At 70.3% G+C, this 55,664-nt stretch carries 53 protein-coding genes and 1 tRNA gene (2 of these 54 cut by a window edge); 38 read left to right on the top strand and 16 right to left on the bottom strand.

Translation table 11 applies throughout. The features are described 5' to 3' along the window. The 3 genes in view from ACFSDF_RS16025 to ACFSDF_RS16015 are tightly spaced (at most 49 nt apart) and all read left to right on the top strand, a layout consistent with a single transcriptional unit that may run on beyond the window. On the top strand, positions 1-580 hold the 3' portion of the coding sequence (locus ACFSDF_RS16025; protein WP_377158272.1) for a TetR/AcrR family transcriptional regulator. Its footprint begins 56 nt before the window's first position; only the last 580 of its 636 coding nucleotides appear in the window; its start codon lies off the left edge, out of view; the stop codon is at positions 578-580. A gap of 49 nt (positions 581-629) precedes the next feature. Continuing rightward, positions 630-1,676 carry a lipoate--protein ligase family protein gene (locus tag ACFSDF_RS16020; RefSeq protein WP_377158270.1) on the top strand — a complete coding sequence of 349 codons (1,047 nt, stop codon included), beginning with the start codon at positions 630-632 and terminating at the stop codon, positions 1,674-1,676. A 45-nt stretch (positions 1,677-1,721) separates the two neighbouring features. Further along, positions 1,722-2,291, top strand: coding sequence for a hypothetical protein (locus tag ACFSDF_RS16015; RefSeq protein ID WP_377158268.1), 570 nt, complete (start codon positions 1,722-1,724; stop codon positions 2,289-2,291). A gap of 7 nt (positions 2,292-2,298) precedes the next feature. Here the strand turns inward: ACFSDF_RS16015 and ACFSDF_RS16010 are convergent, their stop codons facing one another. The 3 genes from ACFSDF_RS16010 to glpK all read right to left on the bottom strand — a co-directional run bounded on the left by ACFSDF_RS16010 (position 2,299) and on the right by glpK (position 6,588). Then, positions 2,299-3,123 carry a pseudouridine synthase gene (locus tag ACFSDF_RS16010; RefSeq protein WP_377159070.1) on the bottom strand — a complete coding sequence of 275 codons (825 nt, stop codon included), beginning with the start codon at positions 3,121-3,123 and terminating at the stop codon, positions 2,299-2,301. A 194-nt stretch (positions 3,124-3,317) separates the two neighbouring features. Continuing rightward, positions 3,318-5,069 carry a glycerol-3-phosphate dehydrogenase/oxidase gene (locus ACFSDF_RS16005; protein WP_377158266.1) on the bottom strand — a complete coding sequence of 584 codons (1,752 nt, stop codon included), beginning with the start codon at positions 5,067-5,069 and terminating at the stop codon, positions 3,318-3,320. A 1-nt stretch (position 5,070) separates the two neighbouring features. Beyond that, a complete protein-coding gene (glpK, locus tag ACFSDF_RS16000) occupies positions 5,071-6,588 on the bottom strand; it encodes a glycerol kinase GlpK (RefSeq protein WP_377158264.1) in 1,518 nt (505 codons plus the stop codon). 207 nt (positions 6,589-6,795) lie between these two features. Between glpK and ACFSDF_RS15995 the strand changes: the two genes are divergently transcribed. Both ACFSDF_RS15995 and ACFSDF_RS15990 read left to right on the top strand, forming a co-directional pair. Next, positions 6,796-10,731: a metallophosphoesterase gene (locus ACFSDF_RS15995; RefSeq protein ID WP_377158262.1), complete on the top strand. Its 3,936-nt coding sequence runs from the start codon at positions 6,796-6,798 to the stop codon at positions 10,729-10,731. A 98-nt stretch (positions 10,732-10,829) separates the two neighbouring features. Then, a complete protein-coding gene (locus ACFSDF_RS15990) occupies positions 10,830-11,996 on the top strand; it encodes a HupE/UreJ family protein (protein ID WP_377158260.1) in 1,167 nt (388 codons plus the stop codon). Here the strand turns inward: ACFSDF_RS15990 and ACFSDF_RS15985 are convergent. After that, on the bottom strand, positions 11,993-12,874 hold the full coding sequence (locus ACFSDF_RS15985; protein ID WP_377158258.1) for a LysR family transcriptional regulator: 882 nt from the start codon (positions 12,872-12,874) through the stop codon (positions 11,993-11,995). The two genes, ACFSDF_RS15990 and ACFSDF_RS15985, sit on opposite strands and share 4 nt — an antisense overlap. 92 nt (positions 12,875-12,966) lie before the next feature. On the opposite strand from ACFSDF_RS15985, the gene ACFSDF_RS15980 reads away from it, so the two are divergent. Further along, positions 12,967-14,268, top strand: a complete 1,302-nt coding sequence (locus ACFSDF_RS15980; protein WP_377158256.1) for an MFS transporter — start codon at positions 12,967-12,969, stop codon at positions 14,266-14,268. Between the two features lie 96 nt (positions 14,269-14,364). Here the strand turns inward: ACFSDF_RS15980 and ACFSDF_RS15975 are convergent, their stop codons facing one another. Continuing rightward, on the bottom strand, positions 14,365-14,769 hold the full coding sequence (locus ACFSDF_RS15975; RefSeq protein WP_208322373.1) for a beta-sandwich lipoprotein: 405 nt from the start codon (positions 14,767-14,769) through the stop codon (positions 14,365-14,367). A 62-nt stretch (positions 14,770-14,831) separates the two neighbouring features. Continuing rightward, positions 14,832-15,083 carry a pirin family protein gene (locus ACFSDF_RS15970; RefSeq protein WP_243842983.1) on the bottom strand — a complete coding sequence of 84 codons (252 nt, stop codon included), beginning with the start codon at positions 15,081-15,083 and terminating at the stop codon, positions 14,832-14,834. Between the two features lie 27 nt (positions 15,084-15,110). On the opposite strand from ACFSDF_RS15970, the gene ACFSDF_RS15965 reads away from it, so the two are divergent. From ACFSDF_RS15965 to ACFSDF_RS15940, 6 genes are all read left to right on the top strand, one after another. Beyond that, entirely contained in the window at positions 15,111-16,628 is a 1,518-nt protein-coding gene (locus ACFSDF_RS15965) for a phytoene desaturase family protein (RefSeq protein ID WP_167250226.1), read from the top strand. A gap of 58 nt (positions 16,629-16,686) precedes the next feature. Then, a complete protein-coding gene (locus ACFSDF_RS15960) occupies positions 16,687-16,929 on the top strand; it encodes a ribbon-helix-helix protein, CopG family (protein WP_167003991.1) in 243 nt (80 codons plus the stop codon). Next, positions 16,926-17,357 (top strand): type II toxin-antitoxin system VapC family toxin, encoded by a 432-nt coding sequence (locus ACFSDF_RS15955; RefSeq protein WP_377158253.1) that lies wholly within the window; start codon positions 16,926-16,928, stop codon positions 17,355-17,357. The genes ACFSDF_RS15960 and ACFSDF_RS15955 overlap by 4 nt, the downstream gene beginning before the upstream one ends. Positions 17,358-17,559: 202 nt before the next feature. After that, on the top strand, positions 17,560-21,051 hold the full coding sequence (locus ACFSDF_RS15950; protein WP_377158251.1) for an indolepyruvate ferredoxin oxidoreductase family protein: 3,492 nt from the start codon (positions 17,560-17,562) through the stop codon (positions 21,049-21,051). A 13-nt stretch (positions 21,052-21,064) separates the two neighbouring features. Then, a complete protein-coding gene (locus tag ACFSDF_RS15945) occupies positions 21,065-21,568 on the top strand; it encodes an Lrp/AsnC family transcriptional regulator (protein WP_377158249.1) in 504 nt (167 codons plus the stop codon). A 174-nt stretch (positions 21,569-21,742) separates the two neighbouring features. Further along, entirely contained in the window at positions 21,743-22,402 is a 660-nt protein-coding gene (locus ACFSDF_RS15940; protein WP_377158247.1) for a class I SAM-dependent methyltransferase, read from the top strand. A gap of 22 nt (positions 22,403-22,424) precedes the next feature. Here the strand turns inward: ACFSDF_RS15940 and ACFSDF_RS15935 are convergent, their stop codons facing one another. Next, complete coding sequence (locus ACFSDF_RS15935; RefSeq protein WP_377158245.1) at positions 22,425-22,766, bottom strand: YciI family protein; 342 nt, start codon at positions 22,764-22,766, stop codon at positions 22,425-22,427. Between the two features lie 59 nt (positions 22,767-22,825). Beyond that, positions 22,826-23,809 (bottom strand): helix-turn-helix domain-containing protein, encoded by a 984-nt coding sequence (locus ACFSDF_RS15930; protein ID WP_377158243.1) that lies wholly within the window; start codon positions 23,807-23,809, stop codon positions 22,826-22,828. Between the two features lie 125 nt (positions 23,810-23,934). Here ACFSDF_RS15930 and ACFSDF_RS15925 point away from each other — a divergent pair, with 125 nt between their 5' ends. Together ACFSDF_RS15925 and ACFSDF_RS15920 are read left to right on the top strand one after the other, a co-directional pair. Then, a complete protein-coding gene (locus ACFSDF_RS15925) occupies positions 23,935-24,312 on the top strand; it encodes a rhodanese-like domain-containing protein (RefSeq protein ID WP_208322374.1) in 378 nt (125 codons plus the stop codon). Continuing rightward, positions 24,309-25,532, top strand: coding sequence for an MFS transporter (locus ACFSDF_RS15920; protein ID WP_377158241.1), 1,224 nt, complete (start codon positions 24,309-24,311; stop codon positions 25,530-25,532). Before ACFSDF_RS15925 ends, ACFSDF_RS15920 begins: the two co-directional genes overlap by 4 nt. Before the next feature lie 31 nt (positions 25,533-25,563). Here the strand turns inward: ACFSDF_RS15920 and ACFSDF_RS15915 are convergent, their stop codons facing one another. Then, positions 25,564-26,628, bottom strand: coding sequence for an alpha/beta hydrolase (locus tag ACFSDF_RS15915; protein WP_377158239.1), 1,065 nt, complete (start codon positions 26,626-26,628; stop codon positions 25,564-25,566). A gap of 148 nt (positions 26,629-26,776) precedes the next feature. Between ACFSDF_RS15915 and ACFSDF_RS15910 the strand changes: the two genes are divergently transcribed. Further along, positions 26,777-26,852: transfer RNA gene (locus tag ACFSDF_RS15910), tRNA-Lys, on the top strand. Between the two features lie 47 nt (positions 26,853-26,899). Here the strand turns inward: ACFSDF_RS15910 and ACFSDF_RS15905 are convergent. Then, the gene (locus ACFSDF_RS15905; protein WP_377158237.1) at positions 26,900-27,382 is read right to left on the bottom strand and encodes a DUF6326 family protein; all 483 of its coding nucleotides are present in this window, start codon (positions 27,380-27,382) and stop codon (positions 26,900-26,902) included. A gap of 249 nt (positions 27,383-27,631) precedes the next feature. On the opposite strand from ACFSDF_RS15905, the gene ACFSDF_RS15900 reads away from it, so the two are divergent. After that, positions 27,632-28,684: a sensor histidine kinase gene (locus ACFSDF_RS15900; protein ID WP_377158235.1), complete on the top strand. Its 1,053-nt coding sequence runs from the start codon at positions 27,632-27,634 to the stop codon at positions 28,682-28,684. Continuing rightward, positions 28,681-29,337, top strand: coding sequence for a response regulator (locus ACFSDF_RS15895; RefSeq protein ID WP_377158234.1), 657 nt, complete (start codon positions 28,681-28,683; stop codon positions 29,335-29,337). The genes ACFSDF_RS15900 and ACFSDF_RS15895 overlap by 4 nt, the downstream gene beginning before the upstream one ends. Positions 29,338-29,419: 82 nt before the next feature. Here ACFSDF_RS15895 and ACFSDF_RS15890 read toward each other — a convergent pair whose 3' ends face one another. Together ACFSDF_RS15890 and ACFSDF_RS15885 are read right to left on the bottom strand one after the other, a co-directional pair. Then, positions 29,420-31,867, bottom strand: coding sequence for an FtsX-like permease family protein (locus ACFSDF_RS15890; RefSeq protein ID WP_377158232.1), 2,448 nt, complete (start codon positions 31,865-31,867; stop codon positions 29,420-29,422). Between the two features lie 11 nt (positions 31,868-31,878). Then, complete coding sequence (locus tag ACFSDF_RS15885) at positions 31,879-32,610, bottom strand: ABC transporter ATP-binding protein (RefSeq protein WP_167004028.1); 732 nt, start codon at positions 32,608-32,610, stop codon at positions 31,879-31,881. Positions 32,611-32,695: 85 nt separating this feature from the next. Here ACFSDF_RS15885 and ACFSDF_RS15880 point away from each other — a divergent pair, with 85 nt between their 5' ends. Next, entirely contained in the window at positions 32,696-33,301 is a 606-nt protein-coding gene (locus ACFSDF_RS15880; protein ID WP_167004031.1) for a response regulator transcription factor, read from the top strand. A gap of 19 nt (positions 33,302-33,320) precedes the next feature. Here ACFSDF_RS15880 and ACFSDF_RS15875 read toward each other — a convergent pair whose 3' ends face one another. Next, complete coding sequence (locus ACFSDF_RS15875; RefSeq protein ID WP_377158229.1) at positions 33,321-35,366, bottom strand: sensor histidine kinase; 2,046 nt, start codon at positions 35,364-35,366, stop codon at positions 33,321-33,323. Positions 35,367-35,593: 227 nt separating this feature from the next. Here ACFSDF_RS15875 and ACFSDF_RS15870 point away from each other — a divergent pair, with 227 nt between their 5' ends. The 6 genes from ACFSDF_RS15870 (at position 35,594) to ACFSDF_RS15845 (ending at position 40,123) form a co-directional block, all read left to right on the top strand. Next, positions 35,594-36,331 (top strand): MalT transcriptional regulator family protein, encoded by a 738-nt coding sequence (locus ACFSDF_RS15870; protein WP_377158227.1) that lies wholly within the window; start codon positions 35,594-35,596, stop codon positions 36,329-36,331. Positions 36,332-36,407: 76 nt separating this feature from the next. Beyond that, positions 36,408-37,622 carry a cation:proton antiporter domain-containing protein gene (locus ACFSDF_RS15865; RefSeq protein WP_377158225.1) on the top strand — a complete coding sequence of 405 codons (1,215 nt, stop codon included), beginning with the start codon at positions 36,408-36,410 and terminating at the stop codon, positions 37,620-37,622. A 236-nt stretch (positions 37,623-37,858) separates the two neighbouring features. Further along, a complete protein-coding gene (locus tag ACFSDF_RS15860; protein WP_377158223.1) occupies positions 37,859-38,137 on the top strand; it encodes a hypothetical protein in 279 nt (92 codons plus the stop codon). A 146-nt stretch (positions 38,138-38,283) separates the two neighbouring features. Then, entirely contained in the window at positions 38,284-38,862 is a 579-nt protein-coding gene (locus ACFSDF_RS15855) for an ArsR/SmtB family transcription factor (protein ID WP_377158221.1), read from the top strand. Then, the gene (locus ACFSDF_RS15850) at positions 38,859-39,659 is read left to right on the top strand and encodes an SRPBCC family protein (RefSeq protein ID WP_377158219.1); all 801 of its coding nucleotides are present in this window, start codon (positions 38,859-38,861) and stop codon (positions 39,657-39,659) included. Before ACFSDF_RS15855 ends, ACFSDF_RS15850 begins: the two co-directional genes overlap by 4 nt. A gap of 20 nt (positions 39,660-39,679) precedes the next feature. Further along, complete coding sequence (locus ACFSDF_RS15845; RefSeq protein ID WP_377158217.1) at positions 39,680-40,123, top strand: DUF6069 family protein; 444 nt, start codon at positions 39,680-39,682, stop codon at positions 40,121-40,123. 4 nt (positions 40,124-40,127) lie between these two features. Here ACFSDF_RS15845 and ACFSDF_RS15840 read toward each other — a convergent pair whose 3' ends face one another. Then, positions 40,128-40,811, bottom strand: coding sequence for a response regulator (locus ACFSDF_RS15840; protein ID WP_377158215.1), 684 nt, complete (start codon positions 40,809-40,811; stop codon positions 40,128-40,130). Beyond that, the gene (locus ACFSDF_RS15835) at positions 40,808-41,953 is read right to left on the bottom strand and encodes a sensor histidine kinase (protein WP_377158213.1); all 1,146 of its coding nucleotides are present in this window, start codon (positions 41,951-41,953) and stop codon (positions 40,808-40,810) included. Before ACFSDF_RS15835 ends, ACFSDF_RS15840 begins: the two co-directional genes overlap by 4 nt. 184 nt (positions 41,954-42,137) lie before the next feature. Between ACFSDF_RS15835 and ACFSDF_RS15830 the strand changes: the two genes are divergently transcribed. Beyond that, entirely contained in the window at positions 42,138-42,773 is a 636-nt protein-coding gene (locus ACFSDF_RS15830) for a hypothetical protein (RefSeq protein ID WP_377158211.1), read from the top strand. 71 nt (positions 42,774-42,844) lie between these two features. On the opposite strand, the gene ACFSDF_RS15825 is transcribed toward ACFSDF_RS15830, so the two are convergent. Continuing rightward, the gene (locus ACFSDF_RS15825; RefSeq protein ID WP_167004072.1) at positions 42,845-43,951 is read right to left on the bottom strand and encodes a hypothetical protein; all 1,107 of its coding nucleotides are present in this window, start codon (positions 43,949-43,951) and stop codon (positions 42,845-42,847) included. 200 nt (positions 43,952-44,151) lie between these two features. On the opposite strand from ACFSDF_RS15825, the gene ACFSDF_RS15820 reads away from it, so the two are divergent. The 13 genes from ACFSDF_RS15820 to ACFSDF_RS15760 form a co-directional block, all read left to right on the top strand. Next, the gene (locus ACFSDF_RS15820) at positions 44,152-45,069 is read left to right on the top strand and encodes an ABC transporter ATP-binding protein (RefSeq protein WP_377158209.1); all 918 of its coding nucleotides are present in this window, start codon (positions 44,152-44,154) and stop codon (positions 45,067-45,069) included. Next, on the top strand, positions 45,066-45,785 hold the full coding sequence (locus ACFSDF_RS15815; protein ID WP_377158207.1) for an ABC transporter permease: 720 nt from the start codon (positions 45,066-45,068) through the stop codon (positions 45,783-45,785). The genes ACFSDF_RS15820 and ACFSDF_RS15815 overlap by 4 nt, the downstream gene beginning before the upstream one ends. 5 nt (positions 45,786-45,790) lie before the next feature. Next, entirely contained in the window at positions 45,791-46,948 is a 1,158-nt protein-coding gene (locus ACFSDF_RS15810) for a sensor histidine kinase (protein ID WP_377158205.1), read from the top strand. Continuing rightward, entirely contained in the window at positions 46,945-47,637 is a 693-nt protein-coding gene (locus ACFSDF_RS15805; RefSeq protein ID WP_377158203.1) for a response regulator transcription factor, read from the top strand. Before ACFSDF_RS15810 ends, ACFSDF_RS15805 begins: the two co-directional genes overlap by 4 nt. A gap of 158 nt (positions 47,638-47,795) precedes the next feature. Continuing rightward, on the top strand, positions 47,796-48,986 hold the full coding sequence (locus ACFSDF_RS15800; RefSeq protein ID WP_167004087.1) for a substrate-binding domain-containing protein: 1,191 nt from the start codon (positions 47,796-47,798) through the stop codon (positions 48,984-48,986). 31 nt (positions 48,987-49,017) lie between these two features. Next, a complete protein-coding gene (locus ACFSDF_RS15795) occupies positions 49,018-49,782 on the top strand; it encodes an ABC transporter ATP-binding protein (RefSeq protein ID WP_167004089.1) in 765 nt (254 codons plus the stop codon). Next, positions 49,779-50,513, top strand: a complete 735-nt coding sequence (locus tag ACFSDF_RS15790; protein WP_377158200.1) for an ABC transporter ATP-binding protein — start codon at positions 49,779-49,781, stop codon at positions 50,511-50,513. The genes ACFSDF_RS15795 and ACFSDF_RS15790 overlap by 4 nt, the downstream gene beginning before the upstream one ends. Then, positions 50,510-51,385 (top strand): branched-chain amino acid ABC transporter permease, encoded by an 876-nt coding sequence (locus ACFSDF_RS15785; RefSeq protein ID WP_167004092.1) that lies wholly within the window; start codon positions 50,510-50,512, stop codon positions 51,383-51,385. The genes ACFSDF_RS15790 and ACFSDF_RS15785 overlap by 4 nt, the downstream gene beginning before the upstream one ends. Beyond that, positions 51,382-52,461, top strand: coding sequence for a branched-chain amino acid ABC transporter permease (locus ACFSDF_RS15780; RefSeq protein WP_167004095.1), 1,080 nt, complete (start codon positions 51,382-51,384; stop codon positions 52,459-52,461). Before ACFSDF_RS15785 ends, ACFSDF_RS15780 begins: the two co-directional genes overlap by 4 nt. Beyond that, a complete protein-coding gene (locus tag ACFSDF_RS15775; protein ID WP_167004098.1) occupies positions 52,458-54,032 on the top strand; it encodes a class I adenylate-forming enzyme family protein in 1,575 nt (524 codons plus the stop codon). Before ACFSDF_RS15780 ends, ACFSDF_RS15775 begins: the two co-directional genes overlap by 4 nt. Continuing rightward, positions 54,029-54,697, top strand: coding sequence for a TetR/AcrR family transcriptional regulator (locus tag ACFSDF_RS15770; protein WP_167004101.1), 669 nt, complete (start codon positions 54,029-54,031; stop codon positions 54,695-54,697). Before ACFSDF_RS15775 ends, ACFSDF_RS15770 begins: the two co-directional genes overlap by 4 nt. Continuing rightward, a complete protein-coding gene (locus ACFSDF_RS15765; protein WP_377158197.1) occupies positions 54,694-55,455 on the top strand; it encodes a 3-hydroxybutyrate dehydrogenase in 762 nt (253 codons plus the stop codon). The genes ACFSDF_RS15770 and ACFSDF_RS15765 overlap by 4 nt, the downstream gene beginning before the upstream one ends. Beyond that, positions 55,452-55,664, top strand: partial view of an alpha/beta fold hydrolase gene (locus tag ACFSDF_RS15760; protein ID WP_377158195.1) — the 5' end (the start) only. 699 nt of this gene lie beyond the right edge of the window; the window shows 213 of its 912 coding nt (coding positions 1-213); it begins with the start codon at positions 55,452-55,454; the stop codon falls past the right edge of the window. Before ACFSDF_RS15765 ends, ACFSDF_RS15760 begins: the two co-directional genes overlap by 4 nt.

Genomic DNA, 55,664 nt, shown 5'->3' with positions numbered 1-55,664 from the left:
GATCCTGGACGCGGCACGGGCCCTCATCGCCGAGACCGGCGAGGCGCCCTCGCTAGGGGCGGTGGCCAAGCGGGCGGGGATGGCGAGGCCGAGCCTCTACCAGTACTTCCCGTCGCGTGGGGAGCTGCTCGCGGGCGTCGTCGCCGATGTGTTCCCCGAGTGGTCACGCCACGTCCGCGAACGCGTCGCGGCGGCCGAGGCACCGGGCGAGCGGGTCTGGGAGTACATGGCGGCCAACATCGACCTCTTCGCCAGCTCGGAGCAGGCGGTCGCGCACGTGCTGAGCAGCGTCGTCGAGCCCGCCGTCCTGCAGGCCCCGATGCAGCGGTTCCACGCCGAGCTCCAGGAGCCGCTGGTCGCTGCCCTGCACGACCTCGGCGAGCCGCACGTCGACCAGATGGCCTCGCTGGTGAACGCGCTGATCGTCCAGGTGTGCGCGACGTATGGACGTGACGACGCGCACGCAGGCCACGGCGATGCCCCGTCCTTGTCCCGTACGGAGGCCCTCGAGCTGCTCCGCCGGCTCATCGGCGCCTACCTCGACCTGCCCGGGGAAGCGAAGGGGCCCCGCAGGCGTTGACCCTGTCGGACCGACGCGCCCGCGTCGGTCGGTCGACGAGGAGGTCGCGGTGCACGGCGAGTACAAGGTTCCCGGGGGCAAGCTGGTCGTCATCGACCTCGAGATCGTCAGCGACCACCTGAAGGACGTCCAGCTGTCGGGCGACTTCTTCCTCGAGCCCGACGAGGCCCTGGAGCGGATCACCGGAGCCCTCGAAGGAATGCCTGCCGACGCGTCGGTCACCTCGTACGCGGCCGCCGTTGAGGGGTCGCTCGCCGGCGCGTCGATGATCGGCTTCGACCCGCGTGCGGTCGGCTTCGCGGTGACCCGGGCGCTCGGGCGTTCGACGTCCTGGCACGACCACGCGTTCGCGCTCGTCGACTCGGGCCCGCTGCACCCGGCCGAGCAGATGGCGCTCGACGAGGTGATCGCGACCCAGGTCGCCAGGGGCGAGCGGCCGCCCGCGCTGCGCTTCTGGGAGTGGGCGTCCAACGCCGTCATCATCGGCTCGTTCCAGTCGCTGTCCAACGAGGTCGACCTCGACGCCGCTGCACGCCACGACGTGACGGTCGTACGGCGGATGTCCGGCGGCGGCGCGATGTTCGTCGAGCCCGGCAACACCATCACGTACTCGCTGTACGTCCCCGCGTCGCTCGTCGAGGGCATGAGCTTCGCCGAGTCGTACGCGTTCCTCGACGCCTGGGTCCTGCGCGCGCTCAAAGGCCTGGGCATCGACGCCTCGTACGTGCCGATCAACGACATCGCCACACCTCACGGCAAGATCGGCGGCGCCGCGCAGAAGCGCCTGGCCGGCGGCGCGGTGCTGCACCACGTGACGATGTCGTACGACATGGACGCGACCAAGATGCTCGACATCTTGCGGATCGGGCGCGAGAAGCTGTCCGACAAGGGCACCGCGAGCGCGGCGAAGCGGGTGGACCCGCTCAAGAGCCAGACCGGCATGCCGCGCGACGAGGTCGTACGGGCGATGGTGGGCCACTTCGCGGACAGCTACGGGCTCACTCGTGTCGGCGTCGACGAGGCGACACGCGCCGAGATGGAGGCGCTGGCGCGCAGCAAGTACGGCACCGAGGAGTGGACCGCGCGCGTGCCGTGACGCAACGGGGACCCGCACGGGCCACGGCTCCGTCATCGTGAGCGCATGTCGCTCTCACGTACGGCGGTCCTCGTGTCCGCAGGTGTCATCGTCGGCCTGGTCGCCGGCGGTACCACCGTCGCTGTTGCCGCATCGTCGGCAAAGACCGTGAAGGTCTGCACCACCAAGAAGGGTGTCGTGCGCACGGCCGACGCCAAGGGCAGGTGCCCGAAGAAGTCGAAGAAGCTGGCGATCAACGTCCGGGGCCCTGCAGGGTCTCGGGGTGCGCCCGGCGTCGCGGGTGCCCGCGGACCGTCGGACGCATGGAGGATCGGCGCGCTCAACCGTGCGGAGGCGGTGAAGGTGCAGGCGGGTTCGTACGTCGTCAACGGCACCGTCTACTTCGGCAGGGCGTCGGCGACCGCACAGTGCTGGGTCTGGCATCAGGACTCGCCGACCGGGAGCTCGGGCATCGGCTCCTTCCTGACCGGGGCGAACGCCGTCGCGACGCTGGCCGTGTCCGACGCGTTCACGGTGACGGCGACCAGCGACGTCTGGGTCGAGTGCAGCGGCGGTGAGGGCTTCTCGGTCACCCCGCGCGTCACCGTCCTCGCGGTCGGGACGCTCCACGACTGAGCCGCGCTCACTCCTCGGCGTGCAGCGGGAGCGTGCGACGGCTCACGAACCGGCGCTCGCTCCCGTCGACCGGGTCGGTGAACGCCAGCTCGCTCGCCAGCAGCTGCAGCGGGTGGCGGAAGTCGTCGAGGTCGACGTCGAGGACCTCCGGATAGACGGGGTCGCCGACGATCGGGATGCCGAGGCCGTACAGGTGCGCGCGGAGCTGGTGCGTACGACCGGTCTCGGGCTCGAGGCGATAGACGCCGTGGTCGCCGTGGCGGCCCTCGAGCGCGATCCGGGTGATCGCGTTCGGGGTCGCGCCTGCGACCACCTCGACCTGGAACGAACCGCGCCGCTTGACGAGGTGGTTGGTCACCGTCGTCGGGAGCGCGAGGTCGGGGTCGACGGGCGCGAAGGCGCGATAGATCTTGCGCGCCTGCCGCCGCTGGAAGACCAGCTGGTACGGGCCACGCCACCGCCGCTCGGTAGTGAGGACCAGGACGCCGGAGGTGATCCGGTCGAGGCGGTGCGCGGGGGACAGCTCGGGGAGGCCGAGCTGGTCGCGCAGCCGTACGACGACGCTCTCCTTGACGTGCCGCCCACGCGGGATCGTCGCAAGGAACGGCGGCTTGTCGACGACGACGAGGCGCTCGTCGCGGTGGAGCACGTGCAGCTCACCGGGGACGGGCGCTTCCTCGCGGAGGTCGCGGTAGAACCAGACGAAGGTGTGCGGGCGGTACGGGGCGGCATCGGCGACCGGTGCGCCGGAGGCGTCCACGATGCGCTCGGCCGTCAGCATCGCGGTCACGTCGACCTTCTCCGGCAGGCGCCAGCGCAGCCACTCCCCCATGGTCGTCCAGGCCTCCGGCTCGCGGCCACGGTCGGGCGTGCGCAGCCAGACGGCGTTGAGACCGTCGCGCGGCGGCAGTGGGGAGCGGGGAGGCACGGCTTCGATCGTACGGAGGTGCCGCTCGTCGCTCCTCCCCGGACGTCATACGAATCGAGGGGTATCACCCTCCGTTCGTATGACGTCCCGGGAGGAAGCTAGTCGACCCGCGGCACCACCGGGACGACGTCGGGTGCGCCCATCCGTGCGGCATCAGCCGTCTCGTCGTCCGGCATCGTCTGGCTCTCGCGTTCGGCAGCCACCCGCGCGAGGTAGTGCTCGACCTCGCGCGCGACCTGTTCGGCACCCCACCCGAGCGGTCCCGCCATCAACGCGGCGGCCTCCTCGGCCGAGGCCGTCCCGCGGTCGAACGTCTCGATCGAGATCCGGGTCCGACGCGTGAGCACGTCGTCGAGGTGCAGTGCGCCTTCATGGGTGACCGCGTAGACGACCTCCGCCCGAAGGTAGTCGTCGGCACCGCCGAGCGGCTCTGCCAGCGTCGGGTCGTCGGCGATCAGCGCAAGCACCTCCTCGACCAGCGCCCCGTACCGGCGCAGCAGGTGCTCGACCCGCACCTCGTGCAGCCCGCTGCGCCGCGCGAGCAGCCTGCGCCGGTTCCAGAGCCCCGCGAAACCGTCCGCTCCGAGCAGCGGCACGTCCTCGGTCACGCACTGCGGGATCGCTCGCGACAGCTGCCCGCCGAGCGCGTCGGCGGCGGCGTCGATCGCGTCGCGAGCCATGACCCGGTACGTCGTGTACTTGCCGCCCGCGACCACCACGAGCCCCGGCACGGAGTGCGAGACGGCGTGCTCGCGCGAGAGCGTCGACGTCGCCTCGGACTCGCCGCGCAGCAGCGGCCGCAACCCTGCGAACACGCCCTCCACGTCGGCGTAGCTGAGCGGCGTCGCGAGCACCGTGTTGACGTGCTCGAGCAGGTAGTCGATGTCCGTACGCGACGCGGCCGGGTGGTCCTTCGAGAGCGACCAGTCGGTGTCGGTGGTCCCGATGATCCAGTGCCGCTTCCACGGGATCACGAACAGGACCGACTTCTCCGTACGAAGGATCAGACCGGCCTCCCCCTGGATGCGGTCGCGAGGCACGACAAGGTGCACGCCCTTGCTCGCGCGCACCTGGAACTGCCCGCGCTCGGCGGCCATCGCCTGCGTCTCGTCGGTCCACACCCCGGTCGCGTTGACGACCTGCGCGGCCCGGATCTCGAACTCCTCGCCCGACTCCAGGTCGCGCACCACGACACCGGTCACGCGCTCGCCCTCACGCAGCATGCCCGTGACGCGCGTACGGGTCGCGACGTGCGCCCCGTACGAGGCAGCCGTGCGAGCCAGCATCATCGTGTGGCGCGCGTCGTCGACCTGGCCGTCGTAGTACTCGATCGCGCCGACGAGCGCGTCCTTGCGCAGCGCCGGCATCCGCCGCAGCGCCTTGCGCCGGGTCAGGTGCCGGTGTCGCGGGACGCCTCGCGACTGCCCGGACGCCCACGCCAGCGAGTCGTACATCGCGACGCCCGCGCCCGCGTACGCCCGCTCCCACCCGTGGTGCGTGAGCGGATAGAGGAACGGGATCGGGTGCACGAGGTGCGGGGCGAGGCGCTCGACGAGCAGGCTGCGCTCGGCCAGCGCCTCGGCGACGAGCGCGAAGTCGAGCATCTCGAGGTAGCGGAGCCCGCCGTGGATGAGCTTCGACGAGCGGCTCGAGGTGCCGGAGGCGAGGTCGCGCGCCTCGACGAGCCCGGTCGTCAGCCCGCGGGTCGCCGCGTCGAGCGCGCAGCCGGCGCCGACCACTCCGCCGCCGATGACCAGCACGTCGAGAGGCACACCGTCCGCAGCGGCCGTCGCACGCAGGGCAGCGAGCGCATCCGCGCGGGCAGCGTGGTCGAGCGCAAGGGGCCGCACGTCAGTCCACCTCCACCCAGTCGAGGGTCCGCTGCACGGCCTTCTTCCAGCGGGCGTACGCCTGCTCACGCCGCTCCTCGTCCCACTGCGGCTCCCAGCGCTTCGACTCCTGCCAGTTGCGCCGCAGCTCGTCGGTGCTCTCCCAGAAGCCGACCGCCAGGCCTGCTGCGTACGCTGCGCCGAGCGCCGTGGTCTCGGCGACGACCGGGCGGCTGACGGTGGTCCCGAGCACGTCGGCCTGGATCTGCATGCACAGCTCGTTCTCGGTCACTCCCCCGTCGACCTTGAGGACGTCGACAGCGACACCGGAGTCCTCGCGCATCGCCTCGGCGACGTCGCGCGACTGGAAGCAGATCGCCTCCAGCGTCGCCCGGGCCAGGTGCGCGTTGGTGTTGTAGCGGGAGAGGCCAACGATCGCGCCGCGGGCGTCCGAGCGCCAGTACGGGGCAAAGAGCCCGGAGAATGCGGGCACGAAGTAGACCCCGCCGTTGTCCTCGACCTGCCGCGCGAGCGCCTCGGACTGCGCGGCGCCGGAGATGATGCCGAGCTGGTCGCGCAGCCACTGCACGGCCGAGCCGGTCACCGCGATCGAGCCTTCCAGCGCGTACACGGGAGCGTCGTCGCCGAGCTGGTACGCGACGGTGGTGAGCAGGCCGGCCTTGCTCCGGACAATGTCGGTGCCGGTGTTGAGCAGCAGGAAGTTGCCGGTGCCGTAGGTGTTCTTGGCCTCCCCCGGCGCGAAGCACACCTGCCCCACGAGTGCCGCCTGCTGGTCGCCGAGCACGCCGGTGATCGGGACCTCGCCGGCGAACGGGCCGGTCTCCAGTGTCACCCCGTACGGGTCGGCGACCGACGACGGGCGGATCGCGGGGAGCATCGCGCGAGGGATGTCGAAGATCTCGAGCAGCTCGTCGTCCCAGTCGAGCGTCTCGAGATTCATGAGCATCGTGCGGCTCGCGTTGGTCACGTCGGTGACGTGCACGCCGCCGCGCCGACCGCCGGTGAGCTGCCAGGTGACCCACGAGTCGGTCGTGCCGAACAGCGCGTCGCCGCGCTCGGCGGCCGAGCGCACGCCGGGGACGTTCTCGAGGATCCAGGCGATCTTGCCGCCGGAGAAGTACGTCGCGGGAGGAAGGCCCGCCTTCGCACGGATGGTCTCGCCGTGCCCGTCGACCTCCAGCCGCGACGCGAGCCGGTCGGTGCGGGTGTCCTGCCAGACGATCGCGGGCGCGTATGGGCGTCCGGTGCGGCGGTCCCAGACGATGGTGGTCTCGCGCTGGTTCGTGATGCCGATCGCGGCGAGGTCGGAGGCGGTCAGGCTCGCCTTCGCGAGTGCGGTCTGGACGACGGCGCTGGTGCGCTCCCAGATCTCCACCGGGTTGTGTTCGACCCAGCCGCTGCGCGGAAGGATCTGCTGGTGCTCGAGCTGGTGACGCGCGACCTCGTTGCCGTCGTGGTCGAAGATCATGAAGCGGGTGCTGGTCGTGCCCTGGTCCACAGATCCCACGAAGTCGGCCATGGGTCGTTTCTACACGGTCGCGCAGCGGTTGAGCGACAGGAAGCGGCCACAGAGGCGACCGCTCCGCGTCATGTCCCGTTGTTTGTCTCACGGTCGCCTGAGGATCAGCACGAGTTCATCGGCGTCCGAGAACGTCTCGTCGGGCTCCCGCGTTCCGGGGGCGGGCGCCCACTCCTCATGACGACGACAGGAAGGACGTGTGCGCCCATGCGCTCACACACAATCGGGAAGCACCGTCTCCCTCGAACTCCGCGCCCGTGGATCGCCGCCGCAGCCGGTCTCGCCGTGGTCGCAGCCGGCATCGCCATGGCCGGCCCGGCCTCCGCCGCGCGACCTCAACCCCTCTCACCTCCGCTGCTCACCCCCGCCGACGGCTCGTTCCTGGAAGGAACGGCCACCTTCGCCGCGACGCCCGTGACCGCCGGCGACTCGGTAACCAGCCTCACCGTCGACGGCACACCGGTCATCGCCGAGACGACGCTCGGTGTCTCCCACCTGGTGTACGACGTCGGCACGAACTCGATGGACGCCGCGTTCGGCAACCACGTCGAGGTCAACGGACACCGCATCGACCCTCCGCGCACGGCCGTCTCTGAGCGCGTGTCCCTCGAGGTGCCGAACGAGTTCCTCGTCGCCGGCGACAACACCGTCGTCTTCCAGGCCGGCGGCCGGGACGCCGACTGCGGGGTCAACTTCGACGACTTCACGATCTCCGACGTCGACCTCGAGCTACTCGGCGAGACGGCCGACGGCGAGAAGAACGAGTACACGTACGCGATGGGCGACGGTTCCTGCGGCTCGAACCCCGGACTGACCAAGACGGCGACGCTCACCTTCACGGTCGACGGCGACCCGCGACGGACGACGGGCCTGTCCGCCGAGGTCGACACGACGACCCTGGCGAACGGGCGTCACAAGATCGTCGCGACCACTAGGTCCCGCGCCCGTACGACGAACGCCGTCCGCGTCAACAACACGCCGGTCGGTGCCCCCTCCCTCACCCCGACCGACGGCACGCTCGCGAACGGGCGTCAGCCCGTGATCGCCTCCCAGCCGGCCGCCTCGGACGGTGGCGTCGGGTCGATCACGGTGGATGGGAAGGCGCCGCCGACCAGGACGACCCTCGGCACCGGGGCATCGACGTTCAGCTTCGACGTCGGCAGCAACGCGATCGAGTTCCGCTACCAGAACTCCCTGCGGGTCAACGGTCACACGGTCTCCCTCGGCGGTGACCACGCGAGCACGCGGGTGGACCTGGCCGTGCCGAACCGCTACCTGGTGCCGGGTCGGAATACGCTCACCGTCGTCACGGGCGACATCGGCTCGACCTGCGGGGCGAACCGCGACGACTTCGACATCGCCAACCTGGCCCTCACCCCGAGCGAGGGGACGGCGACACCGGTCGACGTCGCGGCGTCGTACTCCCTCGGCGACGGCAACTGCGGGTCGTCGACGAAGCCACGCGAGGTCGAGCTGCGGTTCGACGTCGAGGCGACGGGTGTCAGCACGTACCAGACCCTCGGCTCCGGCGACGCCGTCCTCGCCTTCGACGTCGGCAGCAACGCGATGGACGCCGCGGCCGGCAACTACCTTCTGGTCAACGGCATGCGGCAGGAGGTCGAGAACTACGCCGGCGAGCGGGCACGGATCACGGTGCCCAACGACTGGCTGCTGCCGGGGCACAACGTCGTCGAGATCGTGACCGGCACGTACGCCGGCGAGTGCCCGAACCGCGACGACTTCGTCCTCTCGAACGTCGAGCTCGTCCCGGCCGACGGGTCGGCGGCACCGATCGGGCTCAAGCCCACCTACGGCATGGGCGACGGCGGCTGCGGCTCGAACGTCACGTCGTTCACCGAGGTCGACCTGCACTTCGAGGTCGACGCCGCGGCGCGGGGGCGCCGCGCTGACGTGCAGACCGCCGACCTCGCCGACGGCGAGCACCAGGTCGTCGCCGCGTCGACCACCGGCGAGAAGGCGACGCGCACGCTGGTCACCGACAACACCGCCCCGGCGGTCGCGTCCAGCGCGCCGGCGGCCGGGGAGACGATCACCGCCGCAACGGTCCTCGCGGTCGAGGTCGAGGACGCCTCCGGGGTCAGCGACGGCCCGGTGCTCACGCTCGACGGCGAGCCGATCGAGCAGGGTGCCGTGGTCGGTCCCGGGCTGTCGGCGGGCGAGCACACCCTCGCGGTCACCGCGACGGACGCGCTCGGCAACACGGCTGCCCGGAGCGTCGTGTTCAGGTCGGCCGGGATCCCGGACGAGCCGACGGACCTCGCGCCCGCCTCGGGCTCGCGCGACGTCGCACGCACGGCGACCCTCTCGGCCACGGTCGCCGAGCCGGACGGGGGCCCGGTCAGGGCGACGTTCTCGGAGGCCGAGATCCTCGAGCCCCACCGTGGCTGGCAAGGCACGGCCGATGCGGTGCCGACGACCCTCCAGGTCGCCGGCGAGGACGGGGTACGCGACCTGCGTACGCTCGCCCCCGGCGACGACCGCACCCTGGCTGCGCCCCGCGGGTCCGGAGTGACGTTCCAGCGGTTCGACATCGCCGTCCGCGGCCGGGTCGAGGCGCCGGTCCTGAGGTGGGAGGGCACGATCGACCCCGAGCGCGTGGCGTCCTTGCGGGTGTGGAACCGCGACACCCGCGCGTGGGACGTCGTGGCCTCCTCCCCCGGCAGCGTCGGTGCCGCGACCGTGCTCGACGCCACGATCGACGCCGACTACGTCGACCGCGGCAAGGTGCACGCGATGGTCACCGGTGAGGATCCGTTCGCCGACGACCTGGAGTCCACCGTCGACACCAGCTTTGCCGACCCGGCCGGGTACGACTTCGCGATCGCGCACTACACGGACACGCAGTACCTGTCCGAGGGTGCGGTCGAGCAGGAGACGGCGGCCGAGCGTGCGGTGTGGGCGACGGCGTACACGAGGCTCACCGAGTGGATCGCTGAGAACGCCGACGACCGCAAGATCGCCTACGTCGCGCACACCGGCGACATCACCGAGAACAACATCAACGCACCGACGACCGACGAGATGCGTCAGCAGATCACGGGCGAGTTCGAGACGTCCTCGGGGGCGCAGGGGATCCTGGACGCCGCCGGCGTACCGAACGGTGTCGTGGCCGGCAACCACGACAACCAGCGCGGTCTCGAGATCGGACCGGAGTCGACGTTCAACCAGTACTACGGTCCGGGTCGCTACGCGTCCGCGGCCGCATCCTGGGAGCACGCGTCGTACGGCGGTCCGTGGCGTGAGGGCGACAACCAGAATCACTACGACCTGTTCAGCGCCGGCGGCCTGGACTTCGTCGTGGTCGGGCTGTCGTTCGGCGTGACGAAGGAGGAGGCCAACTGGGCCGAGTCCGTCTTTAAGGCCTACCCCGACCGCAACGGCATCCTGCTCACGCACGATTACCTGACGCCGTCGGTCCGTGCCGACGGCCGCGACTCCGAGCTGGCGGCGCCGGACGGGTCGACGCTGTTCAACACGGTCGTGCTCGACAACCCGAACGTGTTCCTGGTGCTCGCCGGGCACCGGCACGGAGTCGGCACGAACGTGAAGCCGAAGATCGGCGACGTCGGGCACGGCGTGGTCGAGCTGCTCGCCGACTACCAGGCGTACACGGTGGACGCGGACCGGCTCGGGCTCACCGAGATCGGCGGCTACCTCCCGACCGACCGGCTGCGCTTCGGCGCGAGCTTCCTGCGGATGCTGCAGTTCGACGTGGAGCGGTCGCAGATGGTGGTCGACACGTACTCGCCGTTCCTGGACGACTTCGGTGCGAACGACTTCGACCCAGACGCCCGGTACGACGGTTCCGAGGACGACACGGTGTTGCCGGTCGACCTCTCGAGCCGTGCGACGACGTTCTCGACGGACGCGCTGGCGCTGTACGTCCCCTCGGACGTCATCGCCTCGACGACGGTGGACTCGGGCGAGGTTGCGTCGGTCCAGTGGACCAGGCTGCGGCCGGACACGGTCCACACGTGGTTCGTGACCGCACGGTCCTCGGGTGGTGGCGAGACGTCGTCGCTGCCGAGCGTCTTCGTGACCAAGGACGCGGACGGGCGGCCGGGCCACTTCGGTCCGGACCACCCGGCGTGGCCGTACTTCGCGGGGAAGCGAGGCGAGTGAGGCCGTGAGCTCCTGAGGTCCATGGGCGTCGCCCCGGCCACCGCGGCCCGGGCGACGCCCTCCCCGCTCCTCCTGGAAGGCACCAACGTCCCATGCCCGTGTCCCGACGCCGTCTCACCGGCCTGCTCGTGCTGGTCGCCGGCACGCTGCTGGCGATCGCGCCGAGCGGTCCCGCCGCCGCGCACGACGCGACCACGACGGCGTACCTCGAGGCCACCCAGGTCGCCGGCACCACCGACGTCGAGGTCACGGTCGAGGCGGAGTACGACCTGCTGATGAAGTCCGCGTGGCTGGAGGCGCCGGCGTACGAGGCGACGGCCCGTGACGAGCAACGGCGCCAGCTCGCGCTGAACGCCGACGCCGTCGGGAGGTACGTCACCGATCGGCTCGAGGTCGCGTACCAAGGTCAGGAGTGCACGCCGACGGCCGGCACCGCCGACGTGCGGGAGCGCCGCGGACGTGCCCACGCCGTGGTCCCCGTGACCTTCGGCTGCCCGGCCGGCGACCCCGGTGCCGAAGCGGTGCACTCCGTCTCCAGCACGCTCTTCCCGGACGCCGAGGGGTTCGTGCACAGCACCGAGGCGCTGCTCGTGTACGACCTCGACGAGCGAAGCGGCGAGACGCTGCTCGACGCGCAGACGCCCACGTTCATCGCAGGTGAGCAGAGCACGGCCGAGGAGCTCGGGGAGTTCTTCGTGCACGGCGCCGAGCACCTGCTGTTCGGGCTCGACCACGTGCTTTTCCTGCTGATTCTCATCCTCGGGTCGCGATCGCTTCGCGAGATCGTGCTGACGACGGCCGCGTTCACCGTCGCCCACAGCGTCACCTTCCTCCTCGCCGCGCTCGGCCTGGTCGACGTCCCGGCGATCGTCGTGGAGCCGGTGATCGCGGCGTCCATCGCGCTCACGGCGGCCGTCTGCCTGTGGAGCGTCGTCGTGCGCACCGACCTGGAGCGCACACGTCCGTCGGTGGTCGACCGCCTCCGGTTCCCGGTCGTGTTCGCGTTCGGGCTCGTGCACGGGCTCGGGTTCGCGGGAGCGCTCGGGATCGACGAGCCGTGGTCGTGGGGTCTGCTGGCGGCGCTCGTCAGCTTCAACGTCGGGATCGAGGTGACGCAGCTCGTGATCGTCGTGCTGGTCTTCCCCGCGCTGATGCTGATGGCGCGCCGCGCTCCTCAGGTGGCGCGGGTGGGGACGGCGGCCGCGGCCGGCGCCGTCACGCTGGTGGGCGCGTACTGGACGTTGGAGCGCCTGCTCGCCGGCTAGGTCCGACCCCAGCGCGCGTGGAGCAGGTCCAGGAACGCTGCCGCTGCCGGCGTCGGCTGGGAGCGGCTCCACGCGACGTGCTCCTCCCGCGCGGGCGCGTCGGCGATCGGGACCGTACGGACGTCGGCGAGCGTCGACGCGTACGCGCCGGGGAGCAGCGCGATCCCGAGCCGCTGCGCGACGAGTCGTGCCGCGAGGTCGCCGGTCGTCACCTCGAACGCGACGTGCCGCTCCAGCCCTGCGGCGGCAAACGCCTCGTCCGACTGCAGCCGCCCGGGCGTACCCGCGGTGAAGTCGACGAACGGGTACGGGGCGAGGGTCGCGAGGTCCGTACGACGCTCCCCCGCCAGCGGGTGGTCCAGGGCGACGACGGCGACGTGCTCGTCCCGGCCGAGGATGCTGCTGCGCACGCCCTGCGGCACGCGTCCGGGCGGCAGCCCGAGGAACGCGACGTCCACCGAACCTGCGGCGATCTGCGCCACCAGCTCCTGGCTGCCGCCGGTGCGCAGCGAGACGTCGACCCGGGGATGGCTCTCGTGGAAGTCACGCAGCACGCTCGGCAGGTCGATCACCGTCACCGTCGGGATCGCCCCGAGCCGCAGGCGTCCGCTCACCACGCCGGAGACAGCGGCCGCCTCGGCACGCGCGCGTTCGGCGGCATCGAGGGCCTCGCGTGCGGCGGGCAGGAACGCCTCGCCCGCCGCGGTCGGCACGACACGCCGGCTCGTACGGTCGAACAGCCGCGCACCGACCTCGCGCTCGAGCTTGGCGACCTGATGGCTCAGCGCGGACTGCACGACGTGACACTGCTGTGCGGCGCGCGTGAAGCTGCGGGTCTCGGCGACCGCGATGACGTAGCGGAGTTGCTGGAGCTCCATCCCTCCATCGTCGCAGGTCGATCAATTTGAGTCATGCTTGCTGTGACATCCATGTGTTGGACTCATGGCTTGCCGACCGCGACGCTGGAGGGATGACCCGCCCGCTCCTCCTCCTGATGGCTCTCGCGACCGGCCTGTCGGTCTCCGCGAACTACCTCGCGCAGCCGCTGCTCGACGTCCTCGCGAGCGACCTCGGCATCTCCGAGGCGAGTGCGGGGACGATCGTGACGGCAGCGCAGGTCGGGTACGCGGTCGGGCTGCTGCTCGTGGTCCCGCTCGGCGACCTGCTGGAGCGACGCCGGCTCGCGGTCACGCTGCTCGGCGCGACCGCCGTCCTGCTCGTGGCGTCCTCGTTGGCACCGAGCGGGCGCGCACTCCTGGTCACGACGACGCTGACGGCACTGACGTCGGTCGCGGCGCAGGTCGTCGTCCCGTTCGCGGTGACGCTCGCAGACCCGGCGCGACGCGGGCAGGTCGTCGGCGTGGTGATGAGCGGACTCCTGCTCGGGAGCATCGTGTCGCGCCCGATCTCCGGGGTGCTCTCGCAGCTCGCGGGATGGCGCACGGTGTACGTGGTGTGCGGGGTGCTCGTGGCGGCGGTCGCGGTGGCGCTGTGGCACCGGCTGCCGACGCTGCACACGCCGAGCGGGATCGCGTACCCGCGTCTGATCGGGTCGACGCTCGCGCTCTTTGCTACGCAGCCGGTCCTGCGACGCCGTGCCCTGGTCGGCGCACTGTCCCTCGCGTCGTTCAACACGTTCTGGACCGCGTCGACGTTTCTGCTCGCCACCTCGTACGGGTGGTCGGAGGCGGCGATCGGCGGGTTCGGTCTGATGGGGATCGCGGGCGTCGTGGCGACGCCGGTCGCGGGTCGGCTCGTCGACGCAGGGCGCGCCCGTACGGTCGCACGGGCGTCGACGCTCGCTCTCCCGGTGGCGTGGGGCGCGATCGCGCTCGGCGGAGGAGGCGGCACGGTCGGGCTCTGGTGGCTGCTCCTCGGCGTGCTGGTGCTCGTGGTGGCGCAGCAGATGCTGCTCAACGCCAACCAGAACGCGATCTATGCGCTGGCACCCGAGCTGCGCAACCGGCTCAACGCGGCGTTCATGGCGGCGTTCTTCGTCGGCGGGGCCGCAGGGTCGGCGGCGACGACCGTCGCGTGGGTCGCCGGCGGCTGGGGTGCGGTCAGCCTGCTCGGCGCGGTTCTCGCGGCCTCGACCTGCGTGGTGTGGCTCGAGGGACGGCGGGCGCCGAGGGATCTCGATACGGGCTCCGCTAGCGCTCCGACCAACGGGGCCCAACGCGGCCCCAGTGCCTCACGCGCCGAGCGCGGCTCCGCCGACGTCGCCGTGCGGCATCTCCTTCGCCGGGGATCTGGCCGAACCGTCCCTTGCTGAAGTCCTCGTACGCCTCCATGACCTCCTGACGTAACAGGGAGACATGAGCGCGCAGTCCGCCAGGACGCCGGACGCTGCTCACGCAAAAGGCAACGGTCAGTCGTCGGCAGACGTGCGCAGGTCGATCGATGGGACGATCGCCTCCGGCTTAAACGTGACCCGATAGTGGTTCGGGTCCGCGTACGAGCCTTCGATCTGCTCGACGAAGTACGAGACGTTGTCAGACAGCCCGAGGAAGTGCTTCTTGTAGGCGCCCTTCCCGACCTTGCACGTCACTTCGAGTTGCCCGCCATCGTCCTCGATCGCGCACCGGCCCTCGATCGTCAGAAGGTACTTGTCCGTGATCCCGTTGAAGAACACGACGCGGCGGTCGATCTCGAAGTTGTCGGCCGCCTTCGACAAGTTTTCGCTCACGACCACCGCATCATCTGAACACGCCGTCGTGAGCATGCCGATAGCGACGACACCAGCGAGCGCGGTGAGCGACTTCTTGAACCTCATGTGGCCTCTTAGGACGTCAGGGAACGATCGGGGAGGGAGTCCGCCAGGGCGCCGCGCGCCGCTCAGGGCAAAAGCGAAGCCCCCGGATCCGAGTAAGGGTGCCAGGGGCCGGGGGTCAGCGGATCGGGAGCGGGTCGCGGGTGTAGGGGCCCCGGTCCGCCGCTAAGGCCGCAGCCGTCGGTGATCGATCCGCCGCTGTGGGAGTCGGCGTGGTCGAAGACGCCATCGAGCATGTAGGTCACGGTCTCGAAGCCGCGGTGCGGGTGCCACGGCGTGCCCTTGGGCTCGCCCGGCGCATATTCGACCTCGCCCACTCGACCAGCCAGCCTAGGCTGACCCGCATGACTCACGACGTCGTCATCGTCGGAGGCGGCCACAACGGTCTGGTCGCCGCAACCCTGCTCGCCCGCAGCGGCCTCCGTACGGTGCTGCTCGAACGCCTCGACCACACCGGCGGCGCCGCGGTGAGCGAGCGCCCGTTCCCTGGCATGGACGCGCGGCTGTCGCGCTACTCCTACCTCGTCTCGCTCATGCCGCACGAGCTGGTCCGCGAGCTCGGCCTGAAGCTCGAGCTCCGCTCCCGCGCCACCGCCTCGTACACCCCGTACGAGGGCGGCGGGCTGCTCGTCGAGACGCACGAGGGGCGCGCGACAGCGGAGTCGTTCCGGCAGGCGACGGGGACCGACAGCGAGTACGAGGCCTGGCGGGCGTTCTACGGCGATGCCGAGACGCTCGCGCTGAGCGTCGCGCCGACCCTCCTGCAGCCGCTGCCGACCGCGGAGTCGCTGCGCGAGCAGGTCGGCGACGGCGTCTGGCGCGACCTCGTGGCGGAGCCACTTGGTCGTGCGGTCGAGCGGCGCTTCGCCAGCGACCTGGTCCGCGGCGTGGTCGCGACCGACGGTCTGATCGGCACCTACGCGTCGCTGGAGGACGAGTCGCTGCTGCAGAACCGGTGCTTCCTCTATCACCTGGTCGGCAACGGCACGGGCGAGTGGCGCGTCCCGGTCGGCGGCATGGGTGCGGTGACCGACGAGCTGCGCCGGGTCGCGGAGAAGGCCGGCGCGGAGATCCGTACGGGCGTGGAGGTGACGTCGGTCGACGCCGGGCTCGACGGTGTCGTCGTGCACGCCGACGGACTCACGCTCGAGGCGCGGTGGATGCTGTCGGGCGTCGCCCCGTACGTGCTCGCGGGGCTGCTCGGCGACCCGCTCCCCACGAAGCCGCAGGGCTCGCAGCTCAAGATCAACCTGCTCGTGGACCGGCTGCCGCGCCTGAAGTCGGGCGTCGACCCGAAGGTCGCGTTCGCAGGCACGTTCCACCTCGGCGAGACCTACTCCGAGCTCGCCCACGCGTACGCCGCGCCGTCGCCGGACCTCGCGTGCGGCGAGCTCTACTGCCACACGCTCACCGACCGGTCGATCCTTGGGCCGGAGCTGGCGGCGAGCGACGCGCAGACCCTCACGTACTTCGGGATCCACTGGCCGTACGAGGCCTCCGACACCTATGCGAAGGAGCGCGGCTGGCGCGCCTTCGCGGCGGCGATCGACGCCTACCTCGAGGAGCCGATCGAGTCCGTGCTCGCGCGCGACGCGAACGGCGACCGCTGCGTCGAGGTCAAGACGCCGGCCGACATCGAGTCGGATCTCGCGATGCCGGGCGGCCACATCTTCCACGGCGACCTGCGCTGGCCGTGGGTCGAGCGGCTCGGTCACACACCGGCGGAGCGGTGGGGCGTCCAGACCGGGCACGCGCGCGTGCTGGTGTGCGGGTCGGGCGCGCGGCGCGGTGGTGCGGTCAGCGGCATCGGCGGGCACAACGCGGCGATGGCCGTGCTCGACCACGAGGGCCGGCACGCGTAGGCCAGCAGGCGCATCAGTGATGCACCCGTACTCGCATCACTGATGCTAGGCTGACGGTATGACGCGCACGACCGTCCGACTCGACCCTGATGTCGCCGCAGCCGCAGATCGCCTGCGCCGCGAGCGTCACGTCGGATTGAGCGAGGCGGTGAACGAGCTGGCAAGAGCGGGGATGACCCGCACGTCGTCGACCTCACCGACCCCGTTTCGCCAACGCACCTCCGAGCTCGGCCTTCGCATCGACGTGTCGAATGTCGCTGAGGCGCTCGATCTCCTCGACGAGGCTGAGCCGACCACGTGATCGTCGACGCCAACGTCCTCCTCTACGCGGTCGACAGGACGAGCCCCTTCCACGAGGTGGCCGCAGACTGGCTCGAAGGCGCACTGAGCGGCACCACGCGGATCGGTTTCCCCTGGCCCACACTTCTTGCCTTCCAACGCATCGCGACACACCCGCGCGCCTCGGCGTCGCCACGGTCACCGGCCGAGGCGTGGAGCTTCGTCGAGGACTGGATCCAGGCAGAGCAGGCGTGGATCCCGGTGCCGGGGCCGCGCCACGCCGAGGTTCTCGGACGTCTTCTCGTCGACGGTGACCTTCGGGCCAACCTTGTTCCGGACGCTCACCTCGCTGCCCTCGCCCTCGAGAACGGCGTGGGCGTGTGCTCGTTCGACAGCGACTTCGCTCGCTTCGACGGGCTCTCCTGGCACAACCCTTCTTTGGGGCGGTAGTCAGCAGGTCGGCGTGATGCTGGTCACGCTGCGCCTCGCGGACCCCGCTCGCACCGCCTATCTGAGCATTTTGCGCCGATGATCAGGCGGCTGTTGCGCGTCTCGGCACTCTTGGGCACTGTGAGCACATCACATCGCCGTATGTGAGCCACGCAACAGCCTGATCCAGGCACGTGCCCCCGCAGTGCGAAGGAGCCCCGCCGTGACCGAGCTGGCGATCCGTCCCGTCGAAGCAATGCCGACCGCCCCGGCCCCGTACGATCTGGCCGACCGCTATCGCGCGGGTTCGCCGCCGGTGCTGCTCACGGGCGTCCAGGCGATCGCGCGGCTCCTGGTCGAGCAGCGCGCGCACGACCGCCGCTGCGGCCGGCGTACGGCGTCGTTCGTGTCCGGCTACCAGGGCAGTCCGCTCGGCGGCGTCGACCGCATGCTCGCCGACATGCCGGACGTGCTCGAGGCGCACGACATCCGCTTCGTGCCCGGGCTCAACGAAGAGCTCGCCGCGACCGCGGTGTGGGGCAGCCAGCAGCCGCTCGACCCGGCTGACGCAACGCACGACGGCGTCGTCGGCTACTGGTACGGCAAGGCGCCCGGCGTCGACCGCGCGACCGACTCGCTGCGCCACGCCAACATGTATGGCGTCGACCCGCGCGGTGGCGCCGTGATCCTCGCCGGCGACGACCCGGCCTCGAAGTCGTCTACCGTCCCTGCCGTGAGCGAGCGGACGCTGGCCGCGCTCGGCATCCCGGTCCTCTTTCCGCGCAACGCCGCGGAGGTCATCTCGTACGGTCTGCACGCCGCTGCACTCTCGCGCGCGTCCGGCTGCCTCGTCGCGCTCAAGATCGTCGCCGACGTCGCGGACGGATCCTGGGTGGTCGACCGCCCCGCGGACTCCTTCTCCCCCGTCGTCCCGTCGCTCGAGTGGGGCGGCAAGCCCTGGTCGTACGCGCAGGCTCCGATGATCGTGAACCCCGATGCCATCGTCGGCGCGGAGGCGCAGCTCGTCGGCCCTCGTACGGCGATGGTCCGCGCCTACGCCGCCGCGAACGCGCTCGACGTCCTCGACATCGATCCGCCGCACGCGACGACCGGCCTCGTCGCCGCCGGCACGACGTACGACGCGCTGCGCCAGGCGTTCGTGGACCTCGGCATCTCCGACGACGACCTCGCGACCGCGGGCATCCGCGTGCTGCGCCTCGGCATGATCACGCCGATCGAGCCCGGTGCCGTCGAGCGCTTCGCCGAGGGACTCGACGAGATCATCGTGGTCGAGGACAAGACATCGTTCATCGAGATGCAGGTCCGCGAGATCCTGTACGGCCGTCCGGGCGCGCCGCGCGTGCTCGGCAAGAAGGACGCCGCCGGCCTCTCCCTCGTACCGGCCGACGGCGAGGTCACCTCCGGCAGGCTCCTCGCTCCGCTGCGGCACGTCCTCGGCGACCGCGTCGCCATCACGCCGCCGCGCCCGAAGACCATCGCCCTCCCGCTCCTGACGACGTCGCGCGCGCCGTACTTCTGCAGCGGCTGCCCCCACAACCGCTCCACCGCCGTGCCTGAGGGCTCGCTCGCCGCGGGCGGGATCGGCTGCCACATCATGGTGTCGACGTCCGGCCGCGAGGACAGCGCGGTCACGGGCTTCACGCAGATGGGCGGCGAGGGCAGCCAGTGGATCGGGCAGTCCGCGTTCACGCGCGCGGGCCACACGTTCCAGAACATCGGCGACGGCACCTACTTCCACTCCGGCCAGCTCGCGATCCAGGCGTGCCTGGCCGCCGGCGTGAACATCACCTACAAGATCCTCTACAACGACGTCGTCGCGATGACCGGCGCGCAGGATGCTCAGGGCGCGCTCACCGTCCCACAGCTCACGCACAAGCTCAGCGACGAAGGCGTCGCCCGCATCATCGTCGTCGCCGACGAGCCGCAGCGGCACCGCAAGCGCGCGCTCGCCAAGGGCACGACGCTCTGGCATCGCGACCGGCTCGACGAGGCGCAGCGGATCCTGCGCGACGTCCCCGGCGTGACCGTGCTGATCTATGACCAGCACTGCGCCGCCGACGCGCGTCGCCAGCGCAAGCGGGGCACGCTCCCCGCCCGCAACACGCGTGTCGTGATCAACGAGGCCGTCTGCGAGGGGTGCGGCGACTGCGGCGTCAAGAGCAACTGCCTGTCGGTGCAGCCGGTCGAGACCGAGTACGGCCGCAAGACGCGCATCGACCAGACGTCGTGCAACACCGACTACTCGTGCCTCGACGGCGACTGCCCGTCGTTCGTGACGGTCGAGGTCGACCCCTCGACGAAGTCGCCGCGTCGCGCGACGCCGACGCCTCCGGCCGTCGCCGATCCTGCCGCTCCCCCGCTCCGTGGCACGCACGACGTGTTCCTCGCGGGCATCGGCGGCACGGGCATCCTCACCGTCAACCAGGTGCTCGCGACGGCGGCGCTGCGGGCGGGCTTCGACACCGAGACGCTCGACCAGACCGGGCTGAGCCAGAAGGCCGGACCGGTGACGGGCCACCTGCGCTTTTCGCCGCGTTCGTCCTCCGGCGGCCTCGAGCCGTCCAACCGCCTCACGCCGCAGGGCGCCGACTGCGTCCTCGCCTTCGACCTGCTCGCGGCGACATCCCCGAAGGGCCTCTCGTACGGGGACCCGGCGACGACGGTCGCGATCGCGTCGACGAGCAAGACCCCGACGGGCGACATGGTGTACGACGCGTCGGTCGGCTATCCGGAGACGGCTGAGCTCATCGACCGGCTCGGCACCGTGTCGCGCGACGTCATGACACTCGACGCGCTCGAGGCGGCCGAGGAGCTGTTCGGGAGCACGACCACGGCGAACTTCCTGCTGGTCGGCGCTGCCTATCAGACCGGCGCCCTCCCGATCCCCGCCGCGGCGATCGAGGAGGCGATCGGCCTCAACGGCGTCGCCGTCGACGCGAACGTCGCCGCGTTCCGGTGGGGCCGCGTCGCGGTCGCCGACCCGGCTGCGTTCGCCGCTGCGGCGAGCCCTCGTACGGTCGAGGCGGCGCTGATCGCGGTGCCGGCGGTCGACGCGGCGGGCTTCTCCGACGCGATCCGCGCGACGGTGGCGCGGCGCGCGAGCGACCTGGTGCGGTTCCAGGGGATGGCGACGGCCGAGCGGTATGTCGCACGGGTCGCCGCCGTCCGCGACGCCGAGCGCGTCGTGGGCTCCGACGAGCGGCTCACGCAGGCGGTCGCCACCTCCCTGTTCAAGCTCACCGCATACAAGGACGAGTACGAGGTCGCGCGTCTGCTCACCGACGCCGCCTTCGCCGACGAGGTCGCGCGGCAGGTGCCGGGCGGGTCGCGGATGACCTACAAGCTCCACCCGCCGGCGCTGAAGGCGATGGGCCGCTCGAAGAAGGTCGGCTTCGCGCCGCGCTCGCACGTCGTGCTGCGCGGGCTCGCACGGATGAAGGGGTTGCGTGGCACGCCGTTCGACCCGTTCGGCTACGCGAAGGTGCGCCGTCTCGAGCGGCGTCTCGTGAGCCACTACGAGGGCGTGGTCGACACGCTCGTCGCCGGGCTCAGCGCGGAGTCGTACGAGCGCGCGGTGCGGATCGCTGGGCTGCCGGACGTCGTGCGCGGGTACGAGGACGTGAAGCTGCGCAACGTCGCCACGTACGTCGAGCAGCTGCGCGAGGAAGGCGTACCGGTCGACCTGCTGGTCTGACAGACTCGACCCCGTGCCGCGACTGGACCGCCTCGACGCCGAGATCATCGGGAGACTGACCCGCAACGCACGAGCCGGCGTCGTGGAGCTCGCGGCGGCGCTCGGCGTCGCCCGCAACACCGTGCAGGCGCGACTGAAGCGGCTCGAGGACACCGGTGTCGTACGGGGCTTCCGCCCCGACATCGATCTCGAGGCGATCGGCGTGCCGGTGCAGGCGTTCGTCGACATCGAGCTCGACCAGCGACGCATGGCGCACGTCGTGCAGGAGGTCGCGCAGATCCCCGAGGTGCTCGAGATCATCACGCAGGCCGGGCGCGAAGACCTGCGGGTGCGGGTCGCGGCGGTGACGCACGCCGAGCTCCAGGAGGTCGTCGTGCGGATCATCGACACCCCCGGTGTCCGGCACACGACGTCGACGCTGGCGATCTCGACGCCGCTCCCCTATCGGGTGCAGCCGCTGCTGGAGAAGCTGACCCGCGAGTCCGGCTACGGCCGCTCCCACCCGCCCGTTGGTTGAGCCTGTCGAAACCCGCCCCACCGCCGGTCGAGCCGACACCCGCCGGTCGAGCCTGTCGGGACCCCACCGCCGGTCGAGCCTGTCGAGACCCCTTGCCATTCCAGCAAACGCCTTTGGCACCCACCCCTCCCGTCGGCTATCCCTAAAGGACACCCGCACGACCCGAGGAGCGCGATGACCACCCACGCCGACCACCCCACCACCCCGACCGACCCCACCGAGTTCTGGGAGCAGCGGTACGGCGGCTCCGACCGCGTGTGGAGCGGCAAGCCGAACCCGCTCCTCGTCCGCGAAGTCGCCGATCTCACGCCCGGCACCGCCCTCGACCTCGGCTGCGGCGAGGGCGCGGACGCCGTCTGGCTCGCCACGCAGGGCTGGACCGTGACGGGCGTCGACATCTCCCGTACCGCGCTCGACCGCGCCGCCGCTCACGCGGCTGACGCGGGAGTCACGGACCGTACGGCCTGGGAGCAGCACGAGCTCGGCACCACGTTTCCTGCAGGCTCGTACGACCTCGTCAGCGCGCAGTTCCTCCAGTCCCCCGTCGCCCTCGACCAAGACGGCGTCCTGCGCAGCGCGGCCGAAGCGGTCGCGCCCGGCGGCACGCTCCTCGTCGTCATGCACGGCGGCTGGCCGTCGTGGGCCGAGCCACACGAGCACTCCGTACCCGGCGCCGTCTTCCCGACGCTCGACGAGGTGATGACCGCGCTCGACCTGCCCGAGGACGAGTGGAAGGTCGTGACGCTCGACGGCGTCGCCAGCACCTCTACCGCACCGGACGGCCGTACGGGCACGCGCGTCGACAACGTGTGGCGCCTGCAGCGCGCGGCCTGACCCGTACGACCTGACGGGCGCGTCAGCTCGCGGGGTCGTACTGGAACGCCCGCACCTCCTGCGCACATCGGCAGGATGCTGCGATCTTCGCGGCCCACTCCAGCGCGGCCTCGCGGGACGGCAGCTCCAGGACCGCGTAGCCGCCCTCGAGCTCCTTCGTCTGCGGGTAAGTGCCCTCGGTCACCGTCCCCTCGGCGTCAACGATGACCGGCGGGACGCTCTCGTCGATGCCGCCGCCGAACACCCAGACGCCGGCATCCTTCGCCTCCTGGACGACGGCGTGCGACTCCTCCGACACGGCGCGCAGATCCTCGCCGGACAGGTCCATGGCGGCACTCGGGAACGAGATGAGGTACTTCGTCATCGGGTCGACTCCTTCGATCGCACGACAGATGGAAGACATTCCACCACCGGACGGGTCCTCTACGAGGTCGCCGGGGTGCTGACCCTTCTGAACGCGCTGCGATAGCCGGACGGGGTGGTCAGGAACCTGGCCTTGAACTGTCGCCGGTACGCCGTGGGGTCCGTGAACCCCACGCGCTGTGCGATGACGTCGATCGTCTCGTCACTCGTCTCGAGCAGCTCCGTGCTCCGGTGGAGTCGACGCTCGGTGAGCCAGTCGTAGAAGGTCGAGCCGGTGACCTTCTTGAAATGCCGGCTGAACGTGCGCTCCGACATGTTGACCCGTTGCGCGGCGGCGGCAACCGACACGGGGCGACGTGGGTCTTCGACCACCCACTCGATCAGCTGCTGGATGCGGTCGTCGTCTGCCCGCGCGACGGGCGCCTCGACGTACTGTGCTTGCCCGCCCTCACGGATCGGGGGCACGACGAGCCGGCGAGCCACCGCGTTCGCGATGGCGGCGCCGTGATCCTTCCGGATGATGTGCAGGCTGAGATCGATGCCCGCAGCGGAGCCGGCAGAGGTGAGCACCCGATCGTCGTCCACGTAGAGCACGTCGCGGTCGACCTGGAGTCGGGGATAGCGACGAGCCAGCTCGTCGGCGTAGCGCCAGTGCGTGGCGGTGCGGCGACCGTCGAGCAGACCGGCGGCCGCGAGCACGAACGCTCCCGAGCAGATGGAGACGACGCGCGCGCCGCGTTCGTACGCTGCCCTGATTCCTCTACAGATCTCCTCGGACGGCTCGAGGTCGACAGGCCAGCTGGGGACGATGACGGTGTCGGCCACCGCCATGGCCTCGATCCCTGCTTCGACTTCGAGCTGCATGCCGCCCAGTGCCGCGACTCCGGCGTCGTGAGGGGTGAAGACCTGGACGGCGTACCAGTGGTCGACGTCGAGCTCGGGGCGCTCGAGCGCGAACACCTCGACGACGATCGCCAGCTCGAAGAGCGACATCCGGGGCGCCGCCATCACCGCAACTCGATGTGACGGTCCACGCGGCGACATGGCCGGATCGTACGACATGATGTCCTTCCAGTCACTAGTGAGTGCTCACGCATTCCAGCACCGTTGCCTCTATGCGAATGCGCTCCCACGTTCTGGACCCTGCACCGGCAAGCAGCGAGACGGCCTTGCGGCATTTCGAGGCGAGACTGGCCTTCGAGGCCGACTGCGCGGACGTCTACGCCGACATGCTGGCGGGCATCCAGGGATTCACGCTGCTGGACACTCGATCGCCCGAGCACTACGCGGCCGGGCACATCCCGGGAGCCCTGAGCCTGCCGCACAGGCGGCTCAACAGGGAGACCCTCGAACTGCTCGGCGTCCCGGAGGACGACCTGCTCGTGACGTACTGCGCCGGGCCCCACTGCAATGCCTCGACGCGAGGAGCGATCCGCGCGGCCGCCCTCGGACGCGCGGTGAAGGAGATGCCGGGGGGAATGCTGGGCTGGACTGCGGAGGGCTTCCCGGTCGCGGTCGGCGAAGAGCCTGGCGACCTCGCGAGATGAGGCGCAAGCCACACCGCGCCAGGAGCACCTTCGGCTGGTTGTGGGCGGGCCAGAGTGCCAGCGTGCTGGGAGACCAGGTCACCCTGATCGCGCTACCCCTGGTGGCGGTCGCCCATGCGGGAGGGTCGACGAGCGACATCGCGGTCGTCGCGACCCTGTTGAAGCTGCCGTTCCTGGTGCTCGGTCTTCCGGCCGGCGTCTGGGTCACCCGGTGGGGGCTCGGACGCTCGATGCTGGGCGCCGACCTCGTACGCCTCCTCGTGCTCGGGTTCATCGCGGCGCTCATCCTTCTGCGAGGCGAGTTCTCCATCGTCGTCCTGATGGCAGCCGCCGCTCTCATCGGCTCCGCGACAGTGTTCTTTCAGATCGCGTATCAGTCGATCGTTCCGGAGGTCGTTCCTGACCAGGCAGGTTGGCATCCGGCGAATCTCCGCCTCACCCTGTCGGAGTCATGGGGAATGCTGGCTGGTCCTGCGCTGGGTGGCCTGCTGATCAGCGTCTGGTCGCTCGGGGTGGCGCTGAGCCTGGATGCGCTGACGTTCGCCCTCAGCGCGGCAACGCTTGTCGTGGTCACCTTGTCGCTCCCACCTCCCGCCCGACGTGTGGAGACGGCACCGCTCTTCACCTCCATCCGCGTCGGCTTCCGCTACGTGCTCGACCGTCCGGTGCTTCGCGGGATCATGGTCGTCGGGGCGGTCTTCAACATCGGCGTTGCGATGTTCGAGACGATGCTCGTGCTGTACGGGGTCGAGACGCTCGGCCTCGACGTCGCACAGGTGGGGGTCGCCGTCGCCGCGGGCGGACTGGGGTTTCCGTTGGGCGGCCTCGCGTCCGGGCGGCTGAACCGTCGCTATGGAAAAGGTCGGGTGATGGCACTCGCCGGCATTCCTTCGGTGGCCGGTATCGCTGTTCTCGGGCTTGCCACAGCACCCGTCGCACTCGTACTCCTGGCCACCGGGATGCTGGTGTTCGGCCTGGGGCAAGGAGCGTTCGCCGTCAACGCCGTCACCCTGCGTCACGAGCACGCAGAACCTCATATGCGTGCCCAGGCGACGTCGGTCCACCGCTTCGCGAGTTGGGGCGCGCTGCCGGTAGGGACGTTGTTGGCAGGTCTCGTCGCCGGGGTGCTGGGACTGCGCGCGGTCATGCTCGTCGGCGCCGCGATCTCGGCGCTGTGCCTGGTTCCCCTCTGGTCCCCCGAGATCCGGCGTGCTCCGTGAGGCCGCGACGCCGTGTCGCGGGGCGAGGCCCCTAGCCGGAGACTGCCTTCTCCACCGCCTGCGCCGCTCGCAGCGTCGCCGCGTACGCGCTCGGGCTGACGCCGGTGATGTTGATGAACGCGTGGATGAGATCGCCCGCGCGAGCGAGCTCGGTCGGGACGCCCGCCTCCTCGAGCCGGCGCGCGTACGCGATGCCCTCGTCGCGCAGCGGGTCGAACCCGGCCACCGCCACGTACGCGGGCGCCGCGCCCGCCAGGTCGTCGGCGAGCAACGGCGAGACCCGCGGATCGAGGGCGTGGGCGGGGTCGGCGAGGTAGCGCTCGCGATACCAGTCCATGTGTCGCTCGGTCAGGAAGAATCCGTCGGAGAACTCCTCGTACGAGGGGTGCTTCGTGGACAGGTCGGTGACGGGGAAGAACAGCAGCTGCAGGCATGGCTCGACCGCGGCGCCGCGCAGCGCGAGAGCGAGGACGGCGGTGATGTTGCCGCCGGCGCTGTCGCCTGCGACGACGATGCGGGACGGGTCGAGACCCCACACAGGTGCCTGCGCGACGGCGTACTCCCACGCCGCGAGCCCGTCCTCGATCGCCGCCGGGAACGGGTGCTCGGGCGCGAGCCGGTAGTCGACCGAGAGCACGTCCACGCCGGCGTGCAGCGCGAGGAACCGTACGGCGGAGTCCGTGCTCACGCGGCTCCCGAGCACCCAACCGCCGCCGTGGAAGTAGACGACCAGACCGCGCGACTCCCCCGCCTTGGCGCGATAACGGGTCGCGGGGATGTCGCCGTGTGCGGACGGGATGAAGAGGTCTTCCTCGACAGCGAACGGCGGGAACGTGTCGGCGAAGACGAGTGCCTCCTCCTCGATCTGACGACGCGCGACGTCGACCGGCTTGGTCGAGAAGTCGGATCCGGGGATGCGGTTGAGCACGCCCAGCGCAGTCGCGACCTCGGGCGCGAGGCGCTCGCCGTCGCGGTTGACCGGGGCGCCCGCGCCCAGGCGTGCGATGACGGCCTGCGGGAGCCGGGCGAAGCCGCGGATCGCGGCCCGCTCGAGCCGCAGCGGGAGGGACAACGTGCGCGAGGTAGCGTCGCTCATGGGGGCTCCTTCGGGGGCTGGTGCCGCATTTTCGCAGGCGCACGGACGGCGCGGGAGACCCGTGTCACAGGGCGCCCCCTCGATTAGGAGCGGTTGGGGTCCCCTGCTAGAGTTCCTACTGCTTCGAGCGACGGCTTAGAGGCACCACGCGCCATTAGCTCAATAGGCAGAGCAGCTGACTCTTAATCAGCGGGTTCGGGGTTCGAGTCCCTGATGGCGCACCATCCAACGAAGGCCAGGCATCGCATCGATGCCTGGCCTTCGTCCGTACTCACCGCCGTTGAGCGCGGACGTACCCATGGTCTGGGTCGGTCGCCATGGTCGCCGGTGCCGTGCGGGGCCAGGTCCAGGCGTACCGCACGATGAGGGCGAGAAGGATCAGTTCCAGGACGACGCCGAGGCCGTAGAAGGCCAGCCAGATCTCGCCCGCCACGTTGAATGCCGTGACGGGGACGTAGACCGCGGCCACGACGAGGTTCGTGAGGCGGTTCGCCCGGGCTGGCAGCGTCATCGACAGCACGACCATGAAGATCGGGATGGCCATGAGGGTCAGCGCCGTGGTCGAGAAGGTCTGAGAGAGGTCGAAAGTGAAGACCTTGCCGTCGAGGATGTCTTCGATGATGCCGGGCGTGAAGAAGTTCAGAATGTCCACGTAGGCGTACAGGAACATGAAGCTCGTCCACGCTGCGGCGAGCTTGGCTCTCACCGGGATCGGCTGGTCGTCCAGTGCGGTGGTGGGTTGACGTGTTCTCATCATGGGCTCCGTTGGTGTGGTGAGGATCGGTAGGTCCACGCTCGCCGAGCCCGGCGGCGGGCGCCTCGGCCCGGAGGCCGGAGTTCGCCTGGCCGATGGCATGACCTCTCTCTCGTTCTTTCGGCGGGTACGCCGAGGCGCGCGGATCCCTACGCTGGAGCCGTGGTCACTGTCTGGCGCTCCCTCTGGCATGAGCCGCGGCCTGCTGACGCCCCACCCCTCGGTCGTCTCGACTGGCTGGTGGTGGGCGTGTTCGCGGCCGCCGCCTTGGGCGAGGGCATCGTTCGGCCGGGCTTGGCCTGGCGACCCCTTGTGACGGTGCTCGCCCTGGCGCTGGTGCCTGCCCTGCTCTGGCGGCGGGGCCGCCCTCTGACGGCCGCCCTGGTCGGGTGGGGCGTCGCCGGGCTGCTCTCGGTCCTCCAACTGACTGCGCACGCCGGGGACCTCGGCCTCTACTCCATGATGGCCGTTCTGATCCTGCTCTACTCCCTGGTGCGGTGGGGCTCGGGACGGGAGATTGTCTTGGGGACGGCGTTCGTGACCGTCGTCGTCGCGCTGGGGGTGTACGCCTCCTCCGCGGGCTGGGCCGACCTTTTCGGCGGGAGCGTCCTGTTGCTGTTGGTCGTCGCCCTCGCAGCGGTGTTCCGCTACCGCGCGGACCTCTGGCATCGCCAACAGCGCGAGATCCGCAATCAGGAGCGGGTGGCGCTGGCGCACGATCTGCACGACATCGTGGCCCACCACGTCTCGGCCATCGCGGTGCAGGCGCAGGCCGGTGGCGTGGTCGCCGGCATTCAGCCTGAGAGGGCAGCCGAGGTCCTGGCCGCGATCGAGTCTGAAGCGTCGCAAACCCTCGTGGAGATGAGATCCATGGTGCGGTTGCTGCGTGAGGAGGAAGCCGTCGCCTACTCACCGCAGCTGGGTGTCGCGGACCTGCCTGCTCTGGCGCGCGCCTACGCGACGCCCACCATCGAGGTCTCGCTGGACGGTTCGTTGACCCGGCTGGCACGGCCCGTGGACGCCGCGCTCTACCGGCTTGCGCAGGAGTCGCTGACCAACGCCGTACGGCACGCCCCGAGCGCGACCCGCGTCGGGATCGACGTACGCCGGGAGGGCGACACCGTCAGGCTGCGTGTCAGCGACGATGGGCAGACCGAGCCGGGGCCAGTCCCGGAGCCTGGGTTCGGCCTGCTGGGCATGGCAGAACGCGCCCAGCTCCTCGGCGGATCGTTCTCCGCGGGGCCGGGATCCGAGGGTGGCTGGGTCGTCGAGGCCGTGCTGCCGGTGGAGGCGCAGGCATGAGCATCCGTGTCGTCGTAGCCGACGACCAGGACCTGGTCCGGACCGGGCTGGTGATGATCCTCGATGCGCAACCCGACCTCGAGGTCGTGGGGGACGCAGCAGACGGGCTCGCAGCGCTCGACCTGGCGACCCGGCTGCGTCCCGATGTCCTCCTCGTCGACATCCGGATGCCCGGGCTCGACGGCGTCGAGGTGACCCGGCGCCTGGCCGGGCCCGACGTGACGGACCCGATGGCGGTCGTCGTGATCACCACCTTCGACCTCGATGAGTACGTCCTCGGCGCCCTACGCGCCGGCGCCCGCGGCTTCCTGCTCAAAGACGCCGGGCCCGAGCTCCTCGTACAGGCCATCCACGCGGCGGCCAACGGGGACGCGCTGATCGCCCCCAACGTCACCCGCCGGCTGTTGGCGACCTTCGCCGACCAGGCGCCAGTCGTGCCGGTCCAGCCCATCGACCCGCTCACCGAGCGCGAGGAGGAGGTGCTCGCGCTGGTGGCACGGGGCTGGACCAACGCCGAGATCGCCATTGAGCTTTTCGTCGGCCTGAGCACAGTCAAGACCCACGTCGCCTCGTTGATGACCAAGCTCGGCGCCCGCAACCGGGTCGAGATCGCGATGTGGGCATACGACGCCAGACGCGTGAGAGCCGATTAGTCCCGCCGCTTCGACCAGACGGGTGATCCGAAGCTCGTGATCGTCGTGGTCGTCGCGACGCCCGTTCGCGCCCCCTCCCCGATCACCGGCCAGGCGGCGGCCGCAGCAGGGCTCGTGCCGGCAGCGAGGTCGCGATCAGGGCCAGCACCGCGATGCTCCCGGCCACCGCCACCGCCAGTGCCGGCGGGACGTAGGGCGTCGGGGTGCCAGTCATCCCCGCGGCGTACGCCGTCACGGTGGTCGCCGCGATCGCGAATGCCAGCACGATCGCCAGCATCACCGCAGCCAGCGTCTCCCACCGCAGGGTCCGCAGCACCTGGCGTCGCGTCCCGCCGGCGAGGCGCAGCAGCTCGAGGTCGCGCGAACGACCCGTGACGGTCATCGCCACCGAATTGACGAGCGAGATCGCGGCGAAGCCGACGATCGCCGCCAGCGCGATGTAGTTGACCGTGCTGTCGTTCGTGGTGTCCGGGGTGTCCACCGCGGCGCCGAGCGTCAGACCGTACGGAGCGACCGCCTGCTGCAGCTGCGTGTCCGGCACACCAGGAGCGGAGACGAGCGCGACGCCCAACGGGTCGTCCACGTGCTGCGCGACCAGCGCGTGCGCCATGGTCAGCTCACCGAAGCCCAGCCCGCGTTCGTACAGGGCCACCACCTTCAGCGTCACCGGGTAGCCGTCGGCCATCGCCACAGAGAGGTCGTCCCCCACCGCGAGCCCGGTGCCTTCACTGGCAGCGACGGTGTCCTCGACGAGGTCGTCGAGCGAGCCCGCCGTCACCGTCAGGTCCAGCGTGTCCGACAGCCCGTCGGTCGTGACGCCTTGGACCGTGTACGGGGTGTTCACCGCACGCACGCGGGTGCGGAGCACCTCGGTCACCGCAGCTACCCCCGGTGTCTCCCGCAACGCCCGAGCGGCGTCGTCCGGCACGGCGGGGCCGATGACACGGTCGGCGACCGTGCCCTCTCGTACCTCCTGCTCGGCCGCACCTTGCAGCGTCGTCTGGGCGAACAGCAGCGTTCCCGCCAGCGCGCCCATCAGGGTCAGAGGACCGAGGATCCCCGCCGTACGCCCCGACGCGGCACGCAGGTTCATACCGGCCAGGCCCACCGACCCGCGCAGCGGCCGCATCGGCAGGGTCATCAGGGCCAGACCGACGCGGGCGATCAGCGGAGCGAGCAGGGTCACCGCAGCCGCCCCCATCAACGCAGTCAGCGGTGCCAGCGGTCCGGCCGCCGCATCGGTGGAGACCTTCGTCAAGACGAGCGCCAGCACGACACCCCCCGCGGCGAACACGAGCCCGACGATCGCCCGCAACCGTCCTCGGCTGCGCTTCTCGTCCGACGCCTCGCCGAGCGCGGCAACCGGTCGCAGGCCCGAGATGCGCCGGCTCGAGAACCACGCCGCCACCCAGGCCGCGGAGACCGTCGCCGCGACGGCAGCCTGCACGGGGAAGGGTCCGACGACGAGCGGGACCGTCTCGGGCACCGCGCCCAGGGCGACGAACCGTCCGTACAGAAACCTGCCGAGCAGCAGGCCCAGCAGCGCGCCCGGCACTGCAGCGGCCGTCGCAACGAGCAGCGTCTCGCGCCCCACCAGCCGCCGCAGCTGGCGCGGTGTCGCGCCGACCGCGCGCAGCACCGCCAGCTCGCGTTCACGCTGACGGACCGCCAGCGCGAGGGTGCCGGCCACGGCAAGGATCGCGACGATCAACGACGTACCGCCGAGGGCGCCGCCCATGCTGACCAGCTTGGCGCGCGCCGACGCTGCCGTCGGGAACTCGACCACTCCCCGTTCGTCGCCCGTCGCGACGACTGCGCTCTCCACCGGCTCGTACGGACCGACCGTCGTCGGCCTGCTCGACCCGCTGGTCGACTCGCTGCGCCGTACGGCCTTCTCCACGGCGGACGCGGCCGACTCGGGCCACACGGCGATCGCCGACACCTGGCCAGACCGACCCGCCGCGTCAGCGAGGCGCTCGGCCTCCGTCTCGGCGAAGTACAGCCCGGGCGCGGATCCGACCACCGCGTACGTCGCCGCCCCTGCCGAGGTGACCAGCCGGACACGCTCCCCTACCGGTGCACGGTCGGTGACGACCTCATCCCGTGCCGCCGGAGCGGCATCCGACTCCGAGGGGTCGAGCAGCAGCGCCGCCGACTCCCAGCCGTACCCGTCGACCCGCTCGCCGTCGGGCAGCACGACCGGCGCCGCCCGCTCCACGACGACCCTCTCGACCCCGGGGACGTCGCGGACCACGTCGGCGAGCGCGGCCGGGATCCAACGGCGGCTCGTGTTGGGCTTGGTCTTGCGCTTGTCCTTGTCGAGGTCCTTCAGGAAGTGTGACGCCGGGTCGCCTGCGACAATGACCGGCGCACCGGCGTACCGCTGCGGCTTCGCCGTCGACCGCAACCCGGTGTCCATCAGCATCCCGCACGCGCACACCAGCGCTGCCGCGCACAGCAGAGCGGCGAAGGTGCCGGCGAAGGCCCCCTTCCGCTGCCGCAGCGAGCTCGATGCATACCTGACCCTCACCGTCCCGCCGCTCACGCGTACGCCCCCAGACGCGTCATGCGGTCCGCTACCTCGGCCGGTGTCGGCGAGTCGACGGCATCGACGATGCGACCGTCCGCGAGGTACAGGACCCGGTCGGCGTACGAGGCGGCCACCGGGTCGTGCGTCACCATCACCACGGTCTGCCCGAGGATGTCGACGGTCTCCCGCAGCAGTCCGAGGACGTCGCGCGCGGTCACGGTGTCGAGCGCTCCGGTCGGCTCGTCACCGAAGACGACCTCTGGTGCGGTGATCAGGGCGCGGGCAAGTGCCACCCGCTGCTGCTGGCCGCCCGAGAGCTCCGGCGGTCGGTGTGTCGCCCGCCCAGCGAGCCCGACCCGCGACAACACGTCCTCCACCGCGCCGCGCTCGGCTCGCCGACCCGCCAGCGTGAGCGGAAGCGCCACGTTCTGCTCCACGGTCAACGTCGGCACCAGGTTGAACGCCTGGAATACGAACCCGACCCGCTCACGTCGCAGCCGCGTCAGCGCCGACTCGCTCATCTCCGACAGATCCGTGCCACCGAGCCGCACCGTGCCCGACGTCGGAACGTCGAGGCCAGCGGCACAGTGGAGGAACGTGCTCTTGCCCGAGCCGGACGGTCCCATCACCGCCGTGAAGCCGCCTCGGGGCAGCGTCACGGACACCTCGCGCAGCGCCGCGACCGCGCCGCCACCCTTGCCGTACACCTTGCTCACCTGATCCAGGACCACTGCTCCACTCATGCTTCTAGCCTCCTGGCATGCGGCGACGGACGACACAGACGCGATCACCAGTCCCCCGTGAGATCCTCATGGGTACCCTCATGACGTGATTCGGGTACTGCTCGCGGAGGACCAGCAGGTCGTACGAGGTGCACTCGTCGCTCTCCTCGATCTTGAGGACGACCTGGAGGTCGTCGCCGAGGTCGGCACCGGGGACGCGATCGTCCCCTCCGCGCTGGCCTATCGCCCCGACGTCGCTGTGCTCGACATCGACCTGCCCGGCTCCGACGGACTCACCGCGGCCGCCGAGCTCTCAGCACGCCTGCCGTCCTGCCGGTCGCTGATGCTCACGGGCAACGCGGGCCCCGGCCAGCTGCGTCGGGCGCTCGAGGCGCAGGTCGCAGGCTTCGTGCTGAAGACAGCTCCGCTGGACGAGCTGTTCGGAGCGATCCGTACAGTCGCCGCCGGAGGACGCGTATTGGACCCGTCGCTCGCCGTCACCGCGTGGGGACTGGCCGACGACCCGCTCAGCCCGCGTGAGAAGGACGTGCTGCGGCTCCTCGCCGACGGTGCCGAGCCTCCCGAGATCGGCACGTCGCTCAGGCTGTCGACAGGCACGGTACGCAACCACCTCACGACGGTGGTCGCAAAGCTCGACGCACGCGGCCGCACTGACGCCCTCCGCATCGCCCGCGAGGCGGGCTGGATCTAGCGCTGGGCCGACGGCGCCGTCAGCGGTCGACAGCGGCAGTGACGCGGAAGCGGCCGTCGCCGACCGGGCCCGCGTCGAGCGTTCCGCCCAGCGCCGCCACCCGCGTGCGGAGGTTGCCGATGCCCGCACCCGGCGACGTGATCTCGGCCGGAACTCCGTCGTTCTCGACCACCAGCTGGGAGCCGTCGACCGTGATGCGCGCCTCCTTCGCGGCGCTGTGTCGCAGGACGTTCGTCACCGCCTCGCGCAGGACGGCGATGAACGCCGCGGCGCGCTCGCCGTCCACCGCCGACACGGACGCCTCCACGGTGGTCGCGATCCCGGCTGCCCGCAGGACCGACCCAGCGGCCTCTACCTCGGAGGCGAGTTCGAGCCGAGGCGCCTCACCGACGACCGTCGCCATGTCGGCACGGGCTCGGACCGCAATCGCGGCAATCTCGTCGAGCTCGGCGCTGGCGCGATCCGGGTCCCGGTCGAGCAGACGACGCACCAGCTCGCCTTTCAGGATCATCGCCGCAAAGGTGTGCCCGAGAAGGTCGTGCAGGTCGCGCGCGGCACGCAGCCGTTCCTGGACGACCGCCGCCCGTACGAGGCCGTCGTGCGCGGCGTGGAGCTCGTCGGCCAGGACGGCGAGCCGGGCGAGCCCGAAGACGACGAGACCGGTGACGAGGACACTGATGGTCAGGTTCACGGTCAGCGGAGGCGCCGTGCCCACCGCCGACTGGGTTGCGAACACCCCGACCATCGTCGTACCAACCAGCGGCCACGCAGCCCGGGGCGGGAGCGACACCAGCAACGCGCCCGCCAGGAATCCGGCGACGCCACCCCACGCGCTCCCCAGCCACACCACCGGGACGAACGCGATGACCGCCTGCAGGGGAAGCAGCCAGGGACTCCGGAGGCGCAGGTTCAGGAGGCAGACGACGGCCAGCAGCGGGAGCGCCACCAGCAGCTCGACGCCCGACAGCTGGAGCAGGGCCTTCCCGCAGAAACCCACCAGCACCACGGCGAGCAGGGCCGTCGCGAACCGCTGCTGATCCGACACCGGCGCTGCCTCTTCAGCAACCCGCAAGCTCGCCACGACGCGAATCCTGCCGTCGGCGTCCAGGTCGACGTCGAGCCGCCCGCCCGCTGCCGCGAGGCGGACGGCCAACGGCTCGAGCGCGGCCTCACCACGCTCGGTGGTGCGGGCCCCATCGGCGACGACGGTCAGACGCACCTCGCCGTCGTCCTGGATGGTTTCGATGAGGCAGTGACACGCCCGATCGCGTACGGCATCGGTGACCGCCTCACGGAGCACCGCCGCCAGCAGAGATCCGCCGGGACCGAGCGGCTCGCGGTGCCCCGTGCGGACGGTCACCTCGGCGCCGGCCGCTTCGAGCATGCCCTGCGCTGCTGACACCTGCGGCGCCAGCGACAGCTCTCGCATCTCCGACGCCGCAGTACGAGCTGCGTCCAGCGAGCTCCGGGCCTCCGCCAAGGCGTCACCGAGCTCGGAAGGACGTCGGGCCGCGCGGGCCATCGCCGTCAGCCCGTCCTCGATGACGCCACGCAACCCCGCAGCGATGCGTAGCCTCTCCTCCCGCACGGCGGCGGCGGCGAGGGTCAGGCGGGTGGACTGCACCTCGTCGACATCGTAGGTAAGACGCGTCAGACCGTAAGCGACGATCCCGATGAGCCACGCGGAGATCGACACGTCGATGACGGCACGCGACCAACCTTCCTCGACCGCAGCGATCGCGGGGGCGCTGACGGCCACCGCGACCGCAGCCGCACGACGCCCCTCGAGCCACAGCGCACCGATCGCCAACCCCAGCACGCCGACCGATACACCGAACCCGAGCACCGCCCCATAAAGGAGCGCCGCCTGGACGACCGACACAAGGGGCCCGTGCGGCCACCCCGGCAGGAGAAAGCGGAGGTGCAGCACGAGAGCGCCGACGACGAGCGGTGCAACCCAGGGGAGGTCGCTTCCCGCTGCGACCAGGTAAACGGCGACGAACGCCCCGAGGACGGCGACCGTGACCGCGCGTGCGTGCAGACCGCCACCATTTGTCCAGCTCATCGAGCGCTCAGAATACGAGTCGCAGGCGACGGGTCGACTCGCGGGTCAGCGACGTCAGCGCGTCACCTTCTATGGGACTGCTGCAGGACGCGCGAAGGCACTCGTTGCTCCTACGGGTTGACGACGGTCTCGAACGTCACCGGAGTCAATCGGCCGAGCAGTGGCCTTACGCGTAGACCCCCGCAATTGTTATTGCAGCCTCCACCGCAGACCGTACGCTCGCTGGTGTGGTGGAGGTCCCGCGTCCTGCGGCCTCGGCGGCGGTGGGGCTCGGTCGCTCACTGCTCGAGGCCAAGTTCTCCATTCCGCAGCCTCGCCCAGGGTCGGTGAGTCGCGCGGGGATCATCGACGTCGCGAGGGCGAGCGAATGCCGCGTGGTCGGGGTGACCGCCGCTGCGGGCTTGGACGGGTACGACGACGACCCGACAGTTCTGCTCACGCTGCTGGCCTCGGCCTTCGCCCAAATCTCGCCTGGCTCCATCGACCTGGTCGCCGACATGGGCAGCCTGGGCGCGGAGGTGCTGGGCCGGGCCGCACCTCGGCTCGCCGCGGCCTTCACGTCGAGCCCGGAGCCTTTCGTGCTCATGGTGGACGACCTCCACGAGCTCCGTGCGTCCGCCTGCCATGACGCTCTCGGCGTGGCGATCTCGGGGATACCGTCGGGCTCTCAGCTCGTCGCGGCGAGCCGATTCGAGCAACCGCACCTACCGCGGTTCCGCGCGTCAGGGGACGTGTTCGAGCTCGACGGGAGCGACCTCGCCCTGGACGCGGCCGGAGCCGAGCAGATCTTCGCCGAAGCCGACGCCGCCGTGGCCCCCGAGGTAGCCGCGGCGATCACTGAGCGGACGGAGGGCTGGCACTACCGCGAGTCCTCGATGCTGCTGCCCAAGAAGATGCAGCGCTTCCTGCGACGTACTTCGGCGACATCTCACCCCAGTCCGAGGCTGCCCGGCTCGTCGTCATGACGAGGCAAGGCGGACGCGGGCACCGCGACCTGATTCGTGATCCACGAGCTTCTCTGAGCGTGATGGGAGATGACCGATGGAAGTCCTGTCGCTGACCGTGGCACTCGTCACGATCTTCGGCTGGTGCGTCCTCGCCAGCCGGCTCGAACGCGCCGGCCTCACCGCCCCGATCGTGTTCGTCGCCGCGGGCTTCGTGTTCACCGAAGTGGCTGGACTCTTCGACCTCCAGCTCGAGCCCGAGCTGGTGAAGTCCATCGCTGAGGTGACGCTCGTCTGGATCCTGTTCAGCGACGCGTCGAAAGTTCGGCTGATGCAGTTCGAGCGGGACCTCGGCACGTACGTCCGTCTGCTCGGGATCGGGCTCCCACTGACCGTCGCTCTCGGAACGGTCGTGGCGATCACCGTGCTCGGGTTCGAACCGTGGGCTGCGCTGCTGCTGGGCGCCGCACTCGCGCCGACGGACGCTGCGCTCGGCGCTTCGGTGATGTCGAACCCGCGTGTCCCCGGGCCGATACGAGGGGCCCTCAACGTCGAGAGCGGGCTCAACGACGGCATCGCGACCCCGATCGTGCTCGTCGCGATCGCCGGCGTCGCCTCGGACGAGGGCATCGCCGGGGTGGACAGCCCGGGCCGCGCGGTCCTCGCCCTCGTCGTAGGCGTCGTCGCGGGCGTCGTGATCGGCTGGCTCGGCGGCGCGGTCATCAAGGAAGCCCGGCGCCGACGGTGGCTGTCCGAGGAGCTCGCCGGCCCCGCCGGCCTGGCTCTCGCACTGCTCGCGTACACCGGAGCCCTCGTGGTGGACGGGAACGGCTTCGTGGCGGCCTTCGTGGGCGGCCTGGTCTTCGGCAACGTCGCGGGGCGGGGTGGCGACAAGGAGGTCTACTTCGTCGAGCAGACGGGGGCCCTCGCCTCCATGATCTGCTGGCTCGTCTTCGGCGCCCTCGCCGTTCCCATGATCGGCGACCACCTGAGCTGGAGCATTGTCCTGTACGTCGCCTTGAGCCTCACCCTCGTACGAATGCTCCCAGTCGCACTCGCCCTTCTCGGCGCAGGATTCGGCCGGTACGGCGTCTTCTTCATCGGCTGGTTCGGCCCCCGAGGCCTTGCCTCCGTCGTCTTCGCGCTGCTCGCGCTCGAAGGCTTGCACGACGACGCGGGGTCCGATGTCGTCGCCGTCATCGCGCTCGCGGTGCTGGTCAGCGTGGTCGTGCACGGGATTACCGCCGTACCGCTCGCGAACAGGTTCCCAGCGACACCAAAGCCCGCTGGCGACAGAGAAGAGGCGCCATGACGATCATCTCGAGCTCGACACAAGAACCCAAGACGCGTCCTCGACCCTTCGCACTGACCTCCGGCGCGATGTCGGAACTTCGCGCGGATGCTGTCCGCCACGTGGCAGTGTTCGCTCACGACCGACGTCCCTGACTTCGTCGACACGTTCTCCCGCTTCCTGCGCGACGTCGTCGACCAGCACGAGCGGCGCTCGGACTCGTCCCCGCTCACCGCCGTCGTCGACCGTCATCTCGGATGCACGGCGAGCGAAGTCGCGATCGTGACGGAACAACTCAGCAGGGTTCGGCTCGCCGACGCGGACGTGGCCCCGCCTCGTTCGCCAAGGAACTCGTACGCCGCGCCGTCCTCGCCGACCGCGCCGCCGCCGACAACGATCTCGCAGCCGCCCTCAAGGAGCTGATGTCGGACCAGGAGCTGTTCACCCGCAGCCTTCTCGCGTCCGGCGAGAACGCCTTCCCGCAACCCGACGACGACTGGATCGACGTGTTCGACGACAGCGACGACCCCGACTGAGACTCAGCGCTTTGTCGACCACCAGCTCGACTCGGTACCGGCGCGGCCCGCCAGCCGGATCTCGAGGGCACAGGTGAGCCCGGAGCCGATGACCAGGCCGACGATCGTCCCTTGACAAGATTTCTTGTCAAGGGCACGGTGGAGTCATGCAAGACGTCGAAGTCATCGAGAGCGCGGACGCAGCCGCCGCCGCCCTGGATCCGGTCCGGGCCCGACTGCTCGGAGAGCTGGCCGTCCCAGCCTCCGCTGCCGGACTCGCCGCCAGGGTCGGCATCGCGCGACAGAAGGTCAACTACCACCTCAAGGCGCTCGAGGCGCACGGCCTGGTGGAGCTGTCCGAGGAGCGCCACCACGGCGGCATCACCGAGCGGGTCTTGCAGGCATCGGCGTCGTCGTACGTCGTGTCGCCGGCTGTCGTCAGCGCGTCCGCGGCCGATCCGGACGCCAACGCCGACCACCTGTCGGCGGGCTACCTCGTCGCGCTCGCCGGGCGGCTGGTGCGCGAGGTCGGCACCTTGGCACGCCGGGCCGGGACGTCCGGCAAGCGCCTCCCGACGCTCACGATCGACACCAAGATCGGCTTCCGGTCAGCCGCCGATCGTGCTGCCTTCGCAGACGAGCTGACCGCTGCGGTGCTCGACCTAGCCGCTCGCTACCACCACGACGACGGACGTCCGCACCGGCTCGTCGTCGCCGCCCACCCCCTTCCTGAGGAGAACGCATGAGTACGACACCGACCGTCCCGTACCGCCTGGAGTTCAGCGTCGAGGTCCCCGGCACCCCGGAGCAGGTCTGGCAGGCCATCGCCACCGCCAAGGGCATGAGCTCCTGGTATCTGCCGACCGAGCTCGAGGAGCACGAGGGCGGCTCCGTGCACTTCACCATCGGCGCCGCGATGGGCTCGGACGGTCACGTCACCGGCTGGGACCCGCCGCGCCGCCTCGCCTTCGAGGAGGACTGGTCCGCCCTCATGGGCAAGGACCCGGACGCGCTCAGCCCGCTGACGACCGAGTTCCTCGTCGAGGCCCAGTCCGGCGGCACCTGCGTCGTCCGCGTGACCAGCAGCGGCTTCGGGACCGGCGCCGACTGGGAGTCGGAGTGGTGGGACACCTTGAGCCCTGGCTGGATGCCGTTCTTCGACAACCTGCGCCTCTATCTGGCGCACTTCCCCGGCCAGGAGGCCACGCCGCTGGAAGCCGCCGCGTCCCACCCCGCCGATGCGGAGACCCTCTGGTCGACCATGCACGACGCGCTCGGGCTCGGCGACGTGGGTGCGGCCGTCGAGCTGCGCGGCGCCACCGGCACGGTCGAGCGTGTCGGCGAGCATCAGACGCTGGTCCGGCTCGCCGCTCCCGTGCCCGGGATGCTCAGCGTCTTCGCGTACGACGAGGGCGACGGCACCGCAAAGGCGTCCGTACGGGCCTACATGTTCTCTGCCGACGCCGCGGACTACGCACGGCGCGAAGAGCCGGCCTGGCAGTCGTGGCTGCAAGGGCTCTCCGTCCCGACACGCAGCCAGTGACCGACTGACGGAGGAGCGCCATGGACAGCACGGATGACGCCGGGGTCGTCGCACCTCCGGCATCGGGCCAGATCCACCGGTTCCGCAGGCTCATCGGAACCGGCGCCATCGCCGCACTCGCCACGGTCGTCGCCACCACGCTCGCCGCCGCGCTCGCCCAGGCCGTCGGCGTCGAGTTCGAAGTCTCTGCCGGCGAGACGATCCCGTTGTCCGGGTTCGCCGTGGTGACCGGCTTCTTCTCGCTCGTCGGCGTCGTCATTGCCGCCGCGCTGCTTCGGTGGAGCGCTCGCCCCGCCGAGCGATTCGTGCAGACGGCAGTGACGCTGACCGCGATATCGCTGGTCCCGCCCTTCCTCTCCGAGGCAAGCACCGCGACCGCCATCGCCCTCGTCGGCCTCCACCTCGTCGCAGCGACGGTGATGATCCCCGCCCTGGCGCGGAGCCTGCGCACACGGACCAGCTGACGCTTCAGCGCTCTCCGGCGAGGCCGGTCTCGTACGCGAAGATGACCGCCTGAACGCGATCACGCAGGCCCAACTTGGTCAGGATGTGACCGATGTGCGTCTTGACCGTGGTTTCGGAGACGAACATGCGCGTGGCGATCTCGGAGTTCGTGAGCCCTTCGGCCAGGTGGAAGAGGGTCTCGCGCTCACGGTTGGTGAGCGCGTCGAGGCGACTGCGAGCACGAGGGTCGATCGCACGTGGGTGATCCAGATACGTCTCGATCATCCGTCGGGTAATCGAGGGCGCCAGCAGGGAGTCCCCGCCGTGCACCGCTCTGATGCCGGCGACGAGGAACTCCGGTTGCACGTCCTTGAGCAGGAATCCGCTCGCGCCGGCGCGCAGCGCGTCGAAGACGTACTCGTCCATGTCGAAGGTCGTGAGCATGACGACGCGGACATCTTCCCCGCCCGCCGCCACGATGCGCTCGGTCGCGGTGATGCCATCGGTGCCCGGCATCCGCACGTCCATGAGCACGACGTCCGGCTGGACGGCAGCAGCGAGGTCGACCGCCTCCTCACCGTCGGCCGCTTCTCCCACCACCGTGAGGTCGGGCTCGATCTCAAGGATGAGGCGGAATCCGGTGCGCACGAGCGCCTGGTCGTCGACGACGAGCACACTGATGGTCTCGGTGTCTGCGGGCGCTGTCACGCCGGCTCCAACGGCAGTGTCGCGAGCAGCTCGAAGCCGCCGTCGGGCAGCGGCCGGGCGACCAGCTGGCCGCCGTACACCGCCACGCGCTCCCGCATGCCGAGCAGGCCGCTGCCCGCCTCGGCCACGGCCGCATGCGCCAACCTGGCTGGTTCTCCGTCGTCGCTGACGCACAGCCGTAGCGTGGTCTCGCCGTAGTCCATCTCCACCTGCGCTGCGCGTGGGTTGCGGGCGTGGCGCAGGGCGTTGGTCAGGCCTTCCTGGACGAGCCGGTACGCCGTCAGGTCGAGCCCCGGTGCGAGCGGGCGTGGCGTGCCGGAGATGGTGAGGTCGACCGGCAGCCCGGCGGCGCGGAACTTCTCGAGGAGCGTCTCGAGCTGATCGATGCCGGGAGGCGGCTCGCGGTCGCCCGGCGTCCCCTCCTCGCGAAGCACCCCGACCATGCGGCGCATCTCTGCGAGGGCTTCCCGGCCGACCGACTCGACGGTCTCGAGGGCATGCCGCTCGACCGACTGATCGGGGGTCAGCCGACGACGTACGGCGGAGGCTTGGACCGTCATGACGCTCACGCTGTGCCCGAGGACGTCGTGCAGCTCGCGGGCGATCCGGGTGCGCTCCAGCGCGACGGCCTGGGCCTCTCGCTGCTCACGTGCCTGCCGGCGCTGGTCGGCGCTGATCCGGATGCTGCGGACGAGCGCGCCGAGCAGCCAGGCGATGACGAAGGGCGACATCCACACGCTGCTGCCGTACCAGTCTGCGAGGGAGTCGTTCATCGGATCGAACGCCGACCAACTAAGCCACGCCACCGGCGCGAGCGCCAGCGCGATCCAGGAGCGTCGCCACTCCAGCCACCGCGCGCACGTGTACGTCGCGATCAGGGGCGCCAGGGCGACCGCGAACCCCTCCGGCGCCCCGTACAGCGCATGCTCGACGGCACAAGCCGCCGTCATCGCCACCAGGCAGGTGAGCGGGCGCCAGCGGCGGATGACGAGGAGCAGTGCCAGGACCGCGTACAGCGCCGACTGTGCCCATAACGGACCCTGCCGGTGGGTCTCGCCGTAGCCCCACCATGCCTCTGCCTGCCCCTGCACGCCGACGGCGATCGCGACTGCGATGTCGAAGGCCCAATGCCTGCGGGTCACATCCCGACGTTACTTCCAGAGATGTCGCGGCGCGTCCTCCTTCGGGAGGATTTCGGCCTCCTCCTCGCAGTCAGCAGATCTCGTCCCAGCCGACGACGACGTGCGCGTCGACAGCCGCCTAGCGTCGAAGCGGTCGGTCGGATCGAACCGACCCCACTACCTCTCGTCACTCTGAGGAGGAATCATGAACGCCATCCCACGCAGTGCGGGCCTCGGACTGCTCGTCTTCCTTGCCGGCATCGTCGCCTGGAGCTTTGCGGGCACGATGGGCGGCACCTTTCACGAGGCCGATGTTCAAGCCTTCATCGAAGGCCACCACCGCAACCTCGACTTCGTCCTGTACACCGTCGGCGCCCTCGCCTCGTTGGGGCTTCTCGTCTTCGGCTGGGCGGTCCGCGACAGATTCGAACGAGTCGGCGGGTTGATCTGGGGCCTGTGCGTCGCTGGCGTGGCGACCGCGGTCACCGGCCTGTGGTTGCTCGGCGGGTTCCAGGTCGCGATGGCCGAAGGCGGCGAGCAGGCACAAGAGATTCCGCAGTCGGTTGCGTACACGATCGGCACGATCGGTCACCTGTGCGCGGGGCCGGCACCGGCCTTCTTCATCGGCATCGTCGCACTGCTGCTGGCGGCGAAGGCAGAGATGCCCGTCTGGCTGCGCGTCTTCACCGTGCTGGCCGGCCTCTGCGCCCTCACCGCGGCGTTGTACTTCACGGCAGGCGCTTACCTGCTGTGGCTGCTGGTCTTCGGGATCTGGGCGGTGTCCCATCGGCGGCCGAGCGTGAGCCGGGGCGGCGAGCGACCGGCGGAGTCGCTGGTCTGACCGAAGGCCTGGCATCACGATGATGCCTGGCCTTCGTCACTCCTGACGCGTGAGCGCACCGCTTTGTGCGGCTACGGCCCCGAGATGATGCCCAGCAGAGCAGCCTCGAACAGCGCGACAAAGGTCTCAGCCGGGAGCACGTAGCTTCGGGGCTGGGCCGCGGCGGCGAGATCCGCACCCCACGCTGCGGCACGCTCGCGCTGCAGCGGTGTCCCGTGGTGACCCGGGCTGGCGAACTGGCAGTCACCGACGGTGTAGAAGCTCAGGAGCGCGTCGGTGACCCGCTTCTTGTTCATCGCGAGACCCTGCTTGTGGGTGCCGTAGTACGACGCCATGGCGTCGGCCATCAGCTCGGTACGGCGCGTGGCCGCCGCAGGATCCGACGGACCGGTGTCGAAGACGCCGAGCTCGTACTGGACGTGGTGGGCGAACTCGTGCGCCATGATCACCCGCGGGCCGACGTCGCCGAGGCCGATGGCGTCGTACGCCGCGAGGATGCCGTCGCCGAAGACCAGCTTGTCCGGCAGCGCCGAGATCACCGGATCGGACTCCCCCTCGCCGGTGAACGCGAATGCGTTCAAAGTCCAGAGCGGGTTGTCGTAGAAGCCCCCTTGCGACTGCATGAAGGTCGCGACGGTCTGGGCTTCGAGGGCGATCGCGGCGGGCGTCATCGGGGCGATCTCCCCTGCCGCCACCATGGCCGTCAGTGTGGCTGCGATGCGGTCGGCGTCGAGCAGCACGTCCCCGTGCATCGCCATCAGCTGGATGTCGTCAGACTCGATGTCCCAGAACCGCCGCAGGTCACGGAAGGTGTTCTGGAGCTGGTGGGTGTGCGACTCGAGCGCGTAGTCCGGGTCACCGGTGGTGCCGAAGAACAGCGCATCGTACGTCGGAACGTTCAGCAGGGTGTCGAGGTGGGCGAAGAGGAAGGCGAGCTGTGCGTTCGTCATGTCGCCGAGCAGCCCGTCGACGTAGTCGTCGAGCAGGGTGCCCGAGCACTCGCTGGGAGGGACTGCCCGCTGGACTGCCGCCTTCGCCGGGATCTCGACCAGGGGCCCGCGAGCGGAGACCGCGGTTTGCCCGGGCGTTGCGGTCGCGGTGGCGACCGGACTCAGGGCCCCGAGCGCCAGGAGGAATCCGGCGCTGATCGCGAGGAACGAACGGGTGAATCTGTTCATGCGCGTCTCCCTCATCTGAGACCGGACCCCGAGTCGGGGTCAGGCGCAGGCGCTGAAGCCAGCGTAAGTCGCTCAGCAGCTCACGCGAAGAGGCGCTCTGACTCGCCAGCACCCCTCTCGCTTCTCCGACCTGAGTGGCAGACAAAGTGTGGTCTCCAGTCGGATGACTCAGCACCCTCCTGAGCGGGACCGTTGTCGACATGACGAGACCATCCACCCACTCCCCGCCTTCCGCGGTCATCACAGCGGAAGGCCTGACCAAAAGGTACGGCCGACTCACTGCGGTCGACGACGTCTCCTTCACCGTGCGCTACGGCGCCGTCACCGGCTTCCTCGGGCCCAACGGTGCTGGCAAGACAACCGTGCTGGCGATGTTGGCCGGTCTGTCGCGCCCGACATCCGGCCGCGTGCTGCTCGCCGGTACGCCGCTGGCCGACCGCCGCCCCGATGCCCGCACCGTGGGCGTGGCGATCGAGTCGTGCGGGGCGCATCCCGGGCGCTCCGCGCGACAACACTTGCGCATCCTCGCTGGGCTCGCCGGACTCCCCGGCACCCGGGTGGAGGAGGTATTGGCGATCTCGAGTTTGACCGAGGTGGCGGGTCGCCGAGTCGGCACCTTCTCCCTGGGCATGCGGCAGCGACTCGCTCTGGCAGTCGCGTTGCTGGGTGATCCCGACGTCTTGCTGCTCGACGAGCCTGCGAACGGCCTCGACCCGGAGGGGATCCACTGGCTTCGTACGCTGCTGCGCGACCGGGCGGAGCGCGGGCGTGCGGTCCTCGTCTCCAGCCACCAGCTCAGCGGGCCGGCGAGCGCGGTCGACGACATCGTCGTCGTCAAGCGGGGCCGCGTGGTCTACTCCGGCGCGGTTGCGGATCTCTCCCCCGCCGCCGGCGTGTGGGTCCGCACCGAGGATGGAGGGCACTTCACGGAGAGCGTCGTACGCGCGGGCGGCCAGATCTCGGTGGAGTCGGCCGACGGCCGGTTCCTCGTCACCGGTCTCGATGCCTCCGCCCTCGCTGACCTGGCCCGCCGAGAACAGGTCACACTCCAGGAGCTGACACCACAGTCGACCTCTCTCGAAGACGTCTATCTCGAGCTGACGGGGGCGCAGTCATGAGGATTGCGGTGGGCGAGGTGCGCAAGCTCCTGACGATTCGTACGCCGCTCTGGTTCGCGCTCGGCTCAGTCGTCCTGGCGATCCTCAACGTCGTCGCGGTCGGGCTCGCTTCCGGAACGCTCGACGAGATCGGTGAGAAAGAAGAGGCGCTCGGCGGGATGCCGATGCTCCTGTTGTTCTTCGGCGCCGTGGCCGTCACCGCGGAGTTCCGGCATCGCACTGCGGCACCCACCGTCCTCGTCTCCGGCACGAGCTCCACGACGGTCACGGCCGTCCGGCTCGGCGCAACCCTCGTCGTCGGACTGGCCGTGGCGGTGCTCACGACTGTTGCCGCCTTCGCCCTCGGCGTACCCATCGTCAACGGCCACCATCCCGGTCCTGACCTCACCGCGGACCACTTGGTGCCATTGGCCGCAGGATGTGTTCTCGCCGGCGCGCTCTCGGTGCTGGTTGGCGCGGCCCTCGGCGCTCTGCTCCGCAACCAGATCGCGGCGGTGGTGGCGGGGATCGTCGTCTACTTCGTCGCGCCTCCACTCGTCGGAACGATCGACGCGTCGGCGGTCGACTACACCCCCTCCGGCAGCATGCAGGTGCTCACCCGTGGCGTGCATGGCGCAACGCACTCCTTCTCGGAGTCGGCCACGGCGCTTGCCGCCTGGGCCGTCGGGCTCACTCTGATCGCGATACTCGCTGAGAGCCGTCGAGATCTAGGGTGACGGTCATGACCCGGCTCGCCGTCCCCCGCATGCTGACCACGCCGGGGGACGGCCGCTGGCTCAGCCCTCGCGCCGAGCGGGTGCTGGCGGACCTGCTCGGCGTCGTCGTCGGCGTCGTGGGCGAGCTGAGCCTGCTCTACAACGACGAATCGACCGCCCGGCCGGTGCCGGTGATCCTCACCGTGGCAGTCGGTGCGGCGCTCTTCTGGCGGCGACAGCATCCGATGGTGCTGCTGGCTGCCACGCTCGCCGCCACCGGCACCCTTTTCGCCCTGGATGCGTCCCCAGGTGGAGTGCTGGTCTGCGTCGCACTCTTCACCGTCGCCGAGCGTTGTCGGACCCGCGTCGCCGTGTTTGCGCTGATCGGTGCCACCGCGGTGCTGGTGGCGCTCTCGGTGACCTCGGTGCCGCCGCCGGTGGCGGTGTGGGCGGCGGGCGCAGCTCTTCGGAGTCGGCGCCTGCACCATGCCGACCTCCGCGCCCGCACCATCGCCGCGCAGGTCGAGCGCGAACAACGGGCGGCGCTCACCGCGCACGAGGAACGCGCACAGATCGCGCGGGAGCTCCACGATATCGTCGCGCACTCTGTCACGGTGATGTTGGTGGGCGTACGCGGCGCGCGAGACGTCCTGTCGACTGAACCCGAAGCCGCTGCCAGCGTCCTGGCACAAGTCGAGTCCAGCGGTGAACAGAGCATCGTTCAGCTCCGCCGGTTGCTGACGATCCTGCGCTCCGGCGAAGCCGCCGCTTCAGGTGCGGCGCTGCACCGGCCGTTGCCGGGTCTGGCCGAGCTGCCAGAGCTGGTGGCCAGCTTCGGCGCCGTCGGGCTCACGGTCGACCTTGAGATTGACGGTGAAAGCCCGGCCCTGGACGAAGGAGTCGGCCTCTCGGTCTTTCGGATCGTGGAGGAGGCGCTCACCAACGTCCTACGCCACGCGAAGACCGACCACGCCCGGGTCCGACTCAGGACCCGACGCGGCCGCATCGATGTCGAAGTGTCCGACCGGGGAGTGGGTCCCGTCGCGCAGTCGTCCTGCGCCGGCCACGGACTCGTGGGAATGCGAGAACGTGCTCGACTTCTCGGCGGAACCCTCGAAGCTGCTGCAGGTCCCGAGGGCGGATTCCGCGTCGTCGCCGTCGTGCCCGTTAGGGTGGCGCCGTGAGCATCCGGGTGCTGCTGGCCGATGACCAGGATCTGATCCGGACGGGCCTTCGACTCTTTCTCAGCATCCAGGACGGGATCGAGGTCGTCGGCGAGGCACAGAACGGTGTCGAGGCGGTAGAGCGGGCGGCGGCACTGCGGCCGGACGTGGTCGTCATGGATGTGCGGATGCCTGTCATGGACGGCGTCACGGCGACCGCACGCCTCACGGCGCCCGACTGCGAGCACGCCCCACGGGTCTTGATCCTCACCACCTTTGACCTCGACGACTACGTGTATGGCGCACTGCGCGCCGGCGCGTCCGGATTTCTCCTCAAGGACGCACCACGCGACCGCCTCACCGAAGCCATCCGAGTCGTCGATGCCGGCGACGCGCTGCTCTCGCCCACCATCACCCGCCGACTGATCCGGGAGTTCGCCGCCCGCCCGCCGCTCCCCGTACGCCGATCACCGCTGCTCGACACCCTGACCCAGCGCGAACGCGAGGTGCTCGTCTCGGTCGCCCACGGCCTCACGAATGCCGAGATCGCCGAGAAGCTCGTGGTCACCGAGGCAACCGTGAAGAGCCACCTCGGACGCGTGCTCACCAAGCTCGCCGCGCGCGACCGGGTGCAGCTGGTCATCCTCGCCTACGCGAATGGATTGGTCAGCGCGGTCGACACCTTCGACGACACCCACGAAAACATGTGACCTCATTTCGCACTCGTCGTCATCGACACGCTTCTGCGTCTCCTTGTCGACGCAGACTCCTGCGACGTGTTTGACAGCACATCACCCTGCGAGCTAGGTTTCCTGCGACCCGAATCAGGTTTCAGGTTCGGGCCCTTTCAGGGAGGAAAGGCACGGACATGAGCACACGTAAGAACACCCGACTCGCTGTCGCGGCAGTCGCGGCAGCACTCACGCTCGCGGCATGCGCACCGTCATCGGACGACGCCTCGGCCGACGGCGGCACCATCGAGGTCGGCGTCATCACATCGAAGTCGGGTCCCCTCGCGGCGTACGGAAAGGCATACCTCGACGGACTCGAGGCGGGCCTCGACTACGCCACCGATGGTTCGGGCAAGGTCGACGGCACGAAGATCAAGATCACCGAGGGCGACGACGCCGCCGACGTCGACAAGGCGGTGCAGCTCTCCAAGGAGTACATCGGCGACGGCGTGAAGATCATCGCCGGCACTGCGTCCTCCGGCGTCGCCCTCGCACTGGCCGAGCAGGCCAAGCAGAACAAGGTCCTCTACATCTCCGGCCCGGCGGCGGCCGACGCCGTGACGGGCATCAACGACTACACGTTCCGTTCTGGACGTCAAAGCTTCCAGGACGTCGCCACGGCGGCCACCTTCCTCGACGAGGTGCAGGGCAAGACGATCACTGTGCTCGCGCAGGACAACGCTTTCGGTCAGGGCAACGTCGCGGCGGTCCAGGCGGTGCTCGGGGCCGACGGCTTGGGCGGCAACGTGAAGCCCGTCCTGGTCGCCGAGGACGTCACCGAGTTCACCTCCTTCGCCCGCCAGGTCGTCAACACCAAGCCCGATCTCGTGTTCGTCGCGTGGGCGGGCGCCACCTCCGGCAGCTTGTGGCAGTCGCTGGAGCAGCAGGGTGTGTTCGACGCTGCCCCGGTCGTGACCGGCCTCGGTGACATCGCCACGTACGGGGCGTACGGACCGGCCTCGGAGAAGATCAGCTTCCTCAGCCACTACTTCGGCACGGCGAGCGACAATGACGTCAACAAGGCCCTCGTCTCGTACCTCGAGGAGAAGGGCAGCAAGCCCGACCTCTTCTCGCCGGACGGTTTCGTCGCCGGTCAGATGATCGTCCGCGCGATCGAGGAGGGCGACGGCGACGTCGACGCCATGGTCAAGGCACTCGAGGGATGGTCGTTCGACGGCCCCAAGGGCAAGACCACGGTGCGCGCGAGCGACCACGCGCTGGTCCAGGACATGTTCCAGGCGAAGCTCGTGGCTGACGGAGACGGGTTCAAGCCAGAGCTGGTCGCGGCCGTGCCGTCCGACCAGGTCGCCCCGCCCGAGGCCCCGTGACGGTCCGACTCGGACAAGGAACAACGACGAAATGACGGCACCAGCCACGCCCGCGCTCGAGATCCGCAGCCTTGGCCTGCGGATCGGAGGAGCGACCATCCTCGAGGGGATCGACCTCGCCGTCGACCGCGGTTCGATGGTGGGGATCATCGGCCCGAACGGCGCAGGCAAGACCACGCTGTTCAACGCGGTCTCTGGTCTGATCACCCCCACCGACGGATCCGTGCTGCTCGACGGCAAGGACATCACCACGATGCCGGTCGCGAGCCGGGCACGGGCGGGACTGGGCCGTACTTTCCAGACCTCGAGCCTGTTCCCCGACCTCAGCGTTCTCGAGAACGTGAGGTTGGCGGCGCAGGTCTCGCGAGGAGGCAGCCTCTCGGTCGTCCGGTTCCCCCGGCGCACCGACGCCGCGACCAAGGCGGCGCTCGACCATCTCGACGAGGTCGGGCTCGCCGACAAGGTGGACGTCCTGGCAGGCGGGCTCTCGCACGGCGACAAGCGCAAGCTCGAGATCGCCATGCTCCTCGCCTCCCACCCGTCCGTCATCCTGCTCGACGAGCCGATGGCGGGCGTCGGGTCCGGTGACGTCGCCGGCCTCAGCGCGATCATCCACTCGCTGCACCGCGACAAGGGGTGCACCGTCCTGATGGTCGAGCACCACATGGACGTGCTTCTCGGCCTCGTCGACAAGGTGGCGGTCCTGCACTTCGGACACGTCCTCGCGTACGACACACCCTCGGCAGTGATGGCCGACCCGACAGTCCAGAACGCCTACCTCGGGACGAACGCATGACCATGACAGACAGCGACCCGGTGCTCGTCGTCGAGCATCTTGCCGGCGACATCGACGGTCAACAGGTGGTGGAGGACGTCAGCCTCACCGTGCCGCCGTACGGGGTCACCGCGATCCTCGGCCGCAACGGCGTCGGCAAGACCAGCACGCTGCGGAGCATCCTCGGCCTCATTCACCGCACAGGCGACATCCGGCTCGCCGGTGAGCGCATCGACCGGCTGCCGACGTACAAGATCGTGCAGCGCGGAGTCGGCTACGTCCCCGAGGACCGGGAGGTCTTCTCGAAGCTCACCGTCGCTGAGAACATCCGGCTGGCTGAGCGGACGGCACACCCGCGGCGCGACCTCGTCGACGCCTTGTTCCCCGACCTCGTCGCCCGGAGGGATCAGATGGCAGGAACGTTGTCGGGAGGCCAGCAGCAGATGGTGTCGCTCGCCCGGGCCCTCATCAACGACAACCAGATCCTTCTCGTCGACGAGCCGACGAAGGGCCTCGCTCCGCGCGTCGTCAACGAGGTTGCTGAGGCCCTCCAGGAGGCGGCGAAGACGGTGCCGATCCTCCTGGTCGAGCAGAACCTCGACGTCGTACGACGCCTTGCCGACGCGGCCGTGGTGATCGAGAGCGGCCGTGTGGTCCACACCGGCGACGCCACGGCACTGCTGGACGACGAAGAGCTGACGACACGGCTCCTCGGCGTCCACGGCGAGACGACGAGCGAGGTGACCCGATGAGCACGGTCGTCCTGCTCGCCGTGACCGGTTTGGGACTCGGCGCCCTCTACTTCCTCGTCGCCTCGGGCCTCTCGCTGATCTACGGCCTGATGCACGTCCTGAATTTCGCGCACGGCAGCTTCCTCACACTCGGCGCGTTCCTCGGCTGGATGGTCGCTCAGCAGATCGACGCGACGAGCTGGCTCGGGTTCGCGACGTCGATGCTGGTGGGAGCCGCCGTTGGTGCGCTGGTGGCTGCGCTCACCGAGCTCGTCCTCATCCGGCCGCTGTACGAGCGCCACATCGAGCAGGTCCTCGTCACCGTCGGCCTCTCGCTGGCGACGGTGGCGCTGTTCGAAGGCATCTGGGGGTCGGACCCGCGCTTCATCCGTGGCCCCGCATGGCTGGACGAGACCACAGGGATCGCCGGCGCCCGGATCCCCAACGACCGGTTCGTGGTGATCGCGGTCGCCGCCATGGTGCTCATCGCGATCGTGATGTTCCTGCGGCACACCCGCTACGGGATGATCATCCGCGCCGGCGTGGAGAACCGCGCGATGGTCACCGCCCTCGGGATCGACGTCCGTAAATCGTTCACGCTCGTCTTCACCATCGGTGGCGCAGCGGCCGGACTCGGGGGCGTCCTCGCGTCGCACTACTTCGGCTACGTGTCGCCTAGCCTCGGCGGCTCTCTCCTGATCTTCGCGTTCATCGTCACGGTGATCGGCGGGCTGGGCTCCCTCACGGGCGCGGCCGTCGCCTCCGTACTCGTGGCCATGCTCCAGCAGTTCGCCAACTACTACCTGTCCGGGACCGGCGACTTCGTGGTCGTCCTCGCGCTTGCGGCCGTGCTTCTCGTACGGCCTACCGGACTGATGGGAGCCCGCGCATGAGCCGCCTACGGATCGGACCCGTCGTCGGCGGTACGGCGGTGGTCGTCGTCATGGCCATCCTGCCGCTGGTCAACCTGCAGATCCCGGGCGTCCTGCCGGGGCCCACCTACCAGCCCGGCGCGTTGAGCCTGCTCGCGCTGTGCATGGTGTTCGCCGCCCTCGCACTCTCGTACAACCTGCTGCTCGGCACCGCGGGTCTCCTCTCGTTCGGTCACGCGCTGGCGTTCGGCGCGGGCGCGTACGGCTTGGGGATCGTCCTCGAGCACACCGGCCTCTCGCTGTGGTCGGCGCTGCTGGTGACGCTGGTCGGCGGCTTCGTGCTGGCTCAGGTGACGGGGGCGATCAGCCTGCGCGTCACGGGCATCCCGTTCGCGATGGTCACCCTCGCCTTCGCCCAGGCCGGCTCCGTGCTCGTCCGTCGCAACCCCGGCGGGGCCACCGGCGGTGAGGAAGGCCTCAGCCTCCCGACCGACCACGTCCCGGACTGGATGGTCGGGGTCGCGAACACGCGGAACCTCTACTGGCTGACGCTGGTGATGCTCGTCCTCGTCTACGTGATCGTCGTCTGGATCGATCGTTCGCGGGTCGGCCACGTCGCTGCGGCGACGCGCGAGAACGAGCTGCGTGTGCGGGTCCTCGGGCTTTCGCCGTACGCCGCGAAGCTGATGGTCTTCACCGTCGCCGGCGTGCTCGCCTCGCTGACCGGTGCGACCTACCTGCTGCTGCAGAGCGGCGCCGTCCCGCGTTCGGTGTCGGCCGACCTGACGATCACGATCCTCGTGATGGTCGTCCTCGGCGGAGTCGGATCGCGCTGGGGCGTCATCGTCGGGGGCGTCCTCTACACGCTGCTGAACCAGCGCCTGTCGGTGTTCGCCCACTCCGATGCGGTCGAGTCACTGCCCGATGTGCTGCGGGTCCCGCTCTCCGAGCCGATGTTCATCCTCGGCACCCTGTTCATCCTCGTGGTCATGTTCTTCCCCGGCGGCATCGCAGGGGCGACTGCGGCGGCCACCCGTACGCGGTCTCGGCACGAACGCCCGCGCGAGGAGTCTTCGCCGGCAGAGTCGGCGGCATGACCCACGCGACGTGGCAGAGTGCCGACGCGGGTGCCCACACCATCGGGCGATGGCTGACCGACCGCGCCCGGCAGGAACCCGACGCCGTCGCCATCGACGATCGGGGCGTCACCATCACGTACGGCGCACTCGCCCGTCGCTCGAGCGACCTCGCCCGTACCCTGCAGACTGCCGGGTACGCCCCGGGTGACCGGGTCGCGACGCTGACGGGGAACTCGATCGACCACGTCGTCGTCTTCTTCGCCTGTGCTCAGGCGGCGCTCGCGCTGGTCCCGCTGTCGTGGCGTTTGACCGCGATCGAGCTCGCCGACCTGCTCGAGAGGGTGGACCCTGCGATCCTCCTCGTCGAGGACGAGTACTCCGCGCTCGGCCGCGACGCCGTGTCGCGGCTAGGGACACCGCCGCCCGTGGCCGAGCTCGGGACGACAGGCGTGGAGGCGGCCGTCCCGCTGTCCGTACGAGCGGACGCGGCCAACAACTCCGGCGTCGCACACCGGCCGGTGCGCGACGACGACCCGCTGCTGATCATCGTCACCTCGGGCAGTGCGGGGCAGCCCAAGGCGGTCGTCCTCACCCACGCGAGCTGCTTCTGGAACAACCTCGCGCTCGGACAGGCTGTCGAGATCACCTCCTCCGACGTCGTCCTGGCGACCCTGCCGCAATTCCACGTCGCCGCCTGGAACATCCAGCCGCTCCTGGCCTGGCGCGCCGGCGCGACCGTGGTGCTCGAACGCTCGTTCCAGCCGTCGCGTGTCCTGAGCCTGATCACCGAACGACGGGTCACGGCGATGATGGGGGTGCCGACGCAGTACCTCCTCCTCGCGGAAGATCCTGCGTTCGCCGACACCGACGTCTCGAGCCTGCGCGCAGCCATGTCCGGCGGGTCGGCGATGCCGTACGGGCTGTGGCGACGGTGGGCGGATCGCGGTGTCGGGATCGCGCAGGGCTACGGCCTTACCGAAGCCGGCCCGAACGTGCTGATGCTGCGCGCCGACGAGGCCGAGGCGAACCCCGGGTCCGTCGGGCACCCCTACCCGTACGTCGAAGTCGGGCTGCGCGACATCGTCACCGGTACGGACGTGGTCGGTCCAGGCACCGGCGAGCTGTGGGTCCGAGGGCCGAGCCTTTTCGTCGGCTACTTAGGTGATGCCGGCTCGTCAGCAGAAGCACTCGTCGACGGACGACTGACGTCGGGTGATCTGGCCGACCGCGACGCGGCAGGTCGTTTTCGGATCGTCGGCCGGTTGAAGGACCTCTATATCAGCGGCGGGGAGAACATCGCGCCCGCCGAGATCGAGGCGGCGATCGCGTCGCACCCCCTCGTGGAGCAGGTCGCGGTGGTCGGTGTCCCCGACGAGGTGTGGGGTGAGGTCGGCGCCGCCTTCGTGGTGCCGCGATCTGGCGCTCCCCTCACTGCCGAGGAGATCCGGACCTACCTCCGAGGGTCGATCGCCGGGTTCAAGATCCCGAAGTACGTGCACGTACGCGCGACGCTTCCGCGTACCGCGCTTGGAAAGATTGTCCGGCCGCGACTGCAGGCGGACGCCATGGCAAACAGGGGGCAGGCATGAGTGCCACAGAGGACTTCGGGCTCGACGAGGTGGAGACGGTCTCGTCTGCCCAAGGGAAGCCGCTCGGGAAACGAGGCGAGGCAACACGTGCGCGGCTCCTCGTTGCTGCGGAGGACGTGTTCGCCGAGCTCGGCTACCACGAGGCCTCGATCGTGAAGATCACCGAGCGTGCCAGCATCGGGCTCGGCACCTTCTACCTCTACTTCGAGTCGAAGCAGGCCATCTTCGAAGCCCTCGTCGTCGACCTGAACCGTCGGGTCCGACGCTCGATGGCGGAGGCGATGGAGGGAGCGCAGAACCGCCTCGAGGCCGAGCGCGCCGGGTTTGCGGGGTTCTTCCAGTTCACCGCCCAGCACCCCGCGCTGTATCGCGTCGTCCGCGAGGCCGAGTTCGTGTCGCCGGAGATGCTGCGCCTTCACTACACCCGGATCGTCGAGGGATACCGCGCCGGTCTCGCGAAGGCGCAGGCGGCAGGCGAGATCAGCGACATCGACCCTGAGGTCGCGGCCTGGGCCCTGATGGGCATGGGCGAGCTCCTCGGCATGCGCTACCTGCTGTGGGAGCGCAACGCCGACGGCAAGCCGCCCTCCCACGTCCCGGACCACGTTCTCACCGAGATGATGCGCCTCGTCAACGACGGCTTGGCCCCGAAGGAGACCTCATGACCGATCGTCCCGACCGCACGCTCCACGGCCGCCGCGCCGTCGTCACCGGAGGTGCCAGCGGAATCGGTCTCGCCTGCGCTCGTGTGCTCGCCGAGCGCGGTGCCGAGGTGACCGTCGCGGACGTCGATCCCGACGCGACCGCCCGGATCGCCGACGAGCTCGGCGCGCACGCGTGGGTGGTCGATCTGGCGGACACGACGGCCCTCGACGAGCTGGCCCTCGACGCCGACATCCTGGTGAACAACGCCGGGGTCCAGCGGGTGAGCCCGATCGCGAGGTTCGCACCCGAAGACTTCCGGCTGATCCAGCGGCTGATGGTCGAGTCGCCGTTCCTGCTGGTGCGCGCTGTGCTTCCCGGCATGTGCGACCGGGGATGGGGGCGGATCGTGAACCTGTCGAGCGTGCACGGGCTGCGCGCCAGCGCGTACAAGGTCGCCTACGTCACCGCAAAGCACGGGATCGAGGGACTCTCGAAGGTCGCCGCGCTCGAGGGTGGCCCGTACGGAGTCACGAGCAACTGCGTGAACCCCGGGTACGTTCGCACTCCTCTCGTCGAGAAGCAGATCGCCGATCAGGCGGCCGCGCACGGCATCCCCGAGGACGAGGTCGTGGAGAAGGTGATGCTCACCGAGTCCGCGGTGAAGCGGCTCATCGAACCCGAGCAGGTTGCCTCCCTCGTCGCGTGGCTGTGCTCCGACGACGCGGCGATGGTGAGCGGTGCCTCGTACACGATGGACGGCGGGTGGACCGCCCGATGACGCGCCCGTACCGCACGATCGACGTTCCGGTGCCCGGCGGCGACCTGCGGGTCGGCGTCTGGGACGCAGGCGACCCCTCAGCGCCCACCCTGCTGCTGGTGCACGGGGTCACCGCGTCGCACCGGTCATGGGACCTCCTCGCCGAGCGGCTCCCCGAGGTCCGTCTGGTCGCCCCCGATCTGCGCGGCCGCGGTCGCAGCAACGGCGTC

The sequence above is a fragment of the Mumia zhuanghuii genome, from assembly GCF_042681565.1.
Classification (GTDB): Bacteria; Actinomycetota; Actinomycetes; order Propionibacteriales; family Nocardioidaceae; genus Mumia.
Note: the sequence above shows the minus strand (reverse complement) of the source record. Positions and strands in the feature narration are given on the sequence as shown.

What these genes read in the sequence shown, in the direction of transcription:
- ACFSDF_RS16015 (WP_377158268.1), top strand. Translation starts at nt 1,722, where the DNA reads ATGTCGCTCTCACGTACGGCGGTCCTCGTGTCCGCAGGTGTCATCGTC.
- ACFSDF_RS16010 (WP_377159070.1), bottom strand. Translation starts at nt 3,123, where the DNA reads ATGGGGGAGTGGCTGCGCTGGCGCCTGCCGGAGAAGGTCGACGTGACC.
- glpK (WP_377158264.1), bottom strand. Translation starts at nt 6,588, where the DNA reads ATGGCCGACTTCGTGGGATCTGTGGACCAGGGCACGACCAGCACCCGC.
- ACFSDF_RS15995 (WP_377158262.1), top strand. Translation starts at nt 6,796, where the DNA reads ATGCGCTCACACACAATCGGGAAGCACCGTCTCCCTCGAACTCCGCGC.
- ACFSDF_RS15985 (WP_377158258.1), bottom strand. Translation starts at nt 12,874, where the DNA reads ATGGAGCTCCAGCAACTCCGCTACGTCATCGCGGTCGCCGAGACCCGC.
- ACFSDF_RS15980 (WP_377158256.1), top strand. Translation starts at nt 12,967, where the DNA reads ATGACCCGCCCGCTCCTCCTCCTGATGGCTCTCGCGACCGGCCTGTCG.
- ACFSDF_RS15975 (WP_208322373.1), bottom strand. Translation starts at nt 14,769, where the DNA reads ATGAGGTTCAAGAAGTCGCTCACCGCGCTCGCTGGTGTCGTCGCTATC.
- ACFSDF_RS15965 (WP_167250226.1), top strand. Translation starts at nt 15,111, where the DNA reads ATGACTCACGACGTCGTCATCGTCGGAGGCGGCCACAACGGTCTGGTC.
- ACFSDF_RS15960 (WP_167003991.1), top strand. Translation starts at nt 16,687, where the DNA reads ATGACGCGCACGACCGTCCGACTCGACCCTGATGTCGCCGCAGCCGCA.
- ACFSDF_RS15940 (WP_377158247.1), top strand. Translation starts at nt 21,743, where the DNA reads ATGACCACCCACGCCGACCACCCCACCACCCCGACCGACCCCACCGAG.
- ACFSDF_RS15935 (WP_377158245.1), bottom strand. Translation starts at nt 22,766, where the DNA reads ATGACGAAGTACCTCATCTCGTTCCCGAGTGCCGCCATGGACCTGTCC.
- ACFSDF_RS15930 (WP_377158243.1), bottom strand. Translation starts at nt 23,809, where the DNA reads ATGTCGCCGCGTGGACCGTCACATCGAGTTGCGGTGATGGCGGCGCCC.
- ACFSDF_RS15920 (WP_377158241.1), top strand. Translation starts at nt 24,309, where the DNA reads ATGAGGCGCAAGCCACACCGCGCCAGGAGCACCTTCGGCTGGTTGTGG.
- ACFSDF_RS15915 (WP_377158239.1), bottom strand. Translation starts at nt 26,628, where the DNA reads ATGAGCGACGCTACCTCGCGCACGTTGTCCCTCCCGCTGCGGCTCGAG.
- ACFSDF_RS15905 (WP_377158237.1), bottom strand. Translation starts at nt 27,382, where the DNA reads ATGAGAACACGTCAACCCACCACCGCACTGGACGACCAGCCGATCCCG.
- ACFSDF_RS15895 (WP_377158234.1), top strand. Translation starts at nt 28,681, where the DNA reads ATGAGCATCCGTGTCGTCGTAGCCGACGACCAGGACCTGGTCCGGACC.
- ACFSDF_RS15885 (WP_167004028.1), bottom strand. Translation starts at nt 32,610, where the DNA reads ATGAGTGGAGCAGTGGTCCTGGATCAGGTGAGCAAGGTGTACGGCAAG.
- ACFSDF_RS15875 (WP_377158229.1), bottom strand. Translation starts at nt 35,366, where the DNA reads ATGAGCTGGACAAATGGTGGCGGTCTGCACGCACGCGCGGTCACGGTC.
- ACFSDF_RS15865 (WP_377158225.1), top strand. Translation starts at nt 36,408, where the DNA reads ATGGAAGTCCTGTCGCTGACCGTGGCACTCGTCACGATCTTCGGCTGG.
- ACFSDF_RS15860 (WP_377158223.1), top strand. Translation starts at nt 37,859, where the DNA reads ATGCACGGCGAGCGAAGTCGCGATCGTGACGGAACAACTCAGCAGGGT.
- ACFSDF_RS15855 (WP_377158221.1), top strand. Translation starts at nt 38,284, where the DNA reads ATGCAAGACGTCGAAGTCATCGAGAGCGCGGACGCAGCCGCCGCCGCC.
- ACFSDF_RS15850 (WP_377158219.1), top strand. Translation starts at nt 38,859, where the DNA reads ATGAGTACGACACCGACCGTCCCGTACCGCCTGGAGTTCAGCGTCGAG.
- ACFSDF_RS15845 (WP_377158217.1), top strand. Translation starts at nt 39,680, where the DNA reads ATGGACAGCACGGATGACGCCGGGGTCGTCGCACCTCCGGCATCGGGC.
- ACFSDF_RS15830 (WP_377158211.1), top strand. Translation starts at nt 42,138, where the DNA reads ATGAACGCCATCCCACGCAGTGCGGGCCTCGGACTGCTCGTCTTCCTT.
- ACFSDF_RS15825 (WP_167004072.1), bottom strand. Translation starts at nt 43,951, where the DNA reads ATGAACAGATTCACCCGTTCGTTCCTCGCGATCAGCGCCGGATTCCTC.
- ACFSDF_RS15820 (WP_377158209.1), top strand. Translation starts at nt 44,152, where the DNA reads ATGACGAGACCATCCACCCACTCCCCGCCTTCCGCGGTCATCACAGCG.
- ACFSDF_RS15815 (WP_377158207.1), top strand. Translation starts at nt 45,066, where the DNA reads ATGAGGATTGCGGTGGGCGAGGTGCGCAAGCTCCTGACGATTCGTACG.
- ACFSDF_RS15810 (WP_377158205.1), top strand. Translation starts at nt 45,791, where the DNA reads ATGACCCGGCTCGCCGTCCCCCGCATGCTGACCACGCCGGGGGACGGC.
- ACFSDF_RS15800 (WP_167004087.1), top strand. Translation starts at nt 47,796, where the DNA reads ATGAGCACACGTAAGAACACCCGACTCGCTGTCGCGGCAGTCGCGGCA.
- ACFSDF_RS15795 (WP_167004089.1), top strand. Translation starts at nt 49,018, where the DNA reads ATGACGGCACCAGCCACGCCCGCGCTCGAGATCCGCAGCCTTGGCCTG.
- ACFSDF_RS15790 (WP_377158200.1), top strand. Translation starts at nt 49,779, where the DNA reads ATGACCATGACAGACAGCGACCCGGTGCTCGTCGTCGAGCATCTTGCC.
- ACFSDF_RS15785 (WP_167004092.1), top strand. Translation starts at nt 50,510, where the DNA reads ATGAGCACGGTCGTCCTGCTCGCCGTGACCGGTTTGGGACTCGGCGCC.
- ACFSDF_RS15780 (WP_167004095.1), top strand. Translation starts at nt 51,382, where the DNA reads ATGAGCCGCCTACGGATCGGACCCGTCGTCGGCGGTACGGCGGTGGTC.
- ACFSDF_RS15775 (WP_167004098.1), top strand. Translation starts at nt 52,458, where the DNA reads ATGACCCACGCGACGTGGCAGAGTGCCGACGCGGGTGCCCACACCATC.
- ACFSDF_RS15770 (WP_167004101.1), top strand. Translation starts at nt 54,029, where the DNA reads ATGAGTGCCACAGAGGACTTCGGGCTCGACGAGGTGGAGACGGTCTCG.
- ACFSDF_RS15765 (WP_377158197.1), top strand. Translation starts at nt 54,694, where the DNA reads ATGACCGATCGTCCCGACCGCACGCTCCACGGCCGCCGCGCCGTCGTC.